The 57,671-nt window shown below is 30.5% G+C and carries 64 protein-coding genes (2 of these 64 running past the window's edge); 29 read left to right on the top strand and 35 right to left on the bottom strand.

Annotation, left to right across the window (positions count from 1 at the left end; translation table 11 throughout):
- The 3 genes in view from PQF96_RS18990 to PQF96_RS18980 are tightly spaced (each overlapping or abutting the next) and all read right to left on the bottom strand, a layout consistent with a single transcriptional unit that may run on beyond the window.
- Positions 1–883: the 5' portion of a DUF5777 family beta-barrel protein gene (locus PQF96_RS18990; protein ID WP_271767811.1), read on the bottom strand. It extends 32 nt beyond the left edge of the window; the window shows 883 of its 915 coding nt (coding positions 1–883); it begins with the start codon at positions 881–883; its stop codon lies off the left edge, out of view.
- Entirely contained in the window at positions 873–1,421 is a 549-nt protein-coding gene (locus PQF96_RS18985; RefSeq protein ID WP_109437373.1) for a YceI family protein, read from the bottom strand. Before PQF96_RS18985 ends, PQF96_RS18990 begins: the two co-directional genes overlap by 11 nt.
- Complete coding sequence (locus tag PQF96_RS18980; RefSeq protein ID WP_109437374.1) at positions 1,414–1,851, bottom strand: OB-fold protein; 438 nt, start codon at positions 1,849–1,851, stop codon at positions 1,414–1,416. The genes PQF96_RS18985 and PQF96_RS18980 overlap by 8 nt, the downstream gene beginning before the upstream one ends.
- A gap of 438 nt (positions 1,852–2,289) precedes the next feature.
- On the opposite strand from PQF96_RS18980, the gene PQF96_RS18975 reads away from it, so the two are divergent.
- The 11 genes from PQF96_RS18975 to PQF96_RS18925 all read left to right on the top strand — a co-directional run bounded on the left by PQF96_RS18975 (position 2,290) and on the right by PQF96_RS18925 (position 11,758).
- The gene (locus PQF96_RS18975; protein WP_271767810.1) at positions 2,290–3,396 is read left to right on the top strand and encodes a LytR/AlgR family response regulator transcription factor; all 1,107 of its coding nucleotides are present in this window, start codon (positions 2,290–2,292) and stop codon (positions 3,394–3,396) included.
- 290 nt (positions 3,397–3,686) lie between these two features.
- A complete protein-coding gene (locus PQF96_RS18970; protein WP_271767809.1) occupies positions 3,687–4,379 on the top strand; it encodes a hypothetical protein in 693 nt (230 codons plus the stop codon).
- 23 nt (positions 4,380–4,402) lie between these two features.
- The gene (locus PQF96_RS18965; protein ID WP_271767808.1) at positions 4,403–5,107 is read left to right on the top strand and encodes a hypothetical protein; all 705 of its coding nucleotides are present in this window, start codon (positions 4,403–4,405) and stop codon (positions 5,105–5,107) included.
- A 36-nt stretch (positions 5,108–5,143) separates the two neighbouring features.
- Entirely contained in the window at positions 5,144–5,863 is a 720-nt protein-coding gene (locus PQF96_RS18960; protein WP_271767807.1) for a hypothetical protein, read from the top strand.
- A 528-nt stretch (positions 5,864–6,391) separates the two neighbouring features.
- On the top strand, positions 6,392–7,243 hold the full coding sequence (locus tag PQF96_RS18955) for a hypothetical protein (RefSeq protein ID WP_271767806.1): 852 nt from the start codon (positions 6,392–6,394) through the stop codon (positions 7,241–7,243).
- An 84-nt stretch (positions 7,244–7,327) separates the two neighbouring features.
- On the top strand, positions 7,328–7,696 hold the full coding sequence (locus tag PQF96_RS18950; protein WP_271767805.1) for a c-type cytochrome: 369 nt from the start codon (positions 7,328–7,330) through the stop codon (positions 7,694–7,696).
- Positions 7,697–7,700: 4 nt separating this feature from the next.
- Entirely contained in the window at positions 7,701–8,123 is a 423-nt protein-coding gene (locus PQF96_RS18945; RefSeq protein ID WP_143918447.1) for an OB-fold protein, read from the top strand.
- Positions 8,124–8,142: 19 nt separating this feature from the next.
- Positions 8,143–8,688 (top strand): YceI family protein, encoded by a 546-nt coding sequence (locus tag PQF96_RS18940; protein ID WP_271767804.1) that lies wholly within the window; start codon positions 8,143–8,145, stop codon positions 8,686–8,688.
- 1 nt (position 8,689) lies between these two features.
- Positions 8,690–9,604: a DUF5777 family beta-barrel protein gene (locus PQF96_RS18935; protein WP_271767803.1), complete on the top strand. Its 915-nt coding sequence runs from the start codon at positions 8,690–8,692 to the stop codon at positions 9,602–9,604.
- A gap of 32 nt (positions 9,605–9,636) precedes the next feature.
- A complete protein-coding gene (locus PQF96_RS18930) occupies positions 9,637–10,035 on the top strand; it encodes a hypothetical protein (protein ID WP_109437384.1) in 399 nt (132 codons plus the stop codon).
- A gap of 157 nt (positions 10,036–10,192) precedes the next feature.
- Positions 10,193–11,758, top strand: a complete 1,566-nt coding sequence (locus PQF96_RS18925; RefSeq protein ID WP_109437385.1) for a M28 family peptidase — start codon at positions 10,193–10,195, stop codon at positions 11,756–11,758.
- A gap of 115 nt (positions 11,759–11,873) precedes the next feature.
- Here PQF96_RS18925 and PQF96_RS18920 read toward each other — a convergent pair whose 3' ends face one another.
- Positions 11,874–12,572 carry a LytR/AlgR family response regulator transcription factor gene (locus tag PQF96_RS18920; protein WP_271767802.1) on the bottom strand — a complete coding sequence of 233 codons (699 nt, stop codon included), beginning with the start codon at positions 12,570–12,572 and terminating at the stop codon, positions 11,874–11,876.
- An 8-nt stretch (positions 12,573–12,580) separates the two neighbouring features.
- Positions 12,581–14,248 (bottom strand): histidine kinase, encoded by a 1,668-nt coding sequence (locus PQF96_RS18915; protein ID WP_271767801.1) that lies wholly within the window; start codon positions 14,246–14,248, stop codon positions 12,581–12,583.
- 176 nt (positions 14,249–14,424) lie between these two features.
- Here PQF96_RS18915 and PQF96_RS18910 point away from each other — a divergent pair, with 176 nt between their 5' ends.
- Positions 14,425–16,800, top strand: a complete 2,376-nt coding sequence (locus PQF96_RS18910) for a TonB-dependent receptor domain-containing protein (protein ID WP_271767800.1) — start codon at positions 14,425–14,427, stop codon at positions 16,798–16,800.
- Between the two features lie 20 nt (positions 16,801–16,820).
- Positions 16,821–17,372 (top strand): GIN domain-containing protein, encoded by a 552-nt coding sequence (locus PQF96_RS18905; protein ID WP_271767799.1) that lies wholly within the window; start codon positions 16,821–16,823, stop codon positions 17,370–17,372.
- An 82-nt stretch (positions 17,373–17,454) separates the two neighbouring features.
- On the opposite strand, the gene PQF96_RS18900 is transcribed toward PQF96_RS18905, so the two are convergent.
- Together PQF96_RS18900 and PQF96_RS18895 are read right to left on the bottom strand one after the other, a co-directional pair.
- Complete coding sequence (locus PQF96_RS18900) at positions 17,455–18,300, bottom strand: DUF4440 domain-containing protein (RefSeq protein ID WP_271767798.1); 846 nt, start codon at positions 18,298–18,300, stop codon at positions 17,455–17,457.
- 30 nt (positions 18,301–18,330) lie between these two features.
- Positions 18,331–18,666, bottom strand: a complete 336-nt coding sequence (locus PQF96_RS18895) for a DUF6249 domain-containing protein (protein ID WP_143918465.1) — start codon at positions 18,664–18,666, stop codon at positions 18,331–18,333.
- Between the two features lie 136 nt (positions 18,667–18,802).
- On the opposite strand from PQF96_RS18895, the gene PQF96_RS18890 reads away from it, so the two are divergent.
- Together PQF96_RS18890 and PQF96_RS18885 are read left to right on the top strand one after the other, a co-directional pair.
- A complete protein-coding gene (locus PQF96_RS18890; RefSeq protein ID WP_271767797.1) occupies positions 18,803–19,363 on the top strand; it encodes an RNA polymerase sigma factor in 561 nt (186 codons plus the stop codon).
- A gap of 1 nt (position 19,364) precedes the next feature.
- Positions 19,365–19,847 (top strand): hypothetical protein, encoded by a 483-nt coding sequence (locus tag PQF96_RS18885; protein WP_271767796.1) that lies wholly within the window; start codon positions 19,365–19,367, stop codon positions 19,845–19,847.
- Positions 19,848–19,859: 12 nt separating this feature from the next.
- Here PQF96_RS18885 and PQF96_RS18880 read toward each other — a convergent pair whose 3' ends face one another.
- Positions 19,860–20,966, bottom strand: coding sequence for a D-TA family PLP-dependent enzyme (locus tag PQF96_RS18880; RefSeq protein WP_271767795.1), 1,107 nt, complete (start codon positions 20,964–20,966; stop codon positions 19,860–19,862).
- Positions 20,967–20,977: 11 nt separating this feature from the next.
- Entirely contained in the window at positions 20,978–22,480 is a 1,503-nt protein-coding gene (locus PQF96_RS18875; RefSeq protein ID WP_271767794.1) for a serine hydrolase domain-containing protein, read from the bottom strand.
- A 132-nt stretch (positions 22,481–22,612) separates the two neighbouring features.
- On the opposite strand from PQF96_RS18875, the gene PQF96_RS18870 reads away from it, so the two are divergent.
- Entirely contained in the window at positions 22,613–23,122 is a 510-nt protein-coding gene (locus tag PQF96_RS18870; RefSeq protein ID WP_271767793.1) for a MarR family winged helix-turn-helix transcriptional regulator, read from the top strand.
- Positions 23,123–23,144: 22 nt separating this feature from the next.
- Here the strand turns inward: PQF96_RS18870 and PQF96_RS18865 are convergent, their stop codons facing one another.
- Both PQF96_RS18865 and PQF96_RS18860 read right to left on the bottom strand, forming a co-directional pair.
- Positions 23,145–24,305 carry an MFS transporter gene (locus PQF96_RS18865; protein ID WP_271767792.1) on the bottom strand — a complete coding sequence of 387 codons (1,161 nt, stop codon included), beginning with the start codon at positions 24,303–24,305 and terminating at the stop codon, positions 23,145–23,147.
- A gap of 2 nt (positions 24,306–24,307) precedes the next feature.
- Positions 24,308–24,886 (bottom strand): HD domain-containing protein, encoded by a 579-nt coding sequence (locus tag PQF96_RS18860; protein ID WP_271767791.1) that lies wholly within the window; start codon positions 24,884–24,886, stop codon positions 24,308–24,310.
- Between the two features lie 90 nt (positions 24,887–24,976).
- Between PQF96_RS18860 and PQF96_RS18855 the strand changes: the two genes are divergently transcribed.
- Positions 24,977–25,549 (top strand): Crp/Fnr family transcriptional regulator, encoded by a 573-nt coding sequence (locus PQF96_RS18855; protein WP_271767790.1) that lies wholly within the window; start codon positions 24,977–24,979, stop codon positions 25,547–25,549.
- 71 nt (positions 25,550–25,620) lie between these two features.
- Here the strand turns inward: PQF96_RS18855 and PQF96_RS18850 are convergent, their stop codons facing one another.
- The 5 genes from PQF96_RS18850 to PQF96_RS18830 all read right to left on the bottom strand — a co-directional run bounded on the left by PQF96_RS18850 (position 25,621) and on the right by PQF96_RS18830 (position 28,351).
- The gene (locus tag PQF96_RS18850) at positions 25,621–25,827 is read right to left on the bottom strand and encodes a hypothetical protein (protein WP_109437399.1); all 207 of its coding nucleotides are present in this window, start codon (positions 25,825–25,827) and stop codon (positions 25,621–25,623) included.
- A 126-nt stretch (positions 25,828–25,953) separates the two neighbouring features.
- Positions 25,954–26,646 carry an SCO family protein gene (locus PQF96_RS18845; protein WP_271767789.1) on the bottom strand — a complete coding sequence of 231 codons (693 nt, stop codon included), beginning with the start codon at positions 26,644–26,646 and terminating at the stop codon, positions 25,954–25,956.
- On the bottom strand, positions 26,612–27,223 hold the full coding sequence (locus tag PQF96_RS18840; RefSeq protein WP_271767788.1) for a toxin-antitoxin system YwqK family antitoxin: 612 nt from the start codon (positions 27,221–27,223) through the stop codon (positions 26,612–26,614). Before PQF96_RS18840 ends, PQF96_RS18845 begins: the two co-directional genes overlap by 35 nt.
- Entirely contained in the window at positions 27,210–27,992 is a 783-nt protein-coding gene (locus PQF96_RS18835; RefSeq protein WP_333968110.1) for a YHYH protein, read from the bottom strand. Before PQF96_RS18835 ends, PQF96_RS18840 begins: the two co-directional genes overlap by 14 nt.
- A gap of 53 nt (positions 27,993–28,045) precedes the next feature.
- Entirely contained in the window at positions 28,046–28,351 is a 306-nt protein-coding gene (locus tag PQF96_RS18830) for an EF-hand domain-containing protein (RefSeq protein ID WP_271767787.1), read from the bottom strand.
- Positions 28,352–28,542: 191 nt separating this feature from the next.
- On the opposite strand from PQF96_RS18830, the gene PQF96_RS18825 reads away from it, so the two are divergent.
- From PQF96_RS18825 to rlmF, 3 genes are all read left to right on the top strand, one after another.
- On the top strand, positions 28,543–29,568 hold the full coding sequence (locus tag PQF96_RS18825) for a sensor histidine kinase (protein WP_271767786.1): 1,026 nt from the start codon (positions 28,543–28,545) through the stop codon (positions 29,566–29,568).
- Entirely contained in the window at positions 29,561–30,232 is a 672-nt protein-coding gene (locus PQF96_RS18820) for a LytR/AlgR family response regulator transcription factor (RefSeq protein WP_271767785.1), read from the top strand. Before PQF96_RS18825 ends, PQF96_RS18820 begins: the two co-directional genes overlap by 8 nt.
- Before the next feature lie 191 nt (positions 30,233–30,423).
- The gene (rlmF, locus tag PQF96_RS18815; protein ID WP_271767784.1) at positions 30,424–31,278 is read left to right on the top strand and encodes a 23S rRNA (adenine(1618)-N(6))-methyltransferase RlmF; all 855 of its coding nucleotides are present in this window, start codon (positions 30,424–30,426) and stop codon (positions 31,276–31,278) included.
- 93 nt (positions 31,279–31,371) lie between these two features.
- Here rlmF and PQF96_RS18810 read toward each other — a convergent pair whose 3' ends face one another.
- The 10 genes from PQF96_RS18810 to PQF96_RS18765 all read right to left on the bottom strand — a co-directional run bounded on the left by PQF96_RS18810 (position 31,372) and on the right by PQF96_RS18765 (position 39,697).
- Entirely contained in the window at positions 31,372–31,563 is a 192-nt protein-coding gene (locus PQF96_RS18810) for a cold-shock protein (RefSeq protein ID WP_109437407.1), read from the bottom strand.
- Between the two features lie 94 nt (positions 31,564–31,657).
- Entirely contained in the window at positions 31,658–33,211 is a 1,554-nt protein-coding gene (locus PQF96_RS18805; protein ID WP_109437852.1) for a DEAD/DEAH box helicase, read from the bottom strand.
- A 231-nt stretch (positions 33,212–33,442) separates the two neighbouring features.
- Complete coding sequence (locus PQF96_RS18800) at positions 33,443–34,756, bottom strand: DEAD/DEAH box helicase (RefSeq protein WP_271767783.1); 1,314 nt, start codon at positions 34,754–34,756, stop codon at positions 33,443–33,445.
- Positions 34,757–34,767: 11 nt separating this feature from the next.
- Positions 34,768–36,111 carry a DEAD/DEAH box helicase gene (locus PQF96_RS18795; protein WP_271767782.1) on the bottom strand — a complete coding sequence of 448 codons (1,344 nt, stop codon included), beginning with the start codon at positions 36,109–36,111 and terminating at the stop codon, positions 34,768–34,770.
- Positions 36,112–36,177: 66 nt separating this feature from the next.
- The gene (locus PQF96_RS18790; protein WP_109437410.1) at positions 36,178–36,699 is read right to left on the bottom strand and encodes a GNAT family N-acetyltransferase; all 522 of its coding nucleotides are present in this window, start codon (positions 36,697–36,699) and stop codon (positions 36,178–36,180) included.
- Between the two features lie 76 nt (positions 36,700–36,775).
- Complete coding sequence (locus PQF96_RS18785) at positions 36,776–37,312, bottom strand: Crp/Fnr family transcriptional regulator (protein ID WP_109437411.1); 537 nt, start codon at positions 37,310–37,312, stop codon at positions 36,776–36,778.
- A 26-nt stretch (positions 37,313–37,338) separates the two neighbouring features.
- The gene (locus tag PQF96_RS18780) at positions 37,339–37,677 is read right to left on the bottom strand and encodes a hypothetical protein (RefSeq protein WP_271767781.1); all 339 of its coding nucleotides are present in this window, start codon (positions 37,675–37,677) and stop codon (positions 37,339–37,341) included.
- Positions 37,674–38,252, bottom strand: coding sequence for an RNA polymerase sigma factor (locus PQF96_RS18775; protein ID WP_271767780.1), 579 nt, complete (start codon positions 38,250–38,252; stop codon positions 37,674–37,676). The genes PQF96_RS18780 and PQF96_RS18775 overlap by 4 nt, the downstream gene beginning before the upstream one ends.
- Positions 38,242–38,571: a DUF6249 domain-containing protein gene (locus PQF96_RS18770; protein ID WP_109437414.1), complete on the bottom strand. Its 330-nt coding sequence runs from the start codon at positions 38,569–38,571 to the stop codon at positions 38,242–38,244. Before PQF96_RS18770 ends, PQF96_RS18775 begins: the two co-directional genes overlap by 11 nt.
- 10 nt (positions 38,572–38,581) lie before the next feature.
- On the bottom strand, positions 38,582–39,697 hold the full coding sequence (locus PQF96_RS18765) for a serine hydrolase domain-containing protein (RefSeq protein WP_271767779.1): 1,116 nt from the start codon (positions 39,695–39,697) through the stop codon (positions 38,582–38,584).
- A gap of 223 nt (positions 39,698–39,920) precedes the next feature.
- On the opposite strand from PQF96_RS18765, the gene PQF96_RS18760 reads away from it, so the two are divergent.
- Positions 39,921–40,196, top strand: coding sequence for a hypothetical protein (locus PQF96_RS18760; protein ID WP_143915036.1), 276 nt, complete (start codon positions 39,921–39,923; stop codon positions 40,194–40,196).
- 3 nt (positions 40,197–40,199) lie between these two features.
- Complete coding sequence (locus PQF96_RS18755) at positions 40,200–41,075, top strand: hypothetical protein (RefSeq protein WP_271767778.1); 876 nt, start codon at positions 40,200–40,202, stop codon at positions 41,073–41,075.
- Positions 41,076–41,090: 15 nt separating this feature from the next.
- Here PQF96_RS18755 and PQF96_RS18750 read toward each other — a convergent pair whose 3' ends face one another.
- Entirely contained in the window at positions 41,091–42,197 is a 1,107-nt protein-coding gene (locus tag PQF96_RS18750) for a hypothetical protein (RefSeq protein ID WP_271767777.1), read from the bottom strand.
- A gap of 123 nt (positions 42,198–42,320) precedes the next feature.
- Here PQF96_RS18750 and PQF96_RS18745 point away from each other — a divergent pair, with 123 nt between their 5' ends.
- The gene (locus tag PQF96_RS18745) at positions 42,321–43,583 is read left to right on the top strand and encodes a hypothetical protein (protein ID WP_271767776.1); all 1,263 of its coding nucleotides are present in this window, start codon (positions 42,321–42,323) and stop codon (positions 43,581–43,583) included.
- An 11-nt stretch (positions 43,584–43,594) separates the two neighbouring features.
- Here the strand turns inward: PQF96_RS18745 and PQF96_RS18740 are convergent, their stop codons facing one another.
- Positions 43,595–44,164 (bottom strand): hypothetical protein, encoded by a 570-nt coding sequence (locus PQF96_RS18740; RefSeq protein WP_271767775.1) that lies wholly within the window; start codon positions 44,162–44,164, stop codon positions 43,595–43,597.
- A gap of 152 nt (positions 44,165–44,316) precedes the next feature.
- Positions 44,317–44,661: a hypothetical protein gene (locus PQF96_RS18735; RefSeq protein ID WP_271767774.1), complete on the bottom strand. Its 345-nt coding sequence runs from the start codon at positions 44,659–44,661 to the stop codon at positions 44,317–44,319.
- Positions 44,662–44,761: 100 nt separating this feature from the next.
- Between PQF96_RS18735 and PQF96_RS18730 the strand changes: the two genes are divergently transcribed.
- A complete protein-coding gene (locus PQF96_RS18730) occupies positions 44,762–44,986 on the top strand; it encodes a hypothetical protein (RefSeq protein ID WP_109437422.1) in 225 nt (74 codons plus the stop codon).
- A 189-nt stretch (positions 44,987–45,175) separates the two neighbouring features.
- Here the strand turns inward: PQF96_RS18730 and PQF96_RS18725 are convergent, their stop codons facing one another.
- On the bottom strand, positions 45,176–46,498 hold the full coding sequence (locus tag PQF96_RS18725; RefSeq protein WP_271767773.1) for a S41 family peptidase: 1,323 nt from the start codon (positions 46,496–46,498) through the stop codon (positions 45,176–45,178).
- A 134-nt stretch (positions 46,499–46,632) separates the two neighbouring features.
- Positions 46,633–47,421: a helix-turn-helix transcriptional regulator gene (locus PQF96_RS18720; protein WP_271767772.1), complete on the bottom strand. Its 789-nt coding sequence runs from the start codon at positions 47,419–47,421 to the stop codon at positions 46,633–46,635.
- Positions 47,422–47,593: 172 nt separating this feature from the next.
- On the opposite strand from PQF96_RS18720, the gene PQF96_RS18715 reads away from it, so the two are divergent.
- Positions 47,594–48,706, top strand: a complete 1,113-nt coding sequence (locus tag PQF96_RS18715) for a hypothetical protein (protein WP_271767771.1) — start codon at positions 47,594–47,596, stop codon at positions 48,704–48,706.
- A gap of 12 nt (positions 48,707–48,718) precedes the next feature.
- Positions 48,719–49,783, top strand: a complete 1,065-nt coding sequence (locus PQF96_RS18710) for an Ig-like domain-containing protein (protein ID WP_271767770.1) — start codon at positions 48,719–48,721, stop codon at positions 49,781–49,783.
- Positions 49,784–49,804: 21 nt separating this feature from the next.
- Here PQF96_RS18710 and PQF96_RS18705 read toward each other — a convergent pair whose 3' ends face one another.
- From PQF96_RS18705 to PQF96_RS18695, 3 genes are read right to left on the bottom strand one after another with little or no spacing between them, the layout of a single operon-like run.
- A complete protein-coding gene (locus PQF96_RS18705; protein WP_271767769.1) occupies positions 49,805–51,211 on the bottom strand; it encodes a leucine-rich repeat domain-containing protein in 1,407 nt (468 codons plus the stop codon).
- Positions 51,208–51,921 carry a LytR/AlgR family response regulator transcription factor gene (locus tag PQF96_RS18700; RefSeq protein ID WP_271767768.1) on the bottom strand — a complete coding sequence of 238 codons (714 nt, stop codon included), beginning with the start codon at positions 51,919–51,921 and terminating at the stop codon, positions 51,208–51,210. Before PQF96_RS18700 ends, PQF96_RS18705 begins: the two co-directional genes overlap by 4 nt.
- Positions 51,922–52,899: a sensor histidine kinase gene (locus tag PQF96_RS18695; RefSeq protein ID WP_271767767.1), complete on the bottom strand. Its 978-nt coding sequence runs from the start codon at positions 52,897–52,899 to the stop codon at positions 51,922–51,924.
- A 227-nt stretch (positions 52,900–53,126) separates the two neighbouring features.
- Here PQF96_RS18695 and PQF96_RS18690 point away from each other — a divergent pair, with 227 nt between their 5' ends.
- The 3 genes from PQF96_RS18690 to PQF96_RS18680 are packed head-to-tail and all read left to right on the top strand — an operon-like array spanning position 53,127 to position 56,898.
- Positions 53,127–54,449, top strand: coding sequence for a serine hydrolase domain-containing protein (locus tag PQF96_RS18690; RefSeq protein WP_271767766.1), 1,323 nt, complete (start codon positions 53,127–53,129; stop codon positions 54,447–54,449).
- 33 nt (positions 54,450–54,482) lie between these two features.
- Entirely contained in the window at positions 54,483–55,343 is an 861-nt protein-coding gene (locus tag PQF96_RS18685) for an ABC transporter ATP-binding protein (RefSeq protein ID WP_271767765.1), read from the top strand.
- Between the two features lie 7 nt (positions 55,344–55,350).
- Positions 55,351–56,898 carry an ABC transporter permease gene (locus PQF96_RS18680; RefSeq protein WP_271767764.1) on the top strand — a complete coding sequence of 516 codons (1,548 nt, stop codon included), beginning with the start codon at positions 55,351–55,353 and terminating at the stop codon, positions 56,896–56,898.
- 80 nt (positions 56,899–56,978) lie between these two features.
- Here PQF96_RS18680 and PQF96_RS18675 read toward each other — a convergent pair whose 3' ends face one another.
- Positions 56,979–57,671: the 3' end of a M14 family zinc carboxypeptidase gene (locus PQF96_RS18675; RefSeq protein WP_271767763.1), read on the bottom strand. It continues 2,532 nt past the right edge of the window; 693 of the gene's 3,225 nt are visible here — the last part of the coding sequence; the start codon falls outside the window, past its right edge; the stop codon is at positions 56,979–56,981.

Raw genomic sequence — 57,671 nt, 5'->3', positions numbered from 1 at the left:
ATACGAAAGTTGCATTAAATCCAAAAACAAAATTTCCATCTTTAAAATTAAAATTATTTGGGGTTTGTGTAATAAAATTATCCTCTACCATACCTCTTGTATTGGTCAGCTGAAATTGTAACATTACATCACTTAGCTCCCAGTTTACACCTAATGCAAATGCATCATAGGTATCTATAGACTTTAGAGGATTGAGAACGTAATAGTATTCTGAGACTATAGATACATGGCCTCCCAATTTATATCGACCACCAATCCCAATTGCAAAATGATTATTTGGATCTTCATCAAATGTAGACGAACTCCTATGTATATATGTTGGAGAAAGTTGCATAGAAAATTGAGGTGTGAACTTACGAGCAATTAATACCTGACTGGTAAATGCTAACTGATCTGTAAAATCCTCAAATCTATTAATATCAGTAAAAGGTCTATTACGTCTACTGCGATATGAACCATTTTGAAATAAAGTCATGCTTATAGGCGATCCTTTTTTATCACTTCGTTGTCTAAGTAACTTATATTTTAAAAATCCATCAAAAATACCATCCAATGTGCTTACTCCTGCCCCAAATGTTAATCGATCACTAATACCATACTCTAAAGCCAATCTTGCATTTATCTTATCCGCTACAAACCGTTGGCCTTCAAAATTGGGTATATTCCAAAATCGATTCATTGCTTTTATTTCTAACACTCCTTTTTTACGATTTTCTATAGAATGACCAATAGAAATACGTGTAGCTTTAAAAGTAGCAATTTCATATTGTGGGGTATCCGGGTATTCCTTTTCTAATGTGTCGAGTAAACCCTGGCTTTTAACAGAATTACTAAATCCCATCAATATAAAAAAGTATATAATAAAATGTACATTATTTTTCATAAGGCTGGTATTCAAATCTAAATGTTATCGATATATTCTTGGCTATATTAGGAGCCAAAATAGGTGGAATTTTGATATCAAAATCTTTAACAGCAACTTCAAAATCGCCGGTAAATAAATATTTCCCCTCTGTGTTTTCTATTGTCGCTTTTATTTCTACTTCTTTGGTAATACCATGAATAGTAAGCTCTCCTGCAATCATTCGAGTTTGTACTCCATCCATAAGTGGATCAAAATCTTTAATTTTACCTTCAAAAGTAGCCTTAGGATGTAGATCAGACTCTATATAACTCTCATTAAAGTGCTCATGCATCAACGACTTTTTAAATATAAAAGCGTTCATGAGCATACTTATCGCAATTTCATTTTTTGATAAATCTATGATACTTAAAACCTGATTATTTTTTGCTTCTATATTTTCGACAGAAGTATAAGAAAAGAAAGAAATCTGTCCCTGTCGTGCTATAAATTGATCCGGTTTTGTTTCAAAATCAGCAAAATTTATCAAAAGAAATATCAGAATAATAACTTTATTCATTGATTGGTGTATTAATCAGTATACAATGTAATATAATAGCATCTTTTAGAAACCCTTTACAAACTCCTTTAATCCTTACTTTTTGACCCTTCTTGAGTTTTTTTATTTCTTCAACTTGATCATCTTTCATATCACACAATACACTAGAATATTTATTATTGCCATGCAATAATACAGTATTTCGATTATTTAAAAAAGTAACCTCTTTTACAATACCTTCTACTTCTATAACTTTATTTCTATATACAGAATTTGCTGAATTTTCGTTCAACATAAATAATGATATTAACTCTGAAGAATTAACAGAAGTATCAGTAGACATTGCATCTATATTCTTATAAGAACTTTTGTGAAATTCAAAATATGCATACCCCCCTATAATCAGTAGAGCGGAAAAAAAAAGGAATATTATTTTATTTCTGTTATTCATTTATAGTTCTTAAACAACATATTAGATTGGTATAGTAAAGCTCTGATTTTATAAATTATATTTTTTACAATATATAGATAATACATCGCTTATAAAACATTGTGTTTTTTCTATACTTTATTTAAAATATGAAATAATAGAGATATATGGTTTTAAAAAGAAGTACTTACGTAAATAGATTTGAATTGTTTTCATCCTATGATTATTTTATATGTTAGTGTTCAACAAATAAACAATGATTGATGTATTTTATAATACAAAACCTCTCTCAAGAAGAAAAAATAACCTTAAAAAGGAAAAAAAACCATTAAAGTGATTGGTAATTATTTCTTGAATTAAAAAAAATAGCTATAAAAATATATTATTTTCGTCTTCATAATCATAATTATAGTATACTTGATTGTTTAAAATGAGTAATGATATTGTATCAATAGTATAATGAGAAAAGATAAATTATATTTTTTAACCTTTATTTCTATATCAGTTATTTTTTTAATCATCGCTTCTTTTGGGGTGAAATACTTTATTAAGGTTAGTGCTAATCAACTTATCGAAATACAGTTAGAATCGAGTAAAAGAGAAGCAAATGAAATAGCAAAACTCATCAATTATCAACTTACTGCTAACATTGATAAAAAGACTATAATACAAAATATTCAAAATACGATTGAAAACACAAATACAGATGCTTCATTTATTTGTGTGTTTGATTGGTCTGGAAAAGAAGTTTGTAACCCTGATATTACAAAAGTTGGACAAAAAGTAAACTCTAATCAATCTTTATTAGAATCGTTAAGCAAAGAAAATAGTGCTGATAAGCTATATGATTTATTAATGAACCAAAAGCGACAAAAAGAAAAAGATAGCATTACTATAGCATCAGAAATTGTGTATATATCACCGGTTAAAGATTCTGATTTAATCATAGCCGCAAATGTCAACCTGGATAAAGTAGCTACACAAATAAGAAAATTAAAAACAAGTTTTTATACTATATTTATATTAATGGGAGGATTAATCATTTTATCTTCTTTTTTTGCTGTTCGTATTATAGGTAGTTATTATGAGAAACAATTAGAGCTCAAAAACACAAACCTAGAAAGTGAACTGATAAGTCTCTCTAAGCTAAACACTGATCTTGTAGCTTATCAACAAAAGGTTGTCGTAGAAAATACAAATGAAGAACAATCAGAATCAACATCAGATCATGGTAAAAAACGAATTCTTACGTATATAAGAAATGAGCTTATTCCAATTTCTATTGATGAAATTTCTTATATCTATACCGAAAATACGATTACCTATGTGAATTGTTTTAATGGAAAAAAATCCACTAGTAATATAAGTTTAGATGATATGTATATAAGCTTAGATTCTTCCCTATTTTTTAGAGCGAATAGACAATTTATTATTAGTATTGCTTCGATAGAAAAAATAATCAAATATGGTAATAGTCAGCTTAAAATTTTGGTTCGTAATGCTGATGTAGAAATTATTATCAGTAAAAATAAAGCTGCAGAATTTAGACAATGGTTAAACACTTAGCTTATCTATTAACTTTTTTTATCATATTTAATAACTTCACGCGCTATATTCAAGACATATAATTCATTCTTATAGTTAACTCTCTCTTTTCTTACCTCTCAATTATCCGTGATAGTATTGATATCTAATATTTTATCCATAAAACAAAAAAATGGGTTTTTGTTCAAGTCTATTTTTTCCTTTTTAACCTCTTTTTTTCCGTTTCATAAATTTTAATTTCATTGGAAAGCCAATAGATATGGTTATTTGCGTCTTCACTCAAATAGTAAATAATTTTTAAAAAGAAAACCATGAAAAACTTTTTTTTGCGAACAATTGTAATTTGTGCATTGGGGCTTTTATCCGCCAATTGCGAGGACGGTGATATCGGTCCTGCAGGACAAGATGGCATTGTTGGGATTGATGGCGTTGATGGAACAGACGGTATCAATGGAACAAATGGTCAAAACGGTGTTGGTTTTGATGAACTAACCAAATTTGGAAGTATCACACTTACGCTAGAAGGAACACGACCAGATAATATTCCTTTTACCAAGACCGATGAATTTAAATTTACCAGTGTAGAAGATATCGACCGTGACAACAATGTAGAAATAGGAGAAAACACTTTAGACTTTAAGATAGAACGAAATCTAAGTGTGCCGGATAGTGATTTTGTAGGCTCACGAATTAAAATTTTTCTCGAATTTACTAACCCGGGAGAAGTTGATGAAATTATTGAATTCGAACTAAGCGTAGATGATTATACGATGATTTTTGATGATCTCACCTACTTTGGGTTTAACGGTGATTTTAATAACAATCGAACAGAGATTACAAACTTTAGTGTAACCAACTTCAATTTTATTAATGAAACCAATACGGTTACATTTTCATTTTCTTTTGATGTTGATGCTGCAAATAATGATACAGGTAATGATTTAGCTATTTCTGGAGAAGTAAATGTCATAGTCGTAGAAGATATAGATGACATAGAACTTTAAATAATAACAAAAAACAAAAATAAATGAAACGATTTAATCATATAAATATATATAAAGCAATTTTTATTTGCTGCTTTGGGGTATTATTTGCCAATTGTGAAGGAGAAGATGGTGAAATAGGACCTGCAGGACAAGATGCAATTAACGGGATTGATGGTGCCGATGGAATTAACGGAACAGATGGAACTGATGGATTAGGTTTTGATGAACTTACACAATTTGGGAGTATAACGCTTACCTTAAAAGGGACAAGACCAGATGATGTAGCTTTTACTGATAGTAATGTATTTCGATTTACTCCATTGTCTCCAGAAATTTTACCACAATCAAATTCTGTCATTCTTGAAGAGTCTTTTTTACAGTTCGATTTTGGAAGGTTTCTAAGTGCTCCCGGTGGCGAAGAATTCCAAAGCGTTGGCACAACATTTAGTTTACGAGTTACCAATCCCGAATCAGATAATCCAGAGTTTACCGAATCTCGTTTTACCATATTTCAATATCCTGTAATTTCAGAAGATCTTACTGTATTGGATATTACAACATTTGTTGGCAGCGATAACGATATAGAGAATTTTAGTATCACCAATTTCAATTTTAATAACGAAACGAATGTACTTACATTTTCTTTTACGCTAGATGTACCTGCAAATAGAAATACTACTGGTAATGAGCTATCGGTATCAGGAGAAGTAGATGTGATTGTATTAAGAGAGCTGCAAAGAATATAATAAGCATAGCAATAAAAACTATAAAATTTACACAAAATGAAAAATATACATTTAGTAACAATATATAAACTCCTTTTTATTGGTTTTCTTGGGATATCCCTTGTCAATTGCGAAGGTGAAGATGGTGCAGCCGGACCTGATGGTCTAGATGGAGTTAATGGAAGTGACGGATCTAATGGTACCGATGGAATTAACGGACAAGATGGTGTTGGTTTTGAAGAATTAACACAATTTGGAAGTATCGATCTTACTCTTAATGGAAACAGAGCTGATACAGGTGAGGCGTTTACAGATACAAAAAAATTAGAATTTACAGCTATTGATGCGATATCGCTTATCAATTTTAATTCATTTACTACAAATGACACAGGGATTACTTTTAATCTTTTGAGGTTTCTAAATACTCCGGATGAAAATTCTCAAGAATTCACAGCAGGGATTATACTTAATGTTATCAACCCTGGGACTGATACTCAAGAGTTTGAATTTACATTAGATCTTAATGAATATAATATCGTTTTCGAGGATCTAGTATTGTTACAATTAAATGAACTCTTTGATAATCAAGATATAGAAACACCTTTGTCTAATTTCAACATTACCAATTTCAATTTTAATGATGATACAAATAATCTCACTTTCTCATTTTCTTTTGATATCGATGGGGCTAATAACGGCAGTGAAAATGATTTATCTATATCCGGAGAAGTAGATGTTATTGTTTTAGAAAATATTCCCGGAGTTGACATACTCTAGAATTATAAAGATTTTTTAATTTTTCAATACCTTAAATCCTGTTGGTTACGAATGAGACCAGCAGGATTTTTTATTGAATACTTTCAACTTTAGGTAAAGAGAACTACTAAAGAAAATATATTTCTTTATAATACGAACTCAAAATAGCTATCTCCTCCCCTTTCATCTTTTAAAACTAATCCAGAACTACTTAAAAGAACAGAGTGATTTTGATTTGAAAATAAAGAAACATAAACATACATTATTAAGTTCAAAGTAAAGTTTTGAGTTAATACTATATCATCAATATTGTTTTTATTTAGATGCAAAACTCATAAGTATTAATGAGCATCAATCTAAAATATGAGAATTTATTGTTAGGCATATGCATGAACATACTTTAAGCCTTCCAAAATCGATAAATGTCATATTTTTTCAAGTCTTTTTTTTCCTTTTCAACGGCATTTTTTCCCTCTCGCATACATTAATTTGAATGTAAAGCCCCTATTGACGGTTATTTGCCCTGTAAACCATAAATAATTTTTTAAAATGAAAAACTCAATTTTCTTACTACTTATTTCTATCACTGTATTGTATAGTTGTAGTAGTGACGACTCAGATTCACCATCAAATCCAGAACCAGAAGCTAACGCTGTACAATTAGTTAGTAATACTACATTTGGAAATATCTTAACCGATGCAGATGGTAAATCTCTTTATTTCTTTTCTAGAGATTCTAAAGGGACTTCTGCTTGTAGTGATGGATGTATTGCTAATTGGCCTATATTTTATGCTAATAATTTAACGCTTGACACAGGATTAGAAACATCAGATTTTGGTGAAATCACCCGAGAAGATGGTGAAAAACAAACAACCTACAAAGGGTGGCCATTATATTACTTTATAAATGATAATGCCGCTGGAGATACAAATGGAGATCAAGTTGGAAATAATTGGTATATCGCAAAACCAGATTATTCTTTGATGTATGTAGAAGCACAATTAGTTGGAAAAGATACAGATGGAAACAATGTGAATTTTAAAAGTGACTATACGCCAGGTGATGAGCTTACTTTTTACATCGTAAATGCAACAACAGGAAGAACCCTGTATACTTTTATGAATGATAAAAAAGACACTAATAATTACACCGCTGCTGATTTTTCTAATAATGCTATATGGCCAGTTTTTCATATAGATATCGATAAACTCCCAAGTATTCTTAACCCTAATGACTTTGGAACCATAGATGTATTTGGAACCTCGCAGTTAACGTATAAAGGTTGGCCTTTATACTATTTTGGGCAAGATACAGAAAGAGGAGATAATTTAGGAATTAATGTTCCTAATCCAGGGGTTTGGCCAATTGCCAATACCGACACTCCTGGAGCACCTGAATAATAAGAATTGATTTCATGTTTAAGTAGTTAGTTGATAAGAGGGAGAAAATAATTCTTTCTTCCTCTTTTTTTAAATCCGTAACCAATGAATTTACCATCAAAAATTAAAAGCATTTTATTAATAACAATATGCTTAACCATACTTTCTTGTGAAACTAATGTTGAAGAAGAAACTCCAATAGATGAAAATGGAAATCCTATAAGTGAAAATGAATCATGCGATCCAGATATTTTATTTAGCACCAGTATAAAAGCTATCATAGATACTAATTGTATTAGTTGTCATGGTGGAAATCAATTTCCTGATTTAAGAACATATGAAGGAATCAGTGCTAATGCCTCTAATGTTAAGGGACAAGTTGTAAGTAGAAGAATGCCTCTTAATGGTTCTTTAACAAGTGAAGAAATAGAATTAATTCGCTGCTGGATAGATAACGGGGCTTTAAACAATTAATGTTATGAGTAAAAAAATCAAAAACATAATACTTGCTATTATTTTGGGAATTACCGGCATAATCATAATAGTAAATATAGTATATAACAAACCACATATTAGTGTGTCAGAAGCATCACCAGATATCACTTTAGTATCTCAAAAATTATTGAATGATTTTGAAAATAATGAATTCGAGTCAAACTCAAAATATTTAGATAAGATCATTGAAGTAAATGGTACTATATCAGAGATTAATGTCAGTGAAAATAAAGGAATAATAACACTTAGCGATGAAGGTTCTATGGGAGGGGTAATATGTCATTTATCTCCCGAAGAACACACAAAGATTGCAAGTTTAAAAAAAGGGCAAAACATTAAAATAAAAGGTATCTGTACAGGATATCTCATGGATGTTATACTTGTAAAATGCATAATCATTAACTAATCAAAAATTTAACTGAAATATGAAAACTACACATATACTACTACTCTGTTTTTTCTTGACCAATTTTTTGCAAGGACAAGAAAGGTTTTTAACCAAGCAAGGATATACTTCATTCTTTTCAAGTTCACCTGTAGAAGATATTAAAGCAGATAATAATCAAGTCTTAAGTATCATAGATACATCAACCGGCGCCATCGCAATTTCCATTTTAATGAAATCATTTCAGTTTGAAAAATCATTAATGCAGGAACATTTTAATGAAAATTATGTAGAATCTGACACATATCCAAAAGCTAAATTTAAAGGTAAGGTACCTAACATCAATGGATTGAGCAATAGCGAAGAAACAGTTACTATAACAGGTGATTTAACAATACATGGAGTAACTAAAAATATAAAGACACAGGCCAAAATAATTAAAACACAAGATAATATATCACTTAAAGGGAGTTTTCCGGTCAATGTAGCAGATTATAACATTGAGATTCCGGCAGTGGTAATAAATAATATTGCCAAAACAATAGAAGTAACATTTGAATTAGATCATAAACCTTATAAGAAGTAACATGAAGAATTTTTTAATCGTTTTTGCCGTAATGGCAATTCATTTACAAGCATCTTCTCAAGATCTTTTTGATATTTTAGATGAAGAAGCTCCTCAAACCAAAAATTATGTTTCTTCTACCTTTAAAGGAACACGAATTCTTAATGGGCATTCTATAGAAAATCGTAAAAAAGGAACATTAGAATTTGTGATTTCTCACCGTTTTGGAAGAGTTAACCTAGGAGCTGATGAGTTATATGGTTTAGATCAATCAAATATTCGATTTGCTTTTGAATATGGTTTATCTGATAATATAATGTTAGGTGTTGGAAGAAGTAGCTTTGATAAAACTTATGATGGTTTTGTAAAATATAAGTTACTAAAGCAAAGTTCGGGTAAAAAATCTTTTCCATTTTCAACTTCATTTTTTGGAAGTATTGCCTATAGAACAATTGATGATTTTGAACCCGGTAATGAACCTACCACAAGTCAACGCTTATCTTACACTTCACAAGTGTTAATTGCCAGAAAGTTTAGTCCCGGATTCTCTTTGCAGGTAATGCCAACATACATACATAGAAATTCGGTAAAAACAGAAGAAGACCCGCATGGTATTTTTGCTGTAGGTATCGGAAGTCGAGTAAAATTGACTAAAAGAATTTCTATAAATGGAGAATATTACTATACCATAAATCCATTAGAATCAATCAACACTACAAATTCATTAGCATTTGGAATCGATATTGAAACAGGAGGACATGTATTTCAGATTATTTTATCCAACTCTATTACAATGATTGAAAAAAGCTTCATCACAGAAAGTACAGATGACTTCTTTGAAGGGGATGTACACTTAGGTTTTAATATTTCCAGAGCTTTTCAGTTCGGAAAACATAAAAAAAAGAAGCTGAAAAAATTACAAGAATCCAATCAATAAAAATTTGAAATAAAACATAAATCAATATCCACATGTTTAGAAAAATATATAAAGTGAAAGGAGAAGATGTAAATGATTTTATGGTAATGCAAGACATAGCTTATCATAAATATGCCTCCTCAATATTAGAAACTTTTTTGTTTGAAATTGGGTATTCAAAACAAAAACTAAATACATTAAAAATAGGTTTGCAAAAATGTCAAGAAGAATTAGTACATCATAAACCGTTAATGTTTATGCAGAATTTTTTTCTAAATCTTGAATTGCTGGATTCAAATAATAATGAAAGAGAAATAAGTATAAGGACTCGTTTTTTTGATACAAATAATGGATTATGCGCAATAAGTTTTATCAAATTCAATTGGTATGACCATTATAATAAGAAAATGATTGCCCCTCCAAAGAGAATGATCAAACATTTGTTAGCTTAGTTTTTTTCATTTTCTTATAAAAAGCCACGATAATTTCATCGTGGCTTTTTTTATATCTAATAATTTTGTTTTTGAGCATTAACAATACCTACAGAAAATATAAACTAATTTTCTCGTATTTTTACCACACACACATAATTAATTATCTACACATTTCATGAAAAGAATACTTTCGATAGCAATACTACTCTTTTGTATTATAGCTTGTAATTCAACAAAAACTACCACAACTCAAACCTCAAGTACTAATAAGAAGGCAAGTAATTCTCAAGACTATGCTAATACAATAACGGCCGAAGATCTAAAAACTGCTTTATATACATATGCGTCAGATGAATTTGAAGGAAGAGAAACGGGCAAACCAGGACAAAAAAAAGCGATTAATTTTTTAAAGGATCATTATATAAAGTATGGCGTTCCAGCAGCAAAAACTGATGGAAATTACTTTCAAAATGTACCTTTGGATTTGATCGATGTGCCTGGAGTGCAATTAACTATTGATGGTAAGTCCTTTGTTTATGTTGAAGATTTAGTGTCTGTTTCTACTAGCAAAACAGATCAATTATCAACAGATGAAATTATCTATGCTGGTTTTGGTATAGAAGATGAAAACGTATCTAGCTATTCTGATATTGATGTACAAGGTAAAGTTGTTCTTATCAAATCAGGAGAACCTAAAAATACCGACGGAACCTACCTTATTTCTGGTACTACCGAGGCATCTAAATGGTCCAATATGCGTCAGCAATTTGCTGCAAAACATGATATAGCTAAAGAAAAAGGAGCCAAAGCAATACTTTTTTATTATCCAGAAATATACCAAATGGTCGCTCCTCGTTTTGGAAAAGCCTCTGGTAATATGCAACTTTCTGGAAAAACAGAAAACACTTATTTCTTTTTGATAAATGATAATTTGGCGAAAAGTCTGGTTAATGATATATCAACAAACGATAAAACTAGTGTTGTCAAAACAAAATTGACATTAGATTATAAAAATAATGTAACACAAATAGCTTCAGAAAATGTAGCAGCATTTATAAAAGGTTCTGAAAAACCAGATGAAATTATTGTAATTTCTGCGCATCTTGATCATGAAGGAATTAAAGATGGAAAAGTATACAATGGAGCTGATGATGATGGTTCTGGTACAGTAGCCGTCATTGAAATCGCTGAGGCTTTTGCAAAGGCTGTAAAAGATGGTAATGGACCTAAACGATCTATATTGTTTTTAAATGTAACCGGCGAAGAAAAAGGTCTTTTAGGTTCTCGTCATTATACAGATGTTGATCCAATATTCCCTTTAGAAAACACGGTAGCCGATCTTAATATTGATATGATCGGACGAATAGACCCAAAACGCAAAAGCGAAAATCGCAATTATGTATACCTTATCGGAAGTGATAAATTAAGCACAGAATTGCACACAATTTCAGAAGAAATGAATACAAAGTATATGAATATTGAACTCGATTATACGTATAACGACGATAATGATCCTAATCGATTTTATTATCGCTCTGATCATTACAATTTTGCAAAAAACAATATTCCGGTTATTTTTTATTTTAATGGGACACACGATGATTACCATCAGCCAAGTGACACTCCTGATAAAATTCAATATGATTTACTAGAAAATCGCGCACGATTGGTATTTTATACAGCATGGGAACTTGCCAATCGAGATAAACGTATTACGGTAGATAAACCTGTATCAAATTAATAAAAAAACATCCCTTTCTCTTCAATACCACAGAGGAGAAAGGGTACTCATGTTTATCTCTTCTACTCTACTTCTTTGGGTATTTTAACGCATTTCTAAGGTATAATTTATAGAACTATTCAAACCATTTGGATTTAATTTCTTTATACTTTGTTCTCCCAATTGGTAAAAACTCGCCACTATTTAATTCTAAGGAGTATTTACTTCCAGGTTCAATACTGATACCTTTTACTTCAGTCATATTGACAATATAAGATTTATGAATTCTTTCGAAATCACTTGACAAAATTTGCACCAGAGACTCTAGAGTTTTATTGTGTAATGCTGTAATCCCATTTTTCAATACTAACTCTGCATAAACATCAGCTCCTTTAATATATAAAACGTCTTCAGTTTTGATAAGATATATCCCTCCTTTTCTTTTTATGGCAAGATATCGGGTAGATAAATGTGCACTTTTCTCATTTATAATTCTGTGAAATGCCTGATCTATTCGTTCCTGAGTAAATGGTTTTGGAACAAAATCCAGAACTCCATATTCAAACGCTTCAATAGCTCTTTCTCGATATGCAGAAATAATTATAGTTTGAAATGAACCTGCAACGGCTTGCTTAAGCATTTCAAAACCGTTTTCACCATTAAGATTTAAATCCAGACACAAAAGATCAATTTTATGATCAACAATAAACTGTAAACCTTCATCTAGTGTATCCACATGATGTACCTCACAAAGAAGACTCCTGAAAAAAGTCTGAATCATTCTTTTTAATCGCTTTGTAATTCGTAATTCGTCTTCAATTATTAATATCTGCATAATCTAGTTTAACGATATATTCGTATTTCATTTTTCCATCCTTTTTCAGTAGCCTCAGATATGAATTGCCACTGATCTCTATAGCTTTCTTGAAGCCTTGATTTTATATACTTTGTGCCTGTTCTTTCTACTACTGGTTTGTTGGGTTTCCTTATTGTTCCTGTGGTAATAAGTTCGTAACGATTAAACCTCTCCTCTTCATAATACATAAGTTCAAAAACAATGGCTCCTTTAGAAGAAGGAGAACAATGTGTTATACCATTTTCGACAAGTGTATGTATCACTGCTGGTGGAATTTTTTTGGTAACATCAATATTAAAATCATTCCAAATGTATTTTGTTTCCTTACGGTAAGACATTATTTTCAATAAACTTTTACATAGTGCAATTTCTTGTGTAATGGGAATAAGTGTCTGATCTTCAATTTGATTAAGCATATTAAATTCTTCTGCCAGTGCATCTATAAATTGTACACTTTTTTTAGGTGATTCTTCGACCCAATCCATAAGTGAAGTAAGTGTATTCATTAAAAAATGAGGTTGAATTTTCTTTTTTAACAATTCATTTTTTAATCGTTCTGATCGTATCAAAGATTGCTCATATACGAATTTTTCTTCTTTCATTTTCGCAGAAAGCATATATAACATGCATAAAAGAATGATGGTAAAACTTAAAAATAAACTTACATCATAATATAAAAAGTAATCCACCAGAGCACTGGCAATTAATCCAATTAAAACAATTACGGCCCCTTTATTTCTATAAAATGCAGCAATAGAAACCATAACAATAGAGATAAGCCACATAGATTGTGCTAAACTACGTGCTGTAAAGTCATAAGATCCTCTAAATTTTATAAATATAAATAATAATAATCCCCCATATAGTACAAAAACCAACTTGCGCCATGGAATTGAAAATTGTATAGAAAAATAAAACGGAATTAGAAACGATATCAATAATGTTAAAACACCAATAGTTTCTAATCGAACCAAGAAATTAGAATAATGTATAGGAACATAAAACTTGAGATATTCCATGATGATCAACATAAAAAACAGTAAACAACTTATACTAAATAATAGTGCCGGGATATTTTTTCTATCATTTATAAAAAGTAATAAATAGTATAAAAAAGTTATTAAAAAAGCTCCCGCAAGAATATGTATCAGAGCCGTAAGTTCTAAAGGGTTTCTTATAATTTGTTCATGATTACCAAAATAAATCCCTATATATCGATCATAACCAGGGAAATAATATTGAGATATTCGCATTGTAAGATGGTGCTTTCCTACTGTAGCTAATTCATTAGGGATATAAAAATATCGATCTGTTTCCCCCACTTTTCCTGTTAATAATTCTTGCCCTGGAGTTCCATTCGTTCCTAGTAATACATCATCCCAATACATTTCATAAGCACCAAAGCTATTTACTGCAATCCCAAGTGGTTTTTTATCTAGAATATTATCTTTTAGTATAATTTCAGTCTTAGCCCAAAAAATAGAATCTCTCATATTATTCCCCTCTATTTCCCATTCTGCAAATGCAAAATCTGGAGTGCTCCAGAACGATTTACCACTGGATTTATCTTCTTTTATCTTTATGGCATAATCTCCAGGGGGATCGCAAGAAGCCAGTACTATTAGAAGAATTAGAAAGCTCAACTTTTTATACATAAATAACCTTTTAAACTATAGGTTAAAATTAAATGAAATAAGTGGTTCTCATTTGTTTTTCACAAATGTATATAGCAGTTCACAATATTATTCTACGTCATTCTGCAATACTTATAGATTTTTGTCGGACATCAATCAATCAGATGCCATGATGCATCATAAAATTATATGACAATATGAAAAACAAAACACTATTATTATCTATTGTATTCCTATGCTATTCATTTGTAGTATTTGCTCAAAAGAATGTAGAGGGTAAGGTTGTAGAATCAAAAAGGGAAACACCCCTCCCTTTTGCTTCGGTTATCATAAAGGATACACAAAACACCATTGTAGAAGGTGTAATTACTACCGAAAATGGAGTTTTTAAAATTACAGATTTAAAAAACGGAGTATTTACCTTAGAAGTTCAATATACAGGATTCTCCAAATATTCCATACCGCTTTCTATTACTGATACCACCCAAAAACGTCTGGATTTGGGAATAATCCAAATGAATGAAGATCCTACTCAATTAGAAGAAGTAGTTATTACTGGTGAGCAAGCTCAGGTTTCCCTTCGTTTGGATAAGAAAGTATTCAATGTAAGTAAAGATTTGATTTCTCAAGCTGGAGCAGCAACAGATGTGTTGGACAACATACCTTCTGTTACGGTTAGTCCATCGGGAGGAATAAGTTTACGTGGAAATAGTAATGTTAATATTTTAATTAATGGTAGACGAAGCGGTCTCACCGAAGCGCAAGCATTAGAGCAATTACCAGCTGATACTATTGATCGTGTCGAAGTGATCACCAATCCTTCAGCCAGATATGATGCTGCTGGTGCAGCAGGTATAATCAATATTGTTTTGAAAAAAAACAAAGCCAATGGAATAAACGGACAAGTAAGATTAGTATCTGGAACTCCAGATGACTATAGAGCTATTGGTAGTCTTAATTATAAGGCCAATAAATTTAATGTTTTCGCAAATCTTGGTATTCGTTATACAGATTATGAAGGCCTGTATACTCGTAATCAGGAAACTCAAAATAATGGGATCACCAATATACTTAATCAACGTCAGAATGAAGATCGTCATGATGATGGGCGCTTGATATATCTCGGAGCTGACTACTATCTAAATGATAAAAATACTTTTACAATAGCTTTTTACAGGAATGAAACCAAAGACACTGACAAAACTGATTATGTTTATGATTATTTTACTGAGAATTTAAGAGATAGTACACTTGTTACCATTGGGAATTCTCGTGAAAAACGTAATTACAATCAATTTGAATTTAATTATACAAAAACCTTTACCAAAGAGAGGCAAAAACTAACTTTTGATATTCAATACGATTTTTGGGAAAGCACTAAACGATGGAAAATTGATATTGATAAAATCTTACCTGAGATCACATCAATATTAGACCAAAGAACTACTACAACCAATGATAATAATGATTTTGCTGCGCAGATAGATTTTATAAATCCCATTAAGGAAAAGAAACAGTTCGAAACTGGTGTTAAATATGAAACCCGTACAGTATCAAATTCCTTTTTTGCAGAAGAATTGATCGATACAAATTTTGTGAGTATTGATCCCTTAGATAACAGCATAGACTATGACGAGCAAATATTTGGCACCTATGCCCAATTTGGTAACACATCTGGTAAATTAAGTTACTTAGGAGGAGTTAGAATGGAATATACTCGTGTAAATATAGAAGATGAAAACAGTGCATTTAGTCAAACCTATGATTATAATCGATTCTTTCCTTCGGTCAATCTTAAGTATGCTTTTAATGAAGAAAATACATTACAGCTTAACTATAGTAAACGAATTAACCGACCAAGATTGTGGCAGCTTAATCCATTTTTTGAACTCATAGATTTTAATAGACAATCACAAGGGAACCCAGATTTACGTCCTGTATTTACGGATGGAATTGAACTATCATTCCTTAAAACAGGAAAAGGCTTCTCTATTAACCCTTCTATTTATTTTTCTAATAGTGAAAATACAATACAAAGATTAACCGTACAAAATGAGGAAAGCATATTTGTATCTACACTGTTTAACCTGGATTCTGAAACAAGATATGGTTTTGAGTTTGTAGCCTCTTATTCTCCTTTTAAATGGCTTAAAATGAATGGGGAATTCAACTATTTTGCTTTTGAAGAAAAAGGAATGGCAGCATCTCGTAGTTTTGACTTTTCTGACGACACCTGGTTCTCCAGTCTTGATGTTAGAGCCACATTACCAGAAGGTTTTAGATTACAAGGTAGGTTTTTACATGAAGGACAACGCAATAATGCTCAAACCAAAACCAAATCCATATCCTACTTAAATCTTGGACTTAGTAAATCACTTTTTAATAAAAGAGCTTCTGTTGTATTAAATGTAAGTAATGTTTTTAATACCAGAAAAACTCGTGAAACCATATCAGGAAATGATTTTACTGTAAATCGTGTCCTCAATAGAAATGCGGCTCGATGGACATTGAGTTTTTCATATAAGTTTGGAAATGCTCAAAATAGAAATGCAAAAAGAAGTAATAGAAATTAATAATCAAAATGATAAAAACAATGAAATTTTCAATCGTAATTAAACTATGTATTATCGCAATACTGGTATCCAAAACCACAATATTGTTTGGACAAGACACTAATAATCAAAAAAAAGAGATTAATCTAACCGATTTTAAAGCTTTAGATATATCTGGCTTAGCACAGGTATATATTAAACAAGGAACAGAAAATAAGGTCGATATGAAAGTAAGTGGTGTTGCTATCAAAAAAATTAAAGTTTTTGTGGATAACGAAACATTATTTATAGATACTCCGCGAAGTATTAGTGGAGAGTCTATAAAAGTCACAGTAACCTATAAAAAAATAGTTGACATAAAAGTGAAAGATGCTGCTGAGTTAACTGCATTAAATACTATTAAAGGAGATGTTCTTAAGATTACGGTTACTCAAGCCAGCAGTACAGCTATATCAGTTGATCTTAAACATTTAGAAATCTCAATGAAAAACAATGCAGACCTTAAAATTAAAGGAGTAACAAACAATCAAAGAGTAAAATCTGCTAGTTCTGGTGGAACATTTGATAATTCTGGGTTAACTATTCGAGATTAATTTTTGAATACCACTAAACAATTAATAATTCTTATAAGCACTCAATTTATTAATAAATTTGAGTGCTTTAATTTTCTAATAGTTATATCTTTTTTGCTTCTTCAACAATGTTTCCATGTTCTCGAATAAGCATTTTTATAGTATTTCCATTTGTATTCTTAATGAATTCAAAACTAAGCGGAGCTTGTTTATTAAAAAACAATGTCTTCGTTTCTGGAAAAACAACTAGAACCATTTCCCCTGCTTTTATTTCTAATCCCATTTCTTTTTTAATAATACTAATATCACCCGTATTAGGTGCCTTGTATTGTCCTACAAATAAATCAAGTTCTTTATCAGATAATATCAATGATTTCTTTACAGGTAGTTTTACTGCTTTATGGTTATAACTAAGTATTCTTTTTAGGACCCAATTATTATTTTCTTTGATCCATACATGAGAAAATTTTGCTATTCCTGTTTTTTGAGGAGTTTTATTTGATAGTATAGTATAGAATTCATGATACCCATTTTGTATCGCACCATACAAAGTACCATTTTCATATAAAGGATATACTTCCAAGCTATTATCAACTAATTTTCGAAGGAATTTATTTTTGGTATCCAAACAAATATTCTTTTTCATTTCTGTTATGAACTGTGCTCTTGTTTTACTAACTCCGCTTTGATCATGATAAAACTCGAGATCTTTACTGATAAATGATTCTATAGTAGATAACTTACACTGATTGAATCCATTTTCAAATAAAAGACTGTCCATTTTTTTAATGGTTTGAAAAAGTTGAGATGACTGAGTTACTTGTGATTTTATATGCTGTAGCGGTAAAAATATAACTACAAAAAGAAGTGTTAATTTGAACTTGGATAAGCACAAGTTTTGGTTACATAAAAGCATAGGTTTTCCTATTGAAAAAGTTTGTTTTTTCATGATAAATTGATTTAAATAAGTAATTATGATTTATTTTCTGTATTTCGTTTCTATTAAGAAATAACCAACTAGACTGATACCTCCGAATAAGAAGCTCATTGATGAAAAAGATATGATATCATTCATATCAAAATATTCGTACAAAACGTTTCCAACAAGAAAACCAATTGCTAATCCAATACCAAACATGCCATATTTTAAAGCAATCCATCCTTTTTTGGCAGATATAATTTCTGATAAATCAATTCCTTGCTCCATCATTTTCATACGTTCCCTATGTCGTGTAAGAAAATACACATAAACAATTCCGAATATTGCTGCGACAATTATAAATGTTACTAAAAAATCCCTAAATATTTCATCCATCATATTCAATTTTGAAGGTTCACTCGTATGATGCTCAAAATTATATTTGGTTACACTTTTAAAAAAAATAATAGTAGTTAAAGACAAATAATCTTAAAACTGTAACCTTTAAAAAAAACGTGCATCTCATAATAGGATGACACAAACAGAGGACCATTTATATATTGATAGAATTCTACAAGGAGACCATGAAGCTTATGCTTTTCTTGTAAACAAATATCAAAGAATGGCATATACTGTTGCTTTAAAAATAATGAGGAATGTAGAAGATGCTGAGGATACTGCACAAGAAAGTTTTATCAAGGCTTTTCAGAAAATACATTCTTTTAAAAAAGATTCAAAATTTTCTACTTGGTTATATACTATTGTTTACCGAACTGCAGTCTACAACTTAAGAAAGAATAGAATTTCAACAGAGCAAATCGACGAAGACATTACCCAGAATCGTAGTATTGACAATGAAAACCCCTTTGAAAAAGAATTAAATCAAGAAGCACAAATAATACATATAAAAAAGGCAATAGATAGTTTACCTAAATTAGATTCTCTTTTAATAACACTATTTTACATCAATGAAAATTCGATTACAGAAATTCAAGAAATAACAGGTCTTTCAGTATCTAATATAAAGGTGAAGTTATACAGGGCTCGTAAAAAAATAAAAAAACAACTGATAACGATTGTAGCATCTAAGTAATATGGAAAATAAAATAATCAAATTAATAAAGAAAGTTGATCTTGATTCTCCAAGTATGGAATTCACAGATGCTGTAATGGAACAATTATCAATGGATATTGAAAGTAAATTACATTCTGACAACTTATTTGTTAGTGTTAGAGAGGAGATGAAAAAAACTGATCTCAAGGAAGAGTTTACAAATTCAGTTTTATTAAATATTAACTTATCTCAGTCTAAAATAAAATTAAGGCCTATTATTAAAAAAAGCTCTGGGATGATTTTTGCTGTTTTAATAATGGTGTTAATTATACTATCCTTCCTAGTGAAAGGAGAAACTTCTAGTACTATTCATACAAAAACAAATGATTTATATTTCATATCAGACTTAATAAACAATTCTCCAAAAAATATATCAATACTGTTTATTTGTATAATAATCGTAAGTATTCTTTTATGGATAGATTTTATGATTAATCATAAAATCTTTAAAGGGAATTTCTGATGGATTTTATAATTATACTGAAATTTTCCTTTTCCTTGCTATAATATCCCACTGTGTTATTTTTCTATTATTTACAATAACAGAAACATCATCATGAAGGTTAATGGTCGGACATATATGATACGGAATTCCGTATACCACATCCCCTACTGCTATGCTATCGCAGTTGTCTACCTTCACCACTCCATGTTCTTCACTTTGTGAAAGCAATTCATAATTTTTTAGATTTAGGAACTTTACTCTGTGATGAATTGGATTTTCGGCAGCTACAGATTTATGTCCAAGATCAAGAGTAATAATATTCTTTTTGGGTTTTGAAATCACTCTACTCACTAATACGGCTGCATATTTAAACTCCTGTTCTACTAATTTCTCACTATATCCCCAATCCCAAAGCAGACAAGTTCCCGGGCTACAGAGACGATCTTTTTGTAACAAATGGGTGGTAAATGATGGGGTTCCTCCGCAAATTAAACGTATATCGGTAGTATTCTTTTTTAATATATCAAACAAGATATTTATTTCTTTTAACCCTTCTTCTATTTTATCTTTTCTAAGTTGAGAGTCATTATCCCTAAGATGACCATCATAAACATGTAAACCTTTAAATTGAAGATGTTCATAAGCAGGAATGCTTTCTATAAGCTCATCTAAATCTTTACCCAATTCAATTCCAGAACGATTCATTCCATTATTAATATCAATAAAAAAATCTATTCTCAAATTCTTAGTAAAAGCATTTTGCTGTAGTAATTTTGCAGAACCTATATTATCGATTATAGTTAAAAAATTAGTTTGGGGAAATGTTGTTATAAGTGAAAGAAAACGATCTATTTTTGGACCAACCAACTGATGTGCTACTAAAACAGAATCAGCTCCTGCTACAGCAGCTATTTCTGCTTCTGATATCGTTGAAGCCTTGAAATTTTTAATACCAGAAGATATCATTTTTTTAATCACTTCGGGCATTTTATTAGTCTTAACATGTGGCATTAATCGCCATGTATCACCATTTACCATACCAATCATTTTATCTATATTGTATAGTAAACAATCTTTATATAAAGCAATTGATGGAGAATCAACTTCATCTATATTTTCTATTTCATACCAATTCATATCATACAGGTTTATTCGTTCACAAAATCTCCTTCAAAAATAATAAACGGATTTTCAAAAGTTGATGGTGATTTCTGTGGACTTCTAGCATATTTTATTGATTTACCTACCAAATGGTTATCGCTTAAATTTATTGATGTAAATAATATTCCATAAGGTGTTACCATTCCATATAAATTCTCTCTTTGTAAATAAATCATATTAAATGTGTTTGTTTTACCATCTTCACCTTCTAAAACAAGTCTGTCATTTATACCATCCAGGTAAATTTTCCCTTTCTTAGTCACCTTATCTTCATCATTTACCGTACTAAAAAGAACGTCTGCATTACCTCTTGGCTGTTTTTTAGGAGAGCTATTCATCATATATGGCAATGCAAAAATATGAGACATCTCTTCTATTTCATAAGGTCTTTGCGTATTACACATAATTGCAATCGAGAGTTTTTGTTCTGGAAAAACACTAAGTATACTCCTTGCTCCTTGCATCCAACCTGCATGCTCAAAGACCTCTCTGCCTTGTGGGTCCCAGTTTCTACGCCAGGCAATACCTACTCCGGTATCTTCTCCAGATTTCAGTCTCTGAGTTTTAAACATTTCCTTTACAATTTCGGGTTTTAAAAAACCATTGTAATAAATGTCTCCCATTCGCACAAGATCAGATGGTGTTGATACCATTCCTCCTCCTCCCCACTTATAACTTGAGTCATCTGGATTTTCTACCATTGAAACATTACCAGATCGATCAATTGCATATAATTTGGTCATATTTGCTACCTGATCGTCTCCTAAATCCGGTCCTGTAGAAGTCATTTTTAAAGGTCTAAATATTTTATTATCTATATATTCTAAAAAAGGTGTTCTTGTTATGCCTTCTACTACACCTGAAAGTAATGTAAAACCATAGGTTGAATATTTATAATCAGTCCCAGGTTCAAAAAGGAGTTTTTTATGAGCAAATACGGTTAAGGATTCATCGATTGAATTATAAAAGCCTTTTTTAAAACGATCTTCATCAGAGTAATGGGCAATACCTGATATATGTCCTGCTATATTTCTGGAAGTAATAGGGTATGATTTTTCTGGGAATGTTGGTACATAACTTTGTACAGGTTGGTCTAAATCTATACTATTTTCTTGAAGTAGTGTAGCAATAGCCGTAGCTGTTATCAATTTTGAAACTGAAGCTGCCCTAAATTTTGTTGAGTTATTCACTGGTTTTTTTGATTGAGTATTTGCGTATCCAAAACCTTCTGCAAATACAATAGTGTCATTCAAACTAACAGCAATTGAAATTCCTGGAGGACTATTTTTGGAATCTAAAAACACTTTTGCAATTGCTCTAGTCAAATCTTTATTATCCTCTATTGCTTTTGCGGGTTTACTGTCGGTTTGATTTTTATCTTTTGTTTTTTTATTGACAGAAGACTGTGCACATCCATGTACAATGAAAACTGTCACTAATAAAGTGATGAGAACAAACAGATACTTAAGATTGGATTTGAATACATTCATAACATTTTATTTTTGATTGACATTTAAAATTTATCTTGACATAAAGATAAATCATACAATTATACAATATTTATCTTTATATAAAGGTATTTTTTTGTAGTTTCAGCATTTAAAATTGAAATTTATATTCAAATGAACGAAAATCATCAGGACATCATAGATACTTTAATTACAGATTGGAAGCAAGAAAGGCCAGATCTTGATGCTTCTGCAATGTTAATCGTTGGTAGAGTTTTAAAACTAGGGAAAACATTAGAAAAAAGAGCTAGTAAAGCTTTACGAAGTAGTGATATTCACTATACAGATTTAGATGTATTGGCTACCTTAAGACGTTCTGGTAAACCCTTTGAGCTCACTCCTACTCAACTCATGCAATCTGTTTTAATTACCTCTGGTGCTATGACAGCCTTACTCGATAGATTAGTACGACTAAATTTGATTTATCGTTCTCCTGATCAAAATGATGGACGTGTTAAGCTCGCCGGTTTAACAAAAAAAGGAATAAAAACTATCGATAAAGCAATAGAAAAACGATTTGAAGAAGCAAATGAAGCTGTTCAGGTTTTTGATGCTTCAGAAAAAGATACCTTATCAAGGTTATTAAAAAAAATGATTTTGCACTTAGAAAATGAATCTCAATAGTAATTATCAAGTGATATAACACTTACAATTTCTTTCTACATAACATATAAAACAAACCTACAGCAGCCATTCCTGCACAAATGTACATGATTAGAGGTATCGTAGAAATCACATCTTGATAATATAAACCAGAAAAAAAAGCTCCTAACCCTATACCAGCTTCGAGAGCAATATACATTGTAGCCATAGCCTTACCTCTATTATTTGGATTGCTCATATCTACTGTCCAGGCATTTAATGCAGGAGATAATATTCCCATAGCTAATCCATAAAAAACCGCTCCGATTAGTAACCCTCTGATTGTATTGAAGTAACCAATTAGTATTAATGCTATAAACAATATAACAAGACCAATATTGATGACTGGAATTCTTCCATAAGCATCGGATATTTTTCCTGCAATAACTCTGATTAGCAAAGAAGAAACTGTAAAAGCAATAAAAAAAGTTCCCTTATTTATAATTCCCAAGTGATCACTCCAATCAGGAATCAAGGTCAAGATTACTCCAAAACCGATATATGCCAAAAAAGTGATTATTGCAGAAGGTAAAACCTCTCTTGCTATAATATCGTTCTTTGAAATTCTGAGATCAGAAAAAGAAAATGTTTTTTTATGAACCAAGGTTTCTTTGATACCTACCACCATAATAATAGATATTAACGCAATACATGAAGAAATATAAAATAGTACATCAAAAGAGTAATACAATTTAATATAACTACCTAGTGCCGGCCCCAAGGCTAAGCCTGTACTAAAGCATAATCCCTGAATACCCAATGCTTCTCCCCAACGTTCTTTAGGAATAATATCTGACACATATGCAGATATTGCTGTTGGACTAAAACCCGTAGAAAAACCATGCAATAATCGTAAGAATAAAAACCCAGACACCGTAGTGAGTATAGGGTATAAAAATCCAGATACCAAACATACCATTGCTCCAATTACAATTACTGGTTTCCTTCCTATCGTATCTGTTAATTTTCCGCTAAATGGTCTAGATAAACCTGCAGTAAGTGTAAATAAAGAAATGATTAATCCTTTGTACTCAGCTCCATTAATACTACTTAAATATGCAGGCAATTCTGGTATAAGCATATTATAACTTGCTGAAAACAATAAAGAACTTAAAGAAATTAGAGCAAAATTGATGGTGTATATAGAGCCTTTTTTATCCTTCATTCCTATCTCTTTTTATAATAAGAATGAATTAGTTCTTTAGCATAATTCCATAAATTAAAAGAACCATATTGTATAGATTTTGTTTTGTTTTCTACTTTTTCATAATCAATATTATATTCATTCCAAGTACCTCCATTATTCGAACTGTTTTGAAGTATTGGTTCGAATCTATCCATTGCTTTGGCAAATTTTGATTCTTTAGTTTTACCTTCTTCAAATTCTAACCAAATATCTATAAATTCTTTAGCTTGTTCTTCAGGTAATAAGCCAAAAATTCTTTTTGCCGCTATTAGTTCTTCATCGGTATTGATGTGGTTTTTTACAGGATCATGAAGAAAAACGTCACCAGTGTCAATTTCTACAATATCATGTATTAATACCATTTTTAAGACTTTAATCAAATCAATAGATTCATTGGAATGTTCTACCAAAACTAAGGTCATCATCGCCAGATGCCAGCTATGTTCTGCATCATTCTCTGGTCTATCACTATCAAACAATTTAGTTTTTCTTTGGATGTATTTAATTTTATCTATTTCCTTAATAAATTCTATTTGTTTGGATAATCTTTCTGATAGCATCCTCTTATTTTTTTTAATTGTATAATTTTATAGTTTTCAAAGAAATGGTTTCTTGAACTTTTATAAAAGGACATTTGTCCCAACACAAAAATGATACGTACAAATCCAGAATTATTAACTTATATTAATGAACTTTATAATAAGAAAAACAATGGTATAACCGAAGAAAAACACAATCCAAAACAACGTGTCATCGAACAAAATAAGAGATATAATTGGGTATATATCATTAAGAAAGGTATTACAAAATGTTATTTATCTGATGAAAATGGAAAAGATTTTATTCAGGAATTTTTGGGAGAAGGAATGGAGTTTGGTGAAATTGAAGTATTTAGTGGTAATCCTAGTTTTTGTTGTATAGAAGCTATAACAGAACTAGTGGTATATAAAATTTCATATATAGATTTTAATACGCTATTAGAAAACGATAAGAAGTTTAACAGACTTGTTATCAAGGCAATGGCTGCAAAAATAAGTTATAAAGCTCCCAGACATTCTTATCAGCAATCTTACCCTATTGAAGACAATATTCTAAGGCTTCAACAGCTTTTTCCTGAACTTACCGAGGTAATTTCAAAAAGTGATATTGCTAATTATCTGGGTGTTACCTTAAGAAGTTTGAACAGAACATTAAATCAATTAAAACACAGAAATGAAAATTAAAAACGGACTATCTTTTGTAGTCCGCCTTCTAAATTGTATGTGAATAAATTAAGGTATCACAATACTATATTTTATATACAGCATTGGTTATTTTGAATTGTACCAAAACAAACTGCACCTGATGGACTCGGAACAGCGCAGAAATCGCCATTAACATCAGATAAATAAAAACGATAACATCCAGAAACGCAATCTGATAACATTCCTCCATTAATTTGTTTTTGAGAAGTCTTGGTGAGTTTTTGAACTCCATCGATCTTCAGAATTGATTTTTTCATAATATTTAGGATTTAAGAATAATAATAACCTAAACGTTTTTACGTCATTTAGGCTTCTGACGGTTTTTATATAACATGTAATTTAATCCTTTTATTACTAAATCATTCTTAAATTTTTCTAAAGAATTAAAGTTCTGATTTTAAAGCCTTAACATCTATAATCAATTGTGCTATTGAAGCTTTATTTAGACCATTATAAATTCCTCTAATATGTTTGTTATTATCAATAAGTACGAAGTTTTCTGTGTGTAAAAAATCATCTTCATCCTTTTTGACTCCCAAATCTTCTTCAACAAAATAATAGTTTCTACCTAAATCATATATCTGTTTTCTATCTCCTGTTACCAGGTGCCATTTATGTTCTAGAATTCCTTTTGCTTTAGCATATTTTTGTAAAACAGGTACCGAATCATACTCTGGAGTAACCGAATGTGATAATAACAATATATCACTATCATTTATAAACTCCTCTTGCAACATTGTCATATTCGCGGTCATTTTTGGACAAATTCCAGGACATGAAGTAAAAAAGAAATCTGCTATATATATTTTATTGTCAAAAGTTCTTTGAGTAATTGTATCTCCTTTTTGATTAATTAAAGTAAAATCAGGAATAATATGAAATGTTTTTTCATCTTCGGTATTTGGTATCAGCCAATTTGGAGTAAATGACGCTTCATTATAATATGGAAGCGATTCTACTCTGCTAGTCTCTTGATTTCTTCCAATATCTTTACAACTTGTTATCAATAGTATTGATATCAATAATGAATAATATATGTGTTTATTGATATTGTACAGTTTCTTTTTCCAATGCATAACATAAATTTGAACGTCTTAAACCAAAAACACGTCCGTTCTTAGCCTCGTAATTAACATATATCTTACCATTTTCTAACCAAGCTCTTTGCATACCTTCTTCTTTTCCTTGATTAATATGCTTTTGTTTGGATAGTTGTCCATTAGAATACCATTTTTGTTGTATTCCATGTTTTACCCCATTCTCATAATTAGATTCTGCAGCCAAAACACCATTAGCCCACCAAATTTTTACGACACCATCAAGATGATTTCTAATATAATAAGATTGTTTTCTGAGCGTACCATCAGAAAACCATTTCTGAGCTATTCCTTCTTTTTTTCCATTATAATATCCCATCTTCTCGGCTAGTACATTATTTGGATGATAATTCACTGCATATCCAGAAAAAGGTTGATTCTTATAATACCATTTCCCTTCAGTAGCATTAAGAATTAAAAGATCTTTTGCTACTTCTGTATTCTCAATATCTTTTTTTTCGGGGGTAACTACGTTATTTTGATTTTCAACAACAACCTTTTTACAATTGATAATGATTAACAAAGGGATAATACAAAATAGTTTAGTTAATTGCATTTGGAGTTCCTTTATATGGTCCAACAAATACAATGTATCTTCCCGTAGTTGAGTATATTTCATTAATAATATGGTAATGATATTCTGTTTCATCAGTATGTTGTGTAATACTTGCATGACCTCCAGATGCATCTAAATCTGTAGGGTATGTCCCTGTCGAATTACATTTCCTTCCATATATAAAAAATCCATCAGATAATATTCCAATTAACTTGTCGTCATCGTCAGACCAGGCTTTTGGTTCTAGGTGATAATGATATTCTGCTGGTCCGATGTGTCCTCCAGAATAATCCAGGCTTACTACAGCTTGATCTAACGCTCCATTTCCTTCCTGATCATTAAAAATAGCCGCTCCACTAACAGAAATACCTATAGCTCCAAGTGAAGTCGCTGTACTGCTGCTTGCCAATTGAGGATCTGAAGAAACGGTTAAAGTGGCCGCTCCATCATAACCGGGAATTAGACTTGGTGTCATATTAGTAGCTATTGTAGGTGCAACATATAACGCATTGCCTACTCCCCAATACGGAGTGGTATGATTTGGATTTCCAGTAGTCTCAATAACAACATTGGACCCTTCGAGATAAATATCTGTTTCATTAGTATCAAATTCGGCAAAAGCAGCGTGTAATTCTCCCGAAACCTCTCCTCCTGTTTCTGTTTCTGTAGTATCTCCATCATCACTGCTACAAGCAATGAACGCCATTAATACGAGACTTATTCCTAAGGTTAATGTCCAGATACTTTTGTTTTTTCTTTTTTGTTTCATTTTCATACGATTTGGTTATTATCTTTTCCATTTCTAAGCCATTTTCTAATAGTTTAATCGTGTGTTTGTTTTGGTCCTCTTCTATGATTTGGTTTCGGAGCCTTTTCTAATTCTTCTTTGGTAATAAAACCATCTTCATCTGTATCTATTTTTGAAAAATCTCTTTTTAATGGCCCTCTCACCTCTTCTTTAGCAAGTTTATTATCATTATTATCATCCATCATTTTAAAAATTTCCTCTATGCTTGGAGGTTGATGATGTTCTTTTTCCTCAGTATCAGATTGTGCATTTGACTTACAAGACATCATTAATGCTATAAAACTTAATACTAATCCTAATTTTATAGTTTTACTTTTCATTTTACAAATGTTATTGTTTCCTATATAGGACTATAAATTTCTATAAAAGTTTAGAAGTAAAAGACCGTTTTCTGTAGATCTTGGGAAGTTTTAAGCGAATTCAACACTAAATTCAGTGAACGGCATAATTCTTTGTTTTCAAAAGAGTAATTTCATGAATTGATTGATTTTTATTTCCTTTAATTTGCATTATGAATGCATTAAAAAGGTTTTTTTATCAAACACTTTTATGGTTAATTATTTGGTCCGTATTGTGGTTTGGAAGAGGTTTTAATTCACAATTTTTAGCAGAAAATTCTTTTGCTTTTGCATTTCAGGCTCTACTCATTGGTGCTCTCATATATTATATTGCTCCAATGTTTTTATTTAAGAAGAAGTATGTTTTATTTCTTATTATTTCAATTCTTGGAATAACTACACTTGCATTTATTTCTATAAATTTATTTACAGTTCCTAAAATACCACCACCATTTGGAGGAGGACCTAAAAACATAAATCCAAAACCTCCTTCTCGATTTTTTATTCATTTTTTATTATTATCAATTTCTTATGTGATTGCAGTATTTATAGAAACATTTGTATTTGCACAAAAAAAAGAGCAAGAAACCATTAAGAATAAGAACGAAAATCTTCAAACAGAACTTAAACTTCTAAAATCTCAAATTAATCCGCACTTTTTATTTAATTCTCTTAATAATATCTATGCTCTTTCTGTTATAGACTCTAATAAAACTCAACAAAGTATTGGTTATTTATCAGATATGCTCCGATATGTTTTATATGAATGTGAACGTCCTTTAGTCCCTTTAAAAAAGGAAGTTTCTTATATAAAAGATTATATTAAATTATTTTCTTTAAAAAGTAGTAAAGCTTATGCAATAACAACTGATTTTAGTGTTTTGGATGGTAATACATGGATCGCACCTATGTTACTTATTCCTTTCGTAGAAAATGCATTTAAACATAGTAATATCGAAAAGCCAAAAGATTCTTTTATAAAAATACAAATCCAATCTACTCCTAATTATATTAATTTTAAAATAGAAAATAGTATTCCGAAGAAAAGGATTAATAAAGATATCATTGGAGGAATTGGCCTAGAAAATGTTAAGAAAAGATTAGCTATATTATATCCAGAAAATCATCAGTTAGATATTATTGAAAATAATGAGGTTTTTAAGGTAAAACTAAATATAAAACAGACTAATAATGCTTAAATGCTTGGTAATAGATGATGAAGAATTGGCAAGAACACTTCTGAAAACATATATAGACAGGTTAAATTTTTTAGAAATGGTTAGTGCAGTCGAGAATCCTCTTGAAGCTTTACAAATACTTAAAACTACTGATATAGATGTTGTATTTCTAGATATTCAAATGCCCGATTTAAAAGGGACAGATTTTGCTAAAATGATTCCTGAAACCACACAAATAATATTTACAACTGCATATTCTGAATATGCATTAGAAGGATTTGAATTAAATGCATTGGATTATTTACTTAAGCCCATCACATTTGAACGCTTTTTGATTGCCGCAAATAAAATTAAACGAGATTCTTGGGATACAATATCTCAAAATACAATGACTATTAAGTCTGGTTATGATTTATATAAATTAAAATACAATGATATTCTTTATATAGAAAGCGATAGCGAATATGTTATTTTTTATACTGCTGAAAAAAAGATAATGAGTCATCTGGCTTTAAAATCATTAGAAGCAACATTACCAAAATCAATATTCATGAGGGTACATAGATCATATATAGTTAATAAAAACAAAGTAACTTCATTAAAAGGAAAAGAGATTCTGATCTCAGAAATTAAGATTCCTGTAAGTTCAAGTTATTATGACTTGGTTAAAGATCAGATATTTTAAAATACAAAGTACTCATTAAAAGAAATTTAAGTGTTTTTTATTCAATAATAAGATTAACTTAATCAAAATAAATTATCACTATACTATTTACGGTTTTTGCAATGTAAACATCTCAATCATTTTCTCTTTCTTACAAATCATAAAAAAGAGTCATACAATTAAATATATCTTTGTTTAAAAACTAAACCAAAGTGCACCCAAAAAACATTCACAATCAGCCTTATGATTTTCCGTCATTGATTCATACACATCCTATACTAAAACCGTATGTTTTCATGAATACATTTGGAAATATGACCATTGATTTTTCAGATTCTGGAGCAGTTTTAGAATTAAACAGAGCTATTCTAAAACATGATTATGGATTAACAGATTGGAGTATTCCCAAGAATTTTCTCTGTCCTCCAATTCCGGGAAGAGCTGATTATATTCACCACTTAGCAGATATATTGAAACAAAATGGAGTAAATCCCAATATAAAAGGTTTAGATATTGGTGTAGGAGCTAATTGTATCTATCCGATTTTAGGTGTTCAAATTTATGGCTGGCAAATGGTAGGAGCAGATATTAATGAAACTGCCATTGCATCTGCAAACAAAAATGTAGAAATTAATCCTCATCTTTCACAAGCTATTCAAATAAGACATCAATCAAATCATGCCAATATATTTGAAGGGATTATAAAACCAGGAGAATATTTTGATTTTGTAATGTGCAACCCTCCTTTTCATAGCTCTAAAGAAGAAGCGTCTAAAGGTACACTTAGAAAACTAAAGAATTTAAAAGTATCCAAAGACTTAGAGCTTAATTTTGGAGGGCAAGCGAATGAACTTTGGTGTAACGGTGGTGAAGCGCTTTTTTTAAAACGTATGGTAAAACAAAGTATTTCTTTTTCAAAACAGGTTGGTGTTTTTACCAGTTTAGTTTCTAAAAAAGAACATGTAGCCAAATTAAAAAAACAACTAGATAAAATAAAAGCTCAACATACTATTGTAGACATGTCTCAAGGTCATAAAAAAAGCCGTCTGATTACCTGGACATTTTAATTTCTTATATTATAAAGTATAAAATATTTTTAAAAGAAAAATGCCTGTCATAGTATGACAGGCATTGAATAAAAAGTTTTAGCGTATATATATTTAAATAACTTTTACATTTACCGCGTTTAATCCTTTTTTACCTTCTGCAAGATCAAATTCAACTTCATCACCCTCACGAATTTCATCTATTAATCCAGAAATGTGTACAAAATGTTCTTTGTTTGAACCTTCTTCAATAATAAAACCAAAACCTTTAGCATCATTGAAGAATTTTACTGTTCCTTTACTCATTGTTATAATATTAATTTTAATAATTATTTTAACATATTCAAATATGGTGCCATAAATTTAATCAAACTTTCTAAAATTATACTATCTAATTAAATTAATCTTCAGGCGGCCTACCATGAATTTCTTCAAATAATGTATCGAAATTATCACGTAGATAAGAATTTAACTTCTTTCTATAATCATCTTTTAACCAGCTTAAAAAATTATAAGTACTCTTGCTTATACATTTTGCATACGCCTGTATTCTATGATCAATATCCTCACCCAACATCTTTGCTAAACCTAATGCATCATAGATATCCTCACTATTTTCAATACATATTTTTGCATGTTGCGCTATAGATTGTTCCAAAACGACTTTAGAAGATTGTCCCTTTTTCACAGATTCGATATATGTATCTTTAATATCAAAATACACCTCTTCAGAATTAGCAAACTCAGCTCTCAACTCGGCTGGCATTTCATGCTTAAATTTACTTTCTATCTCCTCATCATTGAGAAGCCTATCCATATAATAGTTAGGAGAGTTAAATATTTTCTGCCAATCTAAATCTGCACCCCAAGGTCCAAAACGATAAAGGTTGTTTCCTAGATCAATAACAGAAAATTTAGCTTTATTCTTTAAGATCCTAGAACCTCGACCAATCATTTGATAATATAAAGTAAGAGATTTAGTCGCTCTGTTTAAAATAATGGTATCTACCGTAGGCTCATCAAATCCTGTTGTTAAAATACTCACCGAAGTCAAAATAGCATTTGGTGTTTCCTTAAACCAAGTAAGGATTTGATTCCTTTGTTTTTTGGTAGCGGTATTGTCAAGGTGTGCTATAGGATATCCTGCAGCTCTAAAGGTGTCAAATACATGTAATGAGGTATTAATCCCATTGTTAAAAATTAAAGTTTTCTTACCCAAAGAATGCTTTTTATAGGCTTCTAGTAATTTCCCAAGCATATCACTATTAGTATATAAATCTTCTGATGATTTTACAGTATAATCACCGTTAGATCCAACTTCTAATGAAGTCAATCCCATATTATAAGCAAAGACTTCTGCACGTGCCAAAAACTCATTCTCTATAAGGGATTCTATGGTTTCACCAGTAATTAGCTCATCATAATTATCCTTCATAGGTAACTTCATGTTTGAACTCAACGGAGTTGCTGTTACTCCTAGAATAAAGGATTTATCAAAAAATTTAAACAACTTGGTAAAAGAGTTATAATGCGCTTCATCAATAATAACCAAACCTATATCTGAAATATCTAATTTATCCTCATTAAGTCTGTTATTTAATGTTTCTACCATAGCCACAAAACAACTATACTCTTCCTGATCATCAAGATTGGCCTTACTATCAACTACTTTATTTACAACACCAAATCCTGTAAGCATATTAGAGGTTTGCTTACATAACTCGATGCGATGCGTCATCACTAAAACTTTCTTATTATGATGTTTTAAATATTGTCGTACTATTTCAGAAAAAATCACCGTTTTTCCACCACCAGTTGGTAATTGATATAATAGATGGTAATCTTCGCGAGCATCTTCAAAACTTTTAAAAATCTTATTAATAGCTCCTTTTTGATAACTATATAATTCTTTTCCTGTTTTCCTCTCTTCTGAACTAGTAATTATTTCCGACATAGCCTCTATTTTTTTAAGGGATGTAAAATTAAGGCCTTTCATGGGTTTTTAAAGAATTTTATGATGAAAAAATTAAATCATTTTATAAAATTCGTATTTCTATACACTAAATAAAGAAGAAATAAATCAAAAAAGAGATTCTAATTCCTAGCAGAATCTATTAAAACTATTGGCTTAATACAAGTATTGATTGATTCTTTGATTATCCAACAGTAATTCTACACATATCGGTTAAATAATTGTTATTCTTACCTTTTTCTTTTTCAGTCTGCTATTATTTAAATTAGCTACTAATTGATTTGCAATAGATGCAGGTACAGCGACAAAAGTGCAATCTTGTTTTAATTCTATAACTCCTAATTGATCTTTATCAATTTTCCCTTGTTTAAAAAATAAACCTGCAATATCTCCCTTTGAAATCTTATCTTTTCTACCTCCAGAAATAAATAAAGTTTGCCAATATTGAGAAGGCCTTTGTACAGATTGGTCATTAATCACCTCTATTTCAGCATTTTTAATAAAATCTGGCAAATACTCTTTTTCCCATTTTAAAACATATGCAGTTCCTTTAGCATCTACTCTTGCAGTCCTACCATTTCTATGTGTGAATTCTTCCATTTTTATGGGAAGCTGATAATGAATGATAAATTTTATCTCTGGTATATCAATTCCCCTTGCTGCCAAATCAGTCGCAATTATGATTTGATGTGTTCCATTTCTGAATTTGATCAAAGATCGTTCTCTGTCTTTTTGTTCCATTCCACCATAAAAACATCCATGACTTATATTGTTTTTATCTAAAAAGTCACTTACATCTTTTATTGTATCTTTTAAATTACAGAATATAATTCCGGGTTGATTACCTATATGATTTAAGACTGATACAAGTGTATTTAATTTATTCTTTGATGGAGAAATTATGGTTTTAATAGCCAAATTAGAAACTCCTTCTTTTAAGTAATTAACAATAGTAGGGTTTTCTAGTTGTACAAAATCCGGAATATCAATTTCTTGTGTTGCAGAAGTGAGTATACGCTTTCTAATATTAGGTAATGCATTAATAATTCCTCTCATTTCATACTCAAAACCAATTTCCAGAGATTTGTCAAACTCATCTAATATCAAAGTTTTTATGTTTTCTTTTGAAAAGCGTTCTCTGCTAAAATGGTCTGCTACTCTACCTGGTGTTCCTATTAGGATTGCCGGAGTATGTTTTAGTTCCACTTTGTCTTTAGAAATAGATCGCCCACCATATACAGCATTTACTTTATAACCTGATCCCATTTCTCTAACTACTTGTTCTATCTGAATGGCTAACTCTCGTGATGGCACTAAGATCAATGCTTGTATATCAGTACAATCGGGATCCATTCCCGAAATAACCGGTAATAAAAAAGCTAAGGTTTTTCCTGTTCCTGTAGGTGATAAAATAATTGTATTATCTGTATGTTCAACGGCAACAAGAGCTTCTTCCTGCATTGGATTTAAACTCTCAATATTCAATTTATCAAGAATTCGTTTTTGTCCTTTAATATTATTTGCCATATCAATATATATTACTTTCTTTTCTTTTTAGACACCTCTGTCTTAACCACAGGAACACTTGATGTATTTTGAATATGATAGTTTGCGATCATTTTTTCAATAAGTTCTTCTTTTGTGAGATGATGAAAAACAGTTTTTATTTTCTCTTTATACTGATTAGAGAGGTCATGATTTGGTTTAGTTTTAAATATTTTTTTAGCCCATAACAATCCTTTATTCTCTTCAATACTTTGAGCATCTACCTTATTATATTCTTTAAAGTTAATATCTAACTCATCAGAAAACTCTGCAATATCTATTATTTCTTCTTTTTGCAAAACAGTTAACGATAACCCCTTCGCTCCTGCTCTTGCGGTTCTTCCACTTCGATGTACATATGTTTCATATACATCTGGTAAATGATAATTAACCACATACGATATTTCTTTAACATCAATTCCTCTTGCAGCCAGATCAGTGGCTACCAGAATATGTATATGCCCTTCTCTAAATTGTTCCATAATTCTATCACGAATGGGCTGTGATAGACTTCCGTGTAGAGCACCAGAAGAGAATTTATTTATTGCCAAATTTTTGGCGAGTTTATTTACTGCAGCTTTTGTTTTACAAAAAATGATCCCTCGTTCTCCTTCTTTTGACGTTAAAAAATGCATTAAAACATCTAATTTTTCTATAGGTTCGACAACAACATATCGATGGTCTATCCCCTGATGACCTATCTTTTCCATATCAGCACTTTCCTGTATGACATGTTTTGACATATAGTTTTGTACCATCTGTTTTATAGTTCCCGGCATTGTGGCGGTAAAAAGAATAGTTCTTCTGCTTTTAGGCAATACTGAGACTATTTCATCTAAACCATCTTTTAGAGAACTCACCATTTCGTCTGCTTCATCAAGAATTAGGTAGTTAGCGATTTTTATGTCAATAGCATTTCGTTTAATTAAATCTATTAAACGTCCCGGAGTAGCAACAACGATATGTGTTACTTTTGTTAATCGTTCTATTTGTGGTTTAATCGGAATTCCACCACAAATTGAAGCTATAGATATGTTAGGTAAATATGTTGCAAAAGACATTAAATTATTATAAATCTGATGTCCTAACTCTCTGGTCGGTGCTAATATTACTGCTTGAATATTTTTATTATCAACATCAATCAATTGTAACAATGGTAATCCAAAAGCGGCTGTTTTTCCTGTCCCTGTTTTTGCTAAACCAACAAAATCATCCTTTTTTTGTAATAAGACGGGAATTGATTTTTTTTGAATATCTGTTGGTGTAGAAATATTTAAGTCTTCTAAACTTTTTTGAAGAGGAGCTATAATTCCTAAATCGGAAAACTGTATTGACATAAAATAAATTTTGGCAAAGATAGAGGTATAAAATGGAAAGACTATCCCAATTTTAAACTCAATATATTAAAAGATTTTACCGTAGTAATTCAAGTCAACAATTTCACCTTTAGTAGTTTTATAATCACATCGTATAGTCCCCTCTAATTCAAAACCACTATTTAGGGCTACTCTAATACTTCTCGTATTTCTGCTAGAAATTCTACACAATAATTTCTTAAAATGATGTTCATTTACAATATCATCAATTAAAGAAGCCATTGTAGTTGTAATGATTCCTTTTCCTTCATGTTTTGAGTCGATAAAAGCTCCTAATTCTGCTTTTGGAATATTCCAATCAATATTTTTAACATCAATAAAGCCTACAATCACGTTTGATTCTTTTTCAAGTATAAGGTATGGAAAGTAAGACTTTTCGTTAATTTTTTGCTCTATTTCTTCACAATAATTGATTGTATCTGCTATGGTTTTAGTACGTAAAACTGTTCCTGCAAAGAAATCTTCTAATCGCTCTCTATTAGTGTTAATTAACTGAAAGAATGCATTGTTATCATTTACACTTAACATTTTTACTATATACTTATTCATCTGCTAAAGAATTATTATTTGGTATTGGAATAGCTACAAAATAACCACATAATAAGCGTATAAAAATTGATTGAAATCAATATCTCTTAATTCTGGATAGTGTTTCTGGGGCCATTCTTAGATATGAAGCAATATACTTGTGCGGAATTTCCTGAAATAACTCTGGTCTTCTTTGTAAAACTCTTTGATATCGTTCTGCCGGAGATGAAATTAAAAGATCAATTTCTCTTTCGGTTTGTAAATAAATAAGTTCTTCTAAGATCGCATACCATAAAGATAAATTCTCTGGATTACTCATCATAAATTTCATAAAGTCATCTTTGGAAATAAAATCGACTTTTGTTTTTTTAAGGGCCTGAATTTCTAACTGTGATACTTTATTTGAGAAAAAAGAATCCAAAGCAGTTATCAATGACTTTTTATATCCCAAATACAAAGTATGTTCTTCTTTATCATTAACATAAAAAACTCTAAGGCTTCCCTCTGAGATAAAATACAAATTTGTATTAATATTATTAGCCGTTTTTAAATACTCCTCTCTTTCTAGAGTTTTGAATTTTGTTAGAATTCCTCCTTTCTCCAGATTATTTTTCAATTGCTGAATCGCATTCATTCTATCTAAATATGATGAAAAAGTTTTTAAATTTCATTTTTTAAACCACGATACACTTCATTCATCCTTAGAATATAATACATTCCTAAAAGAAATAATAAAACAATCGTTATCAATACTGGCATTTTTGAAATACGTATATCCAAACTAAATAAATGATATGACGAGGCAAGTAACTTAAATGCCCCGAAGCTTATTATAATTAAACTTGTAGCTATTCCAAAAAGAAGCTTCTTTACAGGAAAAACAACTTTTATTTCCTGCTTGTTTTTCTCTTCAATCTTATTCATCAATAAGTCTGTAAAATCATCTGAAGTATGAATCATACTTTTCTTTACTAAATCCTGAGTTAACTTATCATTCATAACAAACTATCTATATCTTTTTCTAATATCTTTCTTAAAATAAAATTCATATTATTTCTTCCTCTATGTAAACCTACTTTTATTTTTGAAACACTAAAACCAGTAACATCTTTTATTTCTGTTATCTTTAAGTCACAAAGATAAAAAAGTCTTATCAGCAACGCTTCGTCTGGTGTTAAGCGTTCCAAAGCAAGTGTGATATATTTCTTTTGATCCTTTTCCTTAAGTTTCTCGACACCTGTTTTTTGATTTGCCTCTATTTCATGACTATTAATTTTATCAATACTTATATGACTTCTTTGTTTTTTAAAAGCATTATAACTTGTATTAACAACAATACGATATAACCAGGTAGAAAAGTTTGATTTAAATTTAAATGTGCCTATTTTTTGATACACTTTAATAAATACATCTTGTAAAACATCTTCTGCTATACTTTGATCCTTCAATATTGATATAGCAAGAGTAAGAGATACATCCTTATACTTTTCGACTAAATGTCTAAAAGCGGTTGTATCTCCCTCTTTAATCTGCTTGATTAGATGGATATCATTATCTTCGATTCTATCTTTCAAGTCTTTTTCTTATAAAATGAGCAGCAACTAATCCCGCCGAACCAAAAATTAAAATGGTACCCCACACCAATAAATCTGTAGTGTCTTCTGTTAAATCAATCGATGTGAAAATTGACGAAAATAATAGTCCGATTCCTAACCCAAAAACAATACATCCTATATCTATATATTTAAATTTACTTTGAGACTGTTCTGGGACCAATCCTTTTTCTATCATTGCTTTTTTTATTAGATAATTGTATTTGGCTACGATAAAAACCATTACTACTAATCCAATTACTATGATCAAACCTCCTAGGGCTTCTCCTAAATTTTCCATGTTTTATACTTTAAAATTGTTGTTCTATTAATTCTCCTATTTTTTCTATTAAAGGAAGTAGCGTATCTGAATTTGTAAATAGTGCTATTCCGTATTGTTGTTTTGGCACAAACATGGCATATGATTGAAAATCATGATTATTGCCTGTATGTAAATGCATTAATCCATTAGCTGTCGGTTTTTGTGCAAAACCAAGCCCCCATCCTGTTTGCCCTACTTCTTTTAAAAGTTTGTTATCTGATTTAAAATGATTATGTTCTTTCAACATTTCATCGATTAATTCTTGTTTTAAGTGCTTTGGCTTCATCATTTCTATCAAAAACCGAGCATAATCCAAAGCTTCAGAATGAAGGCTATATCCCGGTCCAACAGCATTGTACTTTTCTATTTCGAGGTTCACTTTTCCTTTTTGGTGTCCTTTTGCTTTATACTTTTTTATAGTATCATTCCAGGTATAAAAACTGGTATTCATCTTCAATGGGTGAGCTACTTCTTTAAGAAACAAAGTATCCAATTTACTATGCCAACCTATACCTAAACTTGTTCCCATAGCGGCTCCAAGATGTTGATACGCTTCACCCGAGTATGAAAACCCTGTTCCTGGTTTAAAAGCGATATGAATAGGTTTTCCTTTTGCCCAATTTGGGATTCCCGTAGCATGCGAAAGTACAATACGAGGTGTAATAGTCCTATAATAATCAAATGAAACACTATCTATAGTATTAGCTGGAAAAATCTCTTTCAAATGTGGATATATAGGGGTATCTAAATCAAATTTTCCTTTCTCTACTATTTTCATGACAAAATAAGCAAAAAGTGGTTTTGAAAGAGAAGCAGCTTCAAAAATTGTCTTTTTAGTTACAGGTGATTTACCTTTTATATTTATCACTCCAAAAGTATTATGGTACACAACTTCAGCATTATTAATAATAGCAATAGAAAGTCCTGGCATTGCTATTGAATCCATTATTTTTTTAATATGATTATCTAATTGTGAAATGGATACAGGTTTTCCACTTACGGTCTTAATATATCTTTTATCGCTTTGTCCATAAAAAGCAAAAATTCCAAAAGAAAATATTAATAAAAATATAGTATAGGATACTATTCGTTTTGATTGATTCATCTTGTATAAAATTAATATGATTACTTACTTTTATTGCGAATTCACATTGATTTGACAAAGTGTTGTTAAAAAAGGTTACAAAATTGTTATTTAACACTTCGATAAATACATTATTTGTATTAATATGTATACCTTAAATATTCTCAACTCTTCAATAATACTAAGGGTTGATATATAAAAGTCATTTGCAAATGTTACTTTTGAAATATTAAAGAATAACATTATGAAAAAGCCAACTCAATCAGAAATTTTTACAGATGTTAAAGACTTTGTTTCTAAATTCTCAAGGTTTCCTGTTCATAAATTGAAGGACAATTTTATATTGAAAAGTCACCCACTTAAAATGAATAATCCACAACTAATTAGTATGGCATTGGCACTAAGAGGGTATGTTAAAAATTTTGAACCTAATGCTACAATTTTAGCAACAGAAATAAAGAAAAGTAATTTAACCGTTGCTCTACTTTGTAATTTGATCAATAACAAAATAAACCACTAGGTTATGAAAAGTTATTTTATTCCAATTGTAGTAGTATTATGTGTATGTATTATTCCTGCGGACCTCCTTTCTCAAGATGATACTCAAAATTGGTTAGAGCGAAATAATATTAGCATTAGAAAAACTTTTGATGGTTCTGTTAATGAATATAAACCTGCTACGTTTAGTTTCTTTGAGAATCATAAATCAGATAATGATTTTATAAATGTAGATTTAGCTATTAAATTTGGCGAAATCGAGTTACTGGAACATACAAATTCTGTTTTATTACTTTATCCAGTAGCAGAATGGCATAAGTCTTCTAATGAGGATAATGAAAACGATAAACTAAGTGCTGGTATCAATGCAGAGTATTATTTTGGTCAAAGTTTTACACTAAAACCTTATCTGTTATCCAATTTTGCATTTAAACGTAATCTTTTGGAAGATCATAATGAGCTAAGGTATGTGGGACAATTGTCATTTATTGGTGACCCAGAATATTCATATTTACCTGGAGTTACATGGCGTTTTAAAAATGATGAAGTAGATTATAAAGGGTTATACTTTCCATATTTTGGTTATGAATACAATGAAGTCCCTGATCTGGTTTCACAAGGAGAAACAGAAACATTTTCTGCTTTATTTGCACGATTATTTATAGAATACTGGGCTTTACCACAATCTATACAGCTTATTTTTGACGGAACTTATAGAGGGGTTTTGGGCGATAGTTCTACCATAAAAAAAGAGCTTCCTTTAGTAAATCTTTCATTTAATTATTATCCAGGAAAACAGGAACATATCAGTATAGGTGTTACTTATAGAAATGGATATGCTCCTGATTTAAAATATGCCAAAATAGAAACTACCGCCATTAGTCTTAATGTGAAGTTTTAAATATAAAAATGAGTTTTATTTAATTGTAACCCCTTTTGGATCAGAGAATTTACCGGTAACTAACCAACCTCCAAAATCTTCAGAAACAGCTAACAGTAGCGTATTTTCTCCTTTTTTTAGATCCAAATATATTGCATCAAACAATCCAACAGTTCCTAAATATCGGTAGTCTCTGGATCTCCATCTATTGGTTCCTTTATAAATAGCATTATTATTCAAAATAGCAACCACCCTATCACTATATCCAAATTCAAATAATTTTACCTGGTCCTTATCCGATGTAATGGTAATTTTTGCAAAAACAGTATTTCTCGGAGTTCCATCTCTTAAAATTACCTCTCTTGCAATATTAGCAGCAGTACCTTCTTCTACCTGAATCATTTTACCCCACTTTCTGGACTTAACAACCTTTGTTAAGTTCGTAATATCATCTAACTGCTTTTCTTCAAAAATATCAGAAACTTGCCATTCTGGAACTAACCCTTCTATTGGTTTTCTTTTTATTGGTTTAAAATCTACAATGTCATATTCATTTTTATTAATTGTAAAATTTGCATAGTGCATAGCCGAAGCTCCTCCTCCCCCTATAGCTACTTCTCCTTCACGGGGTTCACGAATCAAATCCCAAGATAGATTCGGTTTTTTTGCATAATCCAAATATATCTGAGCTCTACGACCGTTAACTACTAGTTTTACATGTGTCCAACCCTCATAATTATAGTCATAGGGAAAAGAATATCTCGGTCCAAAATAGAGTTGCCAGGGCGAAACCCCATTAATAACTGGGGTAGCTTGATTTGCATCGGGTTTTCCCGGCAAATGAGCTCGTAGATAAAAAGATTCCATATTAGATCTATCTACTGCCCTAAAGCGAACTCCTGGGAACCCCTGGCGTTCTGTGAGATACACATCAAATTCTATAGTCCCATTTAAAAATTTGGTGTCCTTGAGGTATGCTAAGCCGCGTTGAATATAAATAGCGTCTTTGCCTTTAAAATTCTCTAAGACATAAGACTGAGCATTAATTTCCCAATGTGTTGTATCAATAGGGGTAATATTTTGTGATTTTGTAGTGTGAATACAAAGTGTGCTCAATAAAACGAAAGTGAATACCTTGATCATTAGATTTAATTTTTTGATTGAACTCAAAGTTCTAACCTATTACCAAATAAAGCAGAAACAAGTTCGTTCAAATCGATTCAATGTTGTTCAAGTCGTATTTTTTGATGATTTTTGTTAGAGATTATGAATACATATCCAGAATATAAATTAGTACAGAAATGTCTCCTCGAAATTGAAGAAAATCTCGAATGGGGAAGTTCTGATGTTTGGCATAATGATGTATTTATTGAATTAAGTGAAATTATTCAACAACGTACTCAAGTTCTTTTAAGTCCGACTACATTAAAACGAATTTGGGGTAAAGTGAGTTACAAAAGTGCACCTAGTATTAGCACGTTAAATACCCTTTCACAATTTGCCGGATATCTAAACTGGAGGGATTTTAAACACAAGAATGAAAGTCAAAAATCCTCATGGTTAGAAAAAAAAGTCTTGCAAAATATGGGGATTATTGCAACATCTGCGGCGGTTTTGACAATTGTATTTATTTCTTTTTATTCTATGATTGGATCTAATCAGAATACATCGAAAACAATTGACTTCACAAAAGTTGAATTTAGTAGCCGCCCCATAACCGATGGCTTACCTAACTCTGTAGTTTTTGATTTTGATTTAAATCATATTACATCAGACAGCATCTATATTCAACAGTTTTGGGATGTCACTAAGACTATTAAAATAAATCCAAAACAAGATCAGGCAACAGGAATCTATTACTACCCTGGTTATTTTGGAGCAAAACTTCTAGTTGATGGTAAAATTATAAAAGAACATGATTTATTTATTACCTCTCCTGGTTGGATTGGTACAATAGATTACAAGCCAGTTCCTAAATATATACAAAGTGATAATCTGTTTCATAGTAATTTGTCTTTTCCGAAATCTATTATTAAAGAAATTACAACCAGTACAGAACCTATTGTTTCTTCTTTTCATTTGGTAAAAGATTTTAAAGGTTCTTCTGGGGATAACTTATCTATAAAAACTTCAGTACGAAATGTATATAACGAAAAGTGGGCCATTTGTCAATCTTTAAAAATTGTAATTCTTGGAACGAACGGTGCTCTAGTCATCCCTTTTTCAATACCAGGATGCGTTTCTGATATTAACCTTATGCTTAATGATCTATACTTAAAAGGTAAGGAAAATGATCTTTCTGCTTTTGGCGTAGATTTATCAGAATTTAGAACAATACATATAGATATAAAAGAAAAACACGTAACTGTGTTAATAGACAATAAAAAAATCTATTCTGGACAGTATAATAAATCTATGGGGAATATTGTCGGTCTTCGATATCGGTTTTTGGGAGCTGGAGAAGTAGCTCATTTGAATGTAACAGAAAAACTCAATGAAGAAGTAATTCTTGATGAAAATTTTAAATAGTTAGATTACATTTATTTTTCTTTCCAACCCCAAGGTGCCTCGGGATTTTTGACTGGTTTTGTAATATCCATTACCACTCTAAAAACTCTTGGTGTTCCTAATCTTCTCAAATTATATGTGAATTTTGTTTCGTCTATAGTTATCCACCAAACATTTGTTGAAGCTTTAGGAATCATTTTTTGCGTGTCTTTATCTGCAGGAAATATCTGTATCTCTTTTTGTCCGGGATTTGTTGTTGTGCCGCCGTATTGTGTTATCTTATCTTCGGTACCATCTTGATGCCTATGATCGTGTTTCAACATAATTTGATCATTAATATGAGTTAATACCCAAGTTCTGGATTTATCTTCTCCTACAAAAAACGGTATTTTAATTACATCATTACTACATTGACGCACATGCATTACCAATCTTTTTCCTCCAAATTGATCATCTTCTGCTGGTAATTCTAGAATGCCTTCAAATGATTTTCCACATAAATTATGTAAAGAATTCCAAAATTGTTGAGAAGGATTATCATCCTGTGCTGTTAATGACATTAAACAACTTAAAAAAAGAAAAACAGAGAATACTTTAGACATATCAATATTAATTTGCAATAGTTAAGAAAGGTATAAACTTCTTTTTGAATTTAATCTAGAATTGTTAATGATAATTTTAGAGATATAAAAAAGGACCGTAATGTACGATCCTTTTTTATAAGTATAGGTAAGTTCAGGGTATTGATTAAATTTTATTCTCCTGCTAATATCACATAAGAGTTGGTAACGGGAGATATGCTATATTCTTTAACATTTTTAATATTCTTCAAATGTTTGTCAGCTTCTTTAAAAGCTGTTTCTAACGCACTTAATTCAGAATTTTTATTAACAACAATGGTCTTAGATAATACATTACCATTAGTATACTCTATTGTGATTCTCCATTTCTTTAAAGAATGCGCATTTTTATTTTGAGAAGCATCTTCTTTTTTACGCTCAATTTTATCTTTCTTTTTTAATGAGATAGGATCTGTTATCGATGGGGTTGCATTTCCTATAGATACACAAAATACTACAGTTGCCAATAAGAGTTTCATAGTTTGATGATTTTGAATTTGTATTTCACGAATATACAAACATTATTTTAATAATCAAATATTTTTTTAATAAAAATTTATTTGATTAATCAAACATTATATGTATGTTTGTTTTATGGTTAATAGAAAATTAAAAAAGCTCCTTAAAAAAAGTAAAGGAGCTAAAACGGTATATGGTATTTCAAAAGTTCTGGGAGTAAGTCCGCAGGCCGGAGATTATGTCGTTAAGCGAAAAGATCTATTAAAAGACTTTGAACGGTTAAAGAAAATAGCCGATTATATGGGAGTGGAAATAAAAGATATTATAGATTATAAGGAGAAATAAGTAAACTCTCTTACTTTTATAGCTTGATCACTAAAAATAGGCTTGAAGTTTTACTCCAAAAACAAAACCAGATCATTTCTAAGAGTTAATCTTATAGGATATTGGCTCCTTTAAAATTATCTTTTCTTAGAAATGATCTGGTAGATCATCTTTCAAAAGGTATGTTTTAAATAATTAGTATCTAATTTATTAATGTGCTACAACTTTTGCTGTAATTTTTTTTAGCATTGCTCGAGCATTATCTCCAACACCTCCATCAGGATCCATTTTTATGGCTTTATTATAATACTCGATTGCTTTTTCCTTATTCTCTAAATTTAAGTAACTTTCTGCAAGACTATCCCAAGCATTTGCAGAATCTGGAAACAGAAGGGTGTTTGATTTAAAAATAACCTGAGCTATTTGTGTTTTCTTACTTTGCATGTATTCGTATCCAAGTTCATTAATACTTCCTTCTCCAAGTATATTGGCTTTCACCAACAACTCAAGTTGTTTATGTACTTTATTTTTATCTGCACCTTCTCCGTTTTTATCTTTTAAAGCAGTAAGTGCCTTTTCTAATGGTACAAAAAGAGAATTCTTATACTTTGAAGCTTCTTCTATTGCCAATTCCTTTGCTTTTTCCAGAGCATCATCAGCAACCATTTTAATATCTGGTTGTACACCAACTCCCTCCCAATTTGTTTTTGTAACTGTATTAATAGTTCTTGCAAAAGGTATCCCTATTCCAAAACCATGATCCAAAGGAAAATATCGTGTAGGGTGAGCCCCTCCTCCTGTGACTTCCCCAATTATAGTAGCTCTACTTCTACTTTGCATGGTATATGAAAAATCTTCTGCCCCAGAAAATGTGGATGTACTAGTTAGTATATACACCGGTACTTTAGGCCTTTTTGTTCCATTTACATCCACAACCCATAATTCTTCGGTATGATTTTGTGCACGAGAATATATAGAATTAAGTAATACTTTTTCATTAAAAAAGTAACTGGATAGATAGTTAACAGTGGTTGGATGTCCTCCTCCGTTTCTTCTCATGTCAATAATAATAGCATCCGCAATTTGCATCTCTTTCATAACAAGGTCTATCTTTGCCAGATGTTCTTCAGAACCACCAAAAAATGCCAAATCTATATAACCAATATTAGATTTCAAAAGTTGAAATCCTCGTAACATCGGAGATCTATACCTGGCTAGGTTTGCTGTAATAGATCTTTCTTTTTTCTTTTTTCCTTGATCTTTTCTAGGGGCCGAAAAACGAAGATGTTTATCTTTTGTAATCTTTTGCAATTCTAAGGTAAGTGCTTTTGCTAAATCAGCGGGAGATTTTTCATCAAAGAAACCTTTTTTCATTAATACATCAAGGTGTGCATTTGTTTCTTTTGCTTTATCCAAAAAGATATAATTCTTTTCTAATAATTCTTGTGCCTGTTTTATAATATCATTATTATGATACTGAGAAAAGGAAGGCGTTATAATGAAAAGAAATGCGATTACTATTATACTTTTCATAAATACTGCTTGTTTCATGATTATTGAATGACTTAATTAATTATATGAATAATGTAATACACTACTAGTTATGTAAATTAATGAAGAAAAAAGCTTAAAAAATAGGATGAAATTAACCTAGAAGAAATAATCTATTATATTTTTCTAAATTCATAAGGTCTAAAACCTGTGTTGAGCTTAAATATCTTCGAAAAATGGCTTTGATCAGAAAAACCGCATAAAAAAGTAATTTCTGTGAGAGACTTATTACTATGCTTTAAAAATAAAATGGCTTTTTCTATTTTGATTCTGCGCATATACTCTCCAAGCGTACAATTAAAGTATTTGGAAAAATATCTTGAAATCGTAACAGGATGTATATGAAGCTCCTGAGATAATTCTTCGAGTGTTATAAACTCATTCCAACGATCACATAATAACTCTCTAATAACATCTACCCAGGGAGGTTTGCAGTCAGTTGCTTTATTATAACCCGAAAACAAGGTAAGTAATGACGAATGAACAGATACTGAAGAAGAGATATCATTAACTCGTAGTTCTTTATATATCTTTAATAATTCAAACTGAACCTCTGTATTTTTAAGTATTGATGTTTTAAAATCAGAAGTTGAAAGTTCATTTTGCATAAAGAATAGATCATCTATTTCTATATTAAGATTCTCAGAAGGAAATGCGGTATGCCGATTACGATGTATTTCTTCTCTATCATATAATATGATACTTCCGGGTAGCACCTGAATATCCTTTCCTTTTCTAGATTCTAAGTTACCCCCTTGTAAAACTAAGGAAAGATGATACTTTTCATGAGAATGCCAATCTTCTGACACTGGTTGATGATATTTAACCATAGAAATATCATAATTATCAAAAGAAAACTGTTCTGTTGTTTTACCTAAAAACTCTTTAGTTTTTAATGAGATCATGGCATGTTATCAAATTAGAAATCCAGCAAATACTCTTAAATATAAAGATAATTTTTGCGCAAATATAATGCCACTAAAAAATGCTCTTAATCATATTAGCAATTCTTTAACTGTAGACATACTACTTTTTCTTTACTTTTAAAAACATCGATCATTCTATAAATCGCACACCATGAAAACATTAGTAACATTCATCATCACTTTGATTCTATTTTTTTTGACCATCACCGGTAACGCAAATTCTTCTTTAAAAGCTAATTTTACTACCGGTAATCCTGAGATTAAATCAATTAATTCTATAACCTTCGGACCCAAAGGCATATTATTTATTGGGGATAGTAAATCTGCACAGATAGTTGCAATTGACGTAAGTTCACATCCAAAAGTTGATAATAGTATGGTAAAAATAGACCTTTTGGATCAACTTATTGCTGATATGTTAGGTACTACAACAGACCAAATACAAATTACTGATATGGCTGTTAATCCAGAGAATAATAATATTTATTTATCTGTACATCATGGTTCTGGAACTGCTATATTATTTAAGGTAGATAATAATAAATTAAAACCAGTATCTCTAGATAATATTTCTCATAGCAAAACTTCTTTACTTGATCCAATCGCAATGGATGCAAAAGACAAACGAGGTCGAGAACTTCGTAAGTGGGCGGTAGCAGATATGCAATATACTTCAGGAAAAATTATGTTATCTGGTTTAAGTAATAAAGAATTTGGATCCACTTTTCGGTCAATCGATTTTCCATTTACTAAAGAACAGAATTACAGCTCTCTAGAAATTTATCATGCGGCACATGGTAAATATGAAACACATGCTCCTATAAAAGCATTTGTTCCTACTAAGATAAAAGGGAGTTCTCATATTATTGCTGGATATACATGCACCCCATTGGTCATATTTCCTACAGATCAAATCAAACCAGGTGTTCATAACAAAGGAAGAACTGTGGCAGAACTCGGCAGTGGAAACAGTCCTGTAGATATGATTGAAGTGGAAAATGGAGGGAAACGATATTTACTTATTGCCAATAGTAATAGACCTCTAATGAAAATGGAATTTTCTGATTTAGAAGCTTATGAAGGTTCTCTCACTACTCCTGTTATCAAAAAAGGAGCTGCTGTAGGTGTTGATTATGTAAATTTACCTTTTGTAAATGTCCAACAATTAGATAACTACGGACCATCTGGTTTCTTAATCGTACAACGAGAATCGAATGGAAATTTAGTTTTAAAACAAGGACGTACCTGGTGGATCGAAAAATAATACTAACAAGCCATGCATAACAAGTTTAAAAGCATTGTTAGTGTCATATTTATATCGTTTTATTTTGTTTTGGGGATGTTCTCGCAGACATCTCCAAGGTTTAGCTTTGGCAAAACCCGTCTTACTATAACAGATGAGTTTAACCTTTCTAATAATCTTAAGGTGTATAGAGGCCAAATTTCTGAAGAAGAACTTGATCGTACACATCCCATACTGGGTACAATACAGATAGATGAGCTAGAACTTCATTTTACACCATTGGTGCCTTTTGGATGGAATCAGGAGTATACCTTTATATATAACAATACCATAGAATATTTTACTTTAGAGATACCTGAAGCGTATAATTATCTTGCGGTAGAAGCGATTTATCCTTCTGTAAAATCACTCCCTTCGAACCTGTTAAAGTGGTATGTACAATTTTCTAAGCCCGTTAATGAAGTTCATGTGTACGATTATATTCGTTTTATAAATAATCAGGGAGATACATTATCAAGGACTACTTTATCTCTTGAAAATGCTCTTATTAGTGAAGACGGAAAACTGTTAACTGTCTGGATAGAGCCCGGGCGACAAAAACGTGATTTAATTCCTAACAAACAATTAGGGCCAGTATTCGAAAACGATGCTATGTATCAATTAATCGTATTAAAAAACATAAAGGACCGACAAGGTGTTTCTATGCAAAAAGATTTTACTCATTTGTTTAAAATTACTCATACAGATCGAATACAGCCCAGTATGGGTTCTTTCAAAATTTTACCTCCAGAAAACAATGATGATTTGGTTATTCTTCTTGGTGAATCCATGGACTATGGTAGTACCCTAAATAGCATGAAAATTATTAATGCTGAAAAACAAGAAATCTATGGAGAATGGCAACTAACAAACAATGAATCAACATTAATTTTTACTCCAAAACATCCATGGAAAAAAGGGCAATATCAAGTTTTGATTGATTCTCGCCTAGAAGATCTGGCAGGAAACAACCTAAATAGATTATTTGATAGTGAAGTTAGTATTTTAGATAAGAAGCAACTTTACAATGAATATAAACTAGAATTTGGTATTAAATAAAAGGTGGGCTTTGATCTCGATTTAAAAATAAATCTTACAAGATTCTGGCAATAATTGTTTTATTTTCTGTTTCTCTTCTTCTGTAAGCTTATTATGAGTTATCTCTAGTCTTTTTAAATTCACTAAATGTTTAATCGTCTCTGGTAAATTTCTTAATTTATTTTTGTTAAGAATTAATACCTCTAAATTTTTTAAATTACCTATTAAATCTGGAATGTTACTTAAGTTATTTTTACTTAGATCTAGTTCTTCTAACATCTCCATATCTTTTATAACTTCAGGAAAAACATCTAATTTTGTATCTGATAAATATATCTCCTCAAGTTTCGTTAGGTTTGTTAAAGATTGTGGTAAACTTTTTATACTATTTTCATTAAGCATCAAAAACTCCAAATTTCTTAGCTGACTAACTGCATCAGGAAAACTATCTAATTTCACATCCAATACATATAATTTCTTTAGTTTAGTGAGCTTTGCTATTGATTGTGGTAAAGTTTTTATCTTATTTTGATTAAGAACCAGAGTTTCTAAATTTTCTAACGTACTCACTACTTCTGGAAATTCTTTTAATTTATTTCTTTCTAAACCTATTGATTTTAAATTTGTTAGATTTTCAATAAATTCAGGAACAGTCTTTAGCCCTAACCCTCCAATACTAAGTGATTGCAAGGTTTTCAAATCTCCAATTACGGTAGGCAAAGCATCGAACTTATTATCTATTAAATATAGTCTTTTGAGACTGGTCAGGTTTTTAAACGAATCAGGTAAATCACGCAACTTATTTTTATAAAGTTCGAGCATTTCCAGATTTTTTAAATTACCGATGGATTCTGGCAATCTTTTTAATTTATTTTTGTTCACCCTTAACATCTCTAATTCTGTAAGTTTCCCTATAGATTCAGGAAGATAAGTCAGTTTATTATTATGAAATTCTAACCAATATAAATGACTCAAATCCCCAATCTCTTTTGGTACATGGGTTATATTGTTATTTGCAAGATCAAGTGTTCTCAATTCTTTTAATCTCATCAAATATGATATTTCTTTTATTTTACCATGTGTAATTCTTAAATCTTTTAATTTGATGAGTTTAGTAAATGACTGCGGTATTTCTTTAAGGTTAGTTTCATAAATAAAGAATATTTCTAAATTGGTTAGCTCCCCTATTGATTCTGGTAATTCGCTAAGTTGGTTTCTAAATATTTTTAGATCTTTTAAATTGCTAAAAACTCCTATAGAATCTGGTATTACTGAGGGTTCCCATTTATCAAAACTTAAAGATTCAATGTTTTGTTTATTCTCAAAAGCTTTTATTATATAACTAGGGTAAGTATCTTTTTGAGCATTAACATTAGAATACCCAAATAGTATTATTAAAATAGAAATCAATGACGTTTTTGTTATTTTTAAAAGATGTAATAATATCATATTCCGTCTATTTTATCTAGTACTAGTTTTCTATATGATTTTCCTATCGGTAAAACCTTAGTACTATTAAGTATAAGTTGATTCCCTTCTATCAATTTTAATTCGTTGAAATTAATCACAAAAGATTTATGAATTCTAATAAAATTCTCTTTCGGGAGTTTCTCATAAAAATCGGATAATGTATTAGGGGTTAACACCATAGTATCAGTAAAAATCTTAATATAATTTCCATAAGCTTCTATATATTGAATGTCCTCAAAACGTATTTTTATGAGTCTCTTGTCACTTTTTACAAAAATAGCTTTAGGTAGTTCCTCTTTCTCTGAAATGATTTTTATATCATTTTCTACAATATTCTTTTTTTGAGTTTTTAGTACTGCCTGTATAAAACGTTCTAATGAGAAAGGTTTTAACAAATAATCAGTTACCGATAATTCAAATCCTTCTAAAGCAAATTCTGGATACGCTGTTGTAATAATGACTTCTGGACGGTCTATCATCGTTTTCAATAAACTTAATCCTGATAATTTTGGCATATTTATATCCAAAAATAAAATATCAACCATTTGTTTCTGCAATAACTCCATTACCTCAAAAGCATCTTTACAAGATGCTATTAATTCCAAATTTGGGACTTGTCCAATATAATTTTCTAAGATCTGACGAGCAATAGGCTCATCATCTGCGATAATACATTTTAATAGTTTCATTTAAAGTTGTAATGTTAATTGGACATTATATTCTTCCTCTCCTTCATTTATGTCAAGTATATACCTGTCTTGGTATATTAAATTCAAACGTTTTTTTGCATTTTCCAAACCGATTCCGCTTTTTCCTTGTTCTAAATCAGACTCAAGATTTTCAGATGTATCGATAGTATTTTTACAAATAAACATTAATTCCCTTTCATTAAGTTGCAAGTCAATCACTACTCTATTTTCATCTTTTTTAGAAACTCCCAAATGTTTAAATGCATTCTCTACAAATACTATTAATAGCATTGGGGCTATATATAAAGCTCCCGTATCAGAAGGAACATTTAGAACTATATTTGTTTTGTCTTCTAAACGTATTCGTTCTAAAGATATATAGTTTTGCAGATATTGAATTTCTTTTTGTAAAGGAACTAATTGTTCTTTAGTATCATATAAACTATACCTGAGTAAGTCTGATAATTTGAGCATCAAATCAGGTAATTTATTAGAATTTACTACAGATAATCCATACAAATTATTTAAAGTATTAAACAAAAAATGAGGATTTAATTGTGCTTTAAGTAATTTTAATTCAGCATCTTTTATCTCTTGTCTACGTATAAAACTGTCTTTAGCAATTTTTATAGCAGTGCTAAAAAGCAATGCCAAAATCATAACTGAAAATAGATTGTATAGCATACGCCATTCAAACTTTTCAAAATAATTACTCATAAAATATACGGCAATACTACTAAAAACAAATGCATTTAAACAGAACAATAATATTCCCAATAGTTTATTTTTTCTATTAAACAAAGGAACTATTTTGAGATTGTTTATATATACTGGGAAAATCAAAAACAGTACAGCAAAAACAGCCGTAAGAAGTCTATTTTCTGCTTGTATAGACATCGCGAGTATTAACATGATAAAAATCCATACGACTATATTTTGTACAAATTTGTTATCTATAAATCGATCTAGTTTAGACATGTTTTTTATTTAATTGCTCCCAAAAATACTAGAAAATGCTTCGAAAACACTTATATTAATGATGAAAGGAAGTCTTTTCCTTGTGAACATATCTAATTTGCTGATTAAGGTCATTATCGAGATTTTACTCCTATTGATCATCAAAACCAATCCATTGGTCACTCTTTATTTTTTATGTATGGTTTTAACATGACTTTTGAAATGTATTAATTCAAAAATCAATCATTATGAAAACCATCCAAAATTTAATATTATATGTTATCCTTGCTTGTTTAGCCATATTCAATGCTATATCCGCTCAAGAACAAACCTTATCATCTATTACAAATAAATATACCACAAAACTTAAGCAAGAAAATAAAGGGGTGGGAATTCTGATTAAAAAAAATAATACTACAGAAACAACAAGTCTAGGAAATTTTGATCTAAATGGTAATACCGTTTTTAATGTGGGGAGTGCTACAAAAACGTTTACCGCGATACTAATACTACAAGAGGAGGAAAAAGGAACATTACAACTTACAGACAGTATTGGTGCTTATCTCTCTCCTATTAAAAATGTTGATGGTTCGCTTACCATTGAATCATTATTGAAACACCAAAGTGGTCTTGGTGAAATTGTTGGTAGAGATACTCGAGTGTATTTTTATGCTACCAAGGACTCTGTTTATCGTAAAAATGTATTAAATAAATTTCCAAAAAGTGATCCGTCAATGGTTGGTCATTATTCATATTGTAACTCTAACTATATTCTCCTTGGAAAAATTATAGAAAAAGTAACAGATAAGGACTACTTTGATTTATTAAGGGAGCGAATTTTTATTCCATTACAAATGGATGATTCTTATCCTTATGTCTCTAAAACAATTAAAAATTTAGCTCGACCATACGATAAAAACAAGGACGTATATGAGCTTTTGGATTATCGTTTTTTTGCTGATTATGCATTCTCAGCCGGAAGTATTGCTTCTACCCTTTTTGACATGGAAAAATTCTATACTGGTCTATTTGAAACTGAAATCCTTCTAAAAAAAGAAACCGTAAATAAAATGATTCCTTCTGCAGAAGAAAAATATGGACTAGGGCTAATGTCTTATACTCATGATAACACAATACATTATGGTCATGGAGGAAATAACATTGGATACGCTTTTAGAAACACATATGATCCAACAACCAAAAACTTGGTCCTATTATTTAGTAACAACCGTAGTATTCCCTTCAAAGCATCCATACAAAAGGATATGTTAGATTATTCTAATAGTAAAAAAGTAACTACATCATTAAATCAAAATATAGTTGCTGATTTTAAAGATTTTGTGGGAGAATATAATCTGGTTGAAGCCAATGCAAAATTGGAGATCGTTGCAGAAAATAATGAAATGTACATGCTCATTCAAGGCCAAAAAGTCCTTCTGGCCTATGAAGATATTAATACACTATATGATGTCAAAGTCGGTGTGAGATTACAAAGAAAACCAACAGATAAAAGCATCATCACCTTTAGACAAGATAGTTTTAAAGCAGAATTAAAAAGAGTAACCAAATAGTACATCTACACATTAACCTTAAAAATAGCAAAGATGAAATTAGATATACAAAACGTATCCAAAAAATACAGCGGAAAAAAATACGGATTAAAAGATTACAGCCTTAGTATTGAAAAAGGAATTCTAGGACTATTAGGTCCTAATGGAGCAGGAAAATCCACCTTACTAAAAATGATTGCGACCATAAGTAAACCTACTAACGGGGCTATACATTTAAACAAAAACAATATTATTAAAGATCCAAACTATATGCGCAAACAATTAGGGTATCTTCCGCAGGATTTTGGAGTATATCCAAACTTGAATGCTTATGAATTTCTTGAGTATATGGCCGCATTAAAAGGTATTGGAGGTACACAATTAAAACAAAGGATTGCTCTTTTATTAGAGGGATTAAATTTAACAGAAGTTGCAAAAAAACCTATAGGAAATTATTCTGGAGGTATGAAACAACGTATCGGAATTGCACAAGCATTGCTCAATCATCCTAAAATAGTATTATTTGATGAGCCTACTGTTGGTTTGGATCCAGAAGAACGTGTACGTTTTAGAAATCTAATCTCAGAATTAGCAAATGACTGTATCGTTATTCTGTCCTCTCATATTGTTTCTGATATTGATACCATTGCAGACGAAGTTGCAATAATGAAAGATGGGCAACTACTTACCAAAGCATCCCAAAATACAATTGTTGATTCGATTAAAGACAAAGTATATGAAACTACCATTACCAAAGAAGCAATATCTGGTTTTAGTGCTAACCATGTAATCTTAAATACAATTCGCAAAAAGGAAAATATTATCGTGCGTTATATTTCCGAAGAAAACCCAAAAGATAGCAAACTATGTCAAGCAACCCTTGAAGATGCGTATCTATACCTAACTAAAAGATAATAAAGACATGAAAAAGTTTATAATCTTACTAAAATCTGACTATCTGCAACGAACGCGTAGTTATCCATTCCTAATTACATTATGTATTAGTTTAGCCATAGCGTATACTTTTATTCCACCTCCTGATGCTACGTATTCTACCATACGTATTGGTGATTATCAAGGTTACTATAACTCAGAATGGATCGGCTATGTAACCGCTATAATGACAAGCATCTTTCTTTCTCTAGTAGGGTTTTATTTGGTTAATAGTGGAATTAAAAAAGATATATCCAGTAAAATAGGACAAATTATAGCAACTACTAAGATTTCTAATTTTCAATACCTATTATCTAAAGCCATTGGAAACTTTTTAATCCTGTCTACAATCGCGTTCATTATATTTATAATGAGTATTTTACTTTTTTTTATATACAGTACTGGTTACCCTTTTAAAATACTCCAGTTTATTATTCCTTACGCCGTTATAGTACTACCTTCGTTACTCTTTATTTCTGTACTAGCAGTTTTCTTTGAAGTTTTTTTAGGACGTATTCCCGTACTACAAAATATACTATTTTTCTTTCTTTTTTCACTAATACTGGTTAATGACAATTTCGGAACCAAAGAATTTGGATGGGATATCTTTGGCACCAGAATTATTCTGGACCAAATGGAAGAATCAGTGCGGGAAATTTCAAATATAGAGAATACATCAGGGTTATCTATTGGATATGCTTTGGGAAATATTTCAAAAACCAAATACTTTACTTTTGAAGGAATTCATTTTCCCGGATCATTTCTTCTAAGCCGATTGGCATGGATGGGATTAGGTCTGTTTTTATTAGGTTTTGCTTCTATATTTTTTCATAGATTCAAAATTAAAGAACGTTTTCAACCCAAAAAGATAGAAAATGTATTAAAAACTGTGATTAAAAGTGATATTAATATTTCGAAACTACCAAAAATTGAAAAGTCTTTCAGGGTTTTACCATTAATAAAAACCGAATTTGTATTGCTTGTAAGAAGCGGACATAAATGGTTATGGGTACTTAACATCATAGGAGTGTTATCGCTTTGTTTTGCTCCTCTATCTGTCGCACATCAAATCATATTACCTATACTTTGGTTTCTTCAGGTAAGCAGATGGTCTTCTTTAGTAACCAAAGAAAAAAACTTTAATACACACTTCTTTACTTTTGCTTCGTACCGACCACTTAGAAGACTTCTTCTATCTCAAGTGATATCAGGGATTTTATTAGCGCTTTTATTAGCCACACCATTACTGGTAAGGTATTTGACACTGCTTGATTTTGCTCACATTACAACGATTATATTAGGAGGTGTATTTATTGTTTCTCTTGCAGTTGTATTAGGAATTTTAAGTAATGGAAAAAAGTTATTCGAAATCATATTTTTTATGCTTACTTATACCAACATTAATGCTATACCATTTACAGATTACTATGGAGGATTACATCATCATCATACATATCTTATGGCAATAACCATAGTCTCAGCTTTTCTATTAATCGTGAGTTATACTATTAGAAGTATAGAGCTAAAAAAAATATAAATAGTGATACTAAGAAAATTAAAAAGCTTCCGAAACATATGCTTTCGGAAGCTTTTGATATTATGTATATATATTTAAAATTATTTATGAATGATAAATCTTTTTGCAATAGTCTTTTGACCTGTATTTACTTCTAAGATATACATTCCTTCAGGTAAATTTGTCACATTAATATTGTCTTCTGATAACTTATCCCTCATCACAGTTTGACCAATATAATTTACAATTCTAAACGCTACATCTTTCTGATGTATACCTTTTATAAATAGTACACCTTGCTCTATCGGATTTGGATACAAAAATATATCATTCATTCCTAATTGAGTAAGGTTATTCTCTTTAGAAAGGGTTGACGTACTAATATTTATTGTATAGTCTTCTACTTCTCCATAGGTAAATGTATCACAAGCTCCTGAAGCTGTACTATATTTCATAGATACTCTCATTCTGGTATTACCCGAAGAAGCAGTATTAGGAACATCAAAATTAAAGGATTGATTAGCACTACTATTTGATGAATTCGAGACTATCTGTTCTGTAGTATCAAAAACACCATCTTGATTATAGTCTATCCAAACACTAAAATGTTCTCGATATGCTGTATTAGCAAATCCTGCACTTAATATAATGGTATTGGCTCCATAACCAATTGATCCTACCAAGCTTGTAAAATCTCCATAACCTCCATTGGCCACAGTTGAATTTGCAATACCTCCTATTTCAACATAGTCAATATATTCAAAGCTGACATTAGTTCCTGTAGAAGTACAATA

The organism is Aquimarina algiphila (assembly GCF_947494415.1).
Lineage (GTDB): Bacteria > Bacteroidota > Bacteroidia > Flavobacteriales > Flavobacteriaceae > Aquimarina > Aquimarina algiphila.
This window is presented reverse-complemented; position numbering and strand designations above follow the sequence as displayed.

Coding starts and splice junctions, on each gene's coding strand:
- PQF96_RS18925 (WP_109437385.1), top strand. CDS start 10,193: ATGAAAAGAATACTTTCGATAGCAATACTACTCTTTTGTATTATAGCT.
- PQF96_RS18895 (WP_143918465.1), bottom strand. CDS start 18,666: ATGGATGAAATATTTAGGGATTTTTTAGTAACATTTATAATTGTCGCA.
- PQF96_RS18930 (WP_109437384.1), top strand. CDS start 9,637: ATGTTTAGAAAAATATATAAAGTGAAAGGAGAAGATGTAAATGATTTT.
- PQF96_RS18720 (WP_271767772.1), bottom strand. CDS start 47,421: ATGATCTCATTAAAAACTAAAGAGTTTTTAGGTAAAACAACAGAACAG.
- PQF96_RS18840 (WP_271767788.1), bottom strand. CDS start 27,223: ATGCAATTAACTAAACTATTTTGTATTATCCCTTTGTTAATCATTATC.
- PQF96_RS18940 (WP_271767804.1), top strand. CDS start 8,143: ATGAAAACTACACATATACTACTACTCTGTTTTTTCTTGACCAATTTT.
- PQF96_RS18980 (WP_109437374.1), bottom strand. CDS start 1,851: ATGAATAACAGAAATAAAATAATATTCCTTTTTTTTTCCGCTCTACTG.
- PQF96_RS18985 (WP_109437373.1), bottom strand. CDS start 1,421: ATGAATAAAGTTATTATTCTGATATTTCTTTTGATAAATTTTGCTGAT.
- PQF96_RS18790 (WP_109437410.1), bottom strand. CDS start 36,699: ATGAATAAGTATATAGTAAAAATGTTAAGTGTAAATGATAACAATGCA.
- PQF96_RS18835 (WP_333968110.1), bottom strand. CDS start 27,992: ATGAAACAAAAAAGAAAAAACAAAAGTATCTGGACATTAACCTTAGGA.
- PQF96_RS18915 (WP_271767801.1), bottom strand. CDS start 14,248: ATGTATAAAAAGTTGAGCTTTCTAATTCTTCTAATAGTACTGGCTTCT.
- PQF96_RS18685 (WP_271767765.1), top strand. CDS start 54,483: ATGAAATTAGATATACAAAACGTATCCAAAAAATACAGCGGAAAAAAA.
- PQF96_RS18890 (WP_271767797.1), top strand. CDS start 18,803: ATGACACAAACAGAGGACCATTTATATATTGATAGAATTCTACAAGGA.
- PQF96_RS18705 (WP_271767769.1), bottom strand. CDS start 51,211: ATGATATTATTACATCTTTTAAAAATAACAAAAACGTCATTGATTTCT.
- PQF96_RS18845 (WP_271767789.1), bottom strand. CDS start 26,646: ATGCATTGGAAAAAGAAACTGTACAATATCAATAAACACATATATTAT.
- PQF96_RS18960 (WP_271767807.1), top strand. CDS start 5,144: ATGAAAAATATACATTTAGTAACAATATATAAACTCCTTTTTATTGGT.
- PQF96_RS18865 (WP_271767792.1), bottom strand. CDS start 24,305: ATGAAGGATAAAAAAGGCTCTATATACACCATCAATTTTGCTCTAATT.
- PQF96_RS18770 (WP_109437414.1), bottom strand. CDS start 38,571: ATGGAAAATTTAGGAGAAGCCCTAGGAGGTTTGATCATAGTAATTGGA.
- PQF96_RS18740 (WP_271767775.1), bottom strand. CDS start 44,164: ATGTCTAAAGTATTCTCTGTTTTTCTTTTTTTAAGTTGTTTAATGTCA.
- PQF96_RS18935 (WP_271767803.1), top strand. CDS start 8,690: ATGAAGAATTTTTTAATCGTTTTTGCCGTAATGGCAATTCATTTACAA.
- PQF96_RS18975 (WP_271767810.1), top strand. CDS start 2,290: ATGAGAAAAGATAAATTATATTTTTTAACCTTTATTTCTATATCAGTT.
- PQF96_RS18970 (WP_271767809.1), top strand. CDS start 3,687: ATGAAAAACTTTTTTTTGCGAACAATTGTAATTTGTGCATTGGGGCTT.
- PQF96_RS18805 (WP_109437852.1), bottom strand. CDS start 33,211: ATGTCGGAAATAATTACTAGTTCAGAAGAGAGGAAAACAGGAAAAGAA.
- PQF96_RS18955 (WP_271767806.1), top strand. CDS start 6,392: ATGAAAAACTCAATTTTCTTACTACTTATTTCTATCACTGTATTGTAT.
- PQF96_RS18700 (WP_271767768.1), bottom strand. CDS start 51,921: ATGAAACTATTAAAATGTATTATCGCAGATGATGAGCCTATTGCTCGT.
- PQF96_RS18910 (WP_271767800.1), top strand. CDS start 14,425: ATGAAAAACAAAACACTATTATTATCTATTGTATTCCTATGCTATTCA.
- PQF96_RS18820 (WP_271767785.1), top strand. CDS start 29,561: ATGCTTAAATGCTTGGTAATAGATGATGAAGAATTGGCAAGAACACTT.
- PQF96_RS18695 (WP_271767767.1), bottom strand. CDS start 52,899: ATGTCTAAACTAGATCGATTTATAGATAACAAATTTGTACAAAATATA.
- PQF96_RS18810 (WP_109437407.1), bottom strand. CDS start 31,563: ATGAGTAAAGGAACAGTAAAATTCTTCAATGATGCTAAAGGTTTTGGT.
- PQF96_RS18870 (WP_271767793.1), top strand. CDS start 22,613: ATGAACGAAAATCATCAGGACATCATAGATACTTTAATTACAGATTGG.
- PQF96_RS18825 (WP_271767786.1), top strand. CDS start 28,543: ATGAATGCATTAAAAAGGTTTTTTTATCAAACACTTTTATGGTTAATT.
- PQF96_RS18780 (WP_271767781.1), bottom strand. CDS start 37,677: ATGAATGATAAGTTAACTCAGGATTTAGTAAAGAAAAGTATGATTCAT.
- PQF96_RS18885 (WP_271767796.1), top strand. CDS start 19,365: ATGGAAAATAAAATAATCAAATTAATAAAGAAAGTTGATCTTGATTCT.
- PQF96_RS18920 (WP_271767802.1), bottom strand. CDS start 12,572: ATGCAGATATTAATAATTGAAGACGAATTACGAATTACAAAGCGATTA.
- PQF96_RS18800 (WP_271767783.1), bottom strand. CDS start 34,756: ATGGCAAATAATATTAAAGGACAAAAACGAATTCTTGATAAATTGAAT.
- PQF96_RS18795 (WP_271767782.1), bottom strand. CDS start 36,111: ATGTCAATACAGTTTTCCGATTTAGGAATTATAGCTCCTCTTCAAAAA.
- PQF96_RS18755 (WP_271767778.1), top strand. CDS start 40,200: ATGAAAAGTTATTTTATTCCAATTGTAGTAGTATTATGTGTATGTATT.
- PQF96_RS18945 (WP_143918447.1), top strand. CDS start 7,701: ATGAGTAAAAAAATCAAAAACATAATACTTGCTATTATTTTGGGAATT.
- PQF96_RS18855 (WP_271767790.1), top strand. CDS start 24,977: ATGATACGTACAAATCCAGAATTATTAACTTATATTAATGAACTTTAT.
- PQF96_RS18745 (WP_271767776.1), top strand. CDS start 42,321: ATGAATACATATCCAGAATATAAATTAGTACAGAAATGTCTCCTCGAA.
- PQF96_RS18690 (WP_271767766.1), top strand. CDS start 53,127: ATGAAAACCATCCAAAATTTAATATTATATGTTATCCTTGCTTGTTTA.
- PQF96_RS18900 (WP_271767798.1), bottom strand. CDS start 18,300: ATGAAAAAACAAACTTTTTCAATAGGAAAACCTATGCTTTTATGTAAC.
- PQF96_RS18830 (WP_271767787.1), bottom strand. CDS start 28,351: ATGAAAAGTAAAACTATAAAATTAGGATTAGTATTAAGTTTTATAGCA.
- PQF96_RS18750 (WP_271767777.1), bottom strand. CDS start 42,197: ATGATCAAGGTATTCACTTTCGTTTTATTGAGCACACTTTGTATTCAC.
- PQF96_RS18860 (WP_271767791.1), bottom strand. CDS start 24,886: ATGCTATCAGAAAGATTATCCAAACAAATAGAATTTATTAAGGAAATA.
- PQF96_RS18725 (WP_271767773.1), bottom strand. CDS start 46,498: ATGAAAAGTATAATAGTAATCGCATTTCTTTTCATTATAACGCCTTCC.
- PQF96_RS18880 (WP_271767795.1), bottom strand. CDS start 20,966: ATGAATTGGTATGAAATAGAAAATATAGATGAAGTTGATTCTCCATCA.
- PQF96_RS18765 (WP_271767779.1), bottom strand. CDS start 39,697: ATGAATCAATCAAAACGAATAGTATCCTATACTATATTTTTATTAATA.
- PQF96_RS18735 (WP_271767774.1), bottom strand. CDS start 44,661: ATGAAACTCTTATTGGCAACTGTAGTATTTTGTGTATCTATAGGAAAT.
- PQF96_RS18730 (WP_109437422.1), top strand. CDS start 44,762: ATGTATGTTTGTTTTATGGTTAATAGAAAATTAAAAAAGCTCCTTAAA.
- PQF96_RS18760 (WP_143915036.1), top strand. CDS start 39,921: ATGAAAAAGCCAACTCAATCAGAAATTTTTACAGATGTTAAAGACTTT.
- PQF96_RS18715 (WP_271767771.1), top strand. CDS start 47,594: ATGAAAACATTAGTAACATTCATCATCACTTTGATTCTATTTTTTTTG.
- PQF96_RS18680 (WP_271767764.1), top strand. CDS start 55,351: ATGAAAAAGTTTATAATCTTACTAAAATCTGACTATCTGCAACGAACG.
- PQF96_RS18785 (WP_109437411.1), bottom strand. CDS start 37,312: ATGAATGCGATTCAGCAATTGAAAAATAATCTGGAGAAAGGAGGAATT.
- PQF96_RS18875 (WP_271767794.1), bottom strand. CDS start 22,480: ATGAATGTATTCAAATCCAATCTTAAGTATCTGTTTGTTCTCATCACT.
- PQF96_RS18710 (WP_271767770.1), top strand. CDS start 48,719: ATGCATAACAAGTTTAAAAGCATTGTTAGTGTCATATTTATATCGTTT.
- PQF96_RS18965 (WP_271767808.1), top strand. CDS start 4,403: ATGAAACGATTTAATCATATAAATATATATAAAGCAATTTTTATTTGC.
- PQF96_RS18950 (WP_271767805.1), top strand. CDS start 7,328: ATGAATTTACCATCAAAAATTAAAAGCATTTTATTAATAACAATATGC.
- PQF96_RS18850 (WP_109437399.1), bottom strand. CDS start 25,827: ATGAAAAAATCAATTCTGAAGATCGATGGAGTTCAAAAACTCACCAAG.
- PQF96_RS18905 (WP_271767799.1), top strand. CDS start 16,821: ATGAAATTTTCAATCGTAATTAAACTATGTATTATCGCAATACTGGTA.